The sequence below is a fragment of the Weizmannia sp. FSL K6-3076 genome (assembly GCF_038007245.1).
Lineage (GTDB): Bacteria > Bacillota > Bacilli > Bacillales > Bacillaceae_C > Weizmannia > Weizmannia faecalis.
Genome location: NZ_JBBOWU010000001.1, coordinates 2,530,181 through 2,587,851 on the forward strand (window position 1 = coordinate 2,530,181; position 57,671 = coordinate 2,587,851).

Annotated in this window: 44 protein-coding genes, 16 tRNA genes, 3 rRNA genes and 2 pseudogenes (1 of these 65 cut by a window edge); 17 read left to right on the forward strand and 48 right to left on the reverse strand. The window is 46.3% G+C overall.

Annotated elements, in window-relative coordinates; translation table 11 throughout:
- Nucleotides 1-279 precede the first annotated feature (279 nt).
- Together NSS95_RS12135 and NSS95_RS12140 are read left to right on the forward strand one after the other, a co-directional pair.
- Complete coding sequence (locus tag NSS95_RS12135; protein WP_035184018.1) at nt 280-966, forward strand: response regulator transcription factor; 687 nt, start codon at nt 280-282, stop codon at nt 964-966.
- On the forward strand, nt 966-2,324 hold the full coding sequence (locus NSS95_RS12140; protein WP_340713914.1) for a sensor histidine kinase: 1,359 nt from the start codon (nt 966-968) through the stop codon (nt 2,322-2,324). The genes NSS95_RS12135 and NSS95_RS12140 overlap by 1 nt, the downstream gene beginning before the upstream one ends.
- Nucleotides 2,325-2,503: 179 nt before the next feature.
- On the opposite strand, the gene NSS95_RS12145 is transcribed toward NSS95_RS12140, so the two are convergent.
- Nucleotides 2,504-3,136, reverse strand: a complete 633-nt coding sequence (locus NSS95_RS12145) for a DUF5666 domain-containing protein (RefSeq protein ID WP_340713915.1) — start codon at nt 3,134-3,136, stop codon at nt 2,504-2,506.
- A gap of 422 nt (nt 3,137-3,558) precedes the next feature.
- Between NSS95_RS12145 and NSS95_RS12150 the strand changes: the two genes are divergently transcribed.
- The 3 genes and pseudogenes from NSS95_RS12150 (at nt 3,559) to NSS95_RS12160 (ending at nt 8,034) form a co-directional block, all read left to right on the forward strand.
- Complete coding sequence (locus NSS95_RS12150) at nt 3,559-4,869, forward strand: transposase family protein (RefSeq protein ID WP_014095824.1); 1,311 nt, start codon at nt 3,559-3,561, stop codon at nt 4,867-4,869.
- 286 nt (nt 4,870-5,155) lie between these two features.
- The gene (locus NSS95_RS12155) at nt 5,156-6,469 is read left to right on the forward strand and encodes an IS1380-like element ISBco1 family transposase (protein WP_014097406.1); all 1,314 of its coding nucleotides are present in this window, start codon (nt 5,156-5,158) and stop codon (nt 6,467-6,469) included.
- A gap of 228 nt (nt 6,470-6,697) precedes the next feature.
- Nucleotides 6,698-8,034, forward strand: a pseudogene (locus NSS95_RS12160) (IS1380 family transposase).
- Between the two features lie 996 nt (nt 8,035-9,030).
- Here NSS95_RS12160 and NSS95_RS12165 read toward each other — a convergent pair.
- The 10 genes and pseudogenes from NSS95_RS12165 to NSS95_RS12210 all read right to left on the reverse strand — a co-directional run bounded on the left by NSS95_RS12165 (nt 9,031) and on the right by NSS95_RS12210 (nt 18,836).
- Nucleotides 9,031-9,915, reverse strand: coding sequence for a YitT family protein (locus NSS95_RS12165; protein ID WP_014097404.1), 885 nt, complete (start codon nt 9,913-9,915; stop codon nt 9,031-9,033).
- A 202-nt stretch (nt 9,916-10,117) separates the two neighbouring features.
- Nucleotides 10,118-10,492, reverse strand: coding sequence for a MarR family winged helix-turn-helix transcriptional regulator (locus NSS95_RS12170; protein ID WP_014097403.1), 375 nt, complete (start codon nt 10,490-10,492; stop codon nt 10,118-10,120).
- A gap of 180 nt (nt 10,493-10,672) precedes the next feature.
- A pseudogene (locus tag NSS95_RS12175) lies at nt 10,673-12,037 on the reverse strand (ISLre2-like element ISBco5 family transposase).
- 69 nt (nt 12,038-12,106) lie between these two features.
- Nucleotides 12,107-12,553: an MFS transporter gene (locus tag NSS95_RS12180; protein WP_014097401.1), complete on the reverse strand. Its 447-nt coding sequence runs from the start codon at nt 12,551-12,553 to the stop codon at nt 12,107-12,109.
- A 121-nt stretch (nt 12,554-12,674) separates the two neighbouring features.
- Nucleotides 12,675-14,060, reverse strand: coding sequence for an MFS transporter (locus NSS95_RS12185; RefSeq protein ID WP_014097400.1), 1,386 nt, complete (start codon nt 14,058-14,060; stop codon nt 12,675-12,677).
- A 346-nt stretch (nt 14,061-14,406) separates the two neighbouring features.
- The gene (locus NSS95_RS12190) at nt 14,407-14,679 is read right to left on the reverse strand and encodes a hypothetical protein (RefSeq protein ID WP_061577275.1); all 273 of its coding nucleotides are present in this window, start codon (nt 14,677-14,679) and stop codon (nt 14,407-14,409) included.
- A 128-nt stretch (nt 14,680-14,807) separates the two neighbouring features.
- Nucleotides 14,808-15,692, reverse strand: coding sequence for a DMT family transporter (locus NSS95_RS12195; RefSeq protein ID WP_017550135.1), 885 nt, complete (start codon nt 15,690-15,692; stop codon nt 14,808-14,810).
- A gap of 410 nt (nt 15,693-16,102) precedes the next feature.
- Entirely contained in the window at nt 16,103-17,230 is a 1,128-nt protein-coding gene (locus NSS95_RS12200; RefSeq protein WP_340713916.1) for a zinc-dependent alcohol dehydrogenase family protein, read from the reverse strand.
- A gap of 387 nt (nt 17,231-17,617) precedes the next feature.
- A tRNA-Leu gene (locus NSS95_RS12205) sits at nt 17,618-17,699 on the reverse strand.
- A gap of 117 nt (nt 17,700-17,816) precedes the next feature.
- Nucleotides 17,817-18,836 carry an LLM class flavin-dependent oxidoreductase gene (locus tag NSS95_RS12210; RefSeq protein ID WP_061565773.1) on the reverse strand — a complete coding sequence of 340 codons (1,020 nt, stop codon included), beginning with the start codon at nt 18,834-18,836 and terminating at the stop codon, nt 17,817-17,819.
- A gap of 139 nt (nt 18,837-18,975) precedes the next feature.
- On the opposite strand from NSS95_RS12210, the gene NSS95_RS12215 reads away from it, so the two are divergent.
- On the forward strand, nt 18,976-19,128 hold the full coding sequence (locus NSS95_RS12215; RefSeq protein WP_340713917.1) for a hypothetical protein: 153 nt from the start codon (nt 18,976-18,978) through the stop codon (nt 19,126-19,128).
- An 82-nt stretch (nt 19,129-19,210) separates the two neighbouring features.
- On the forward strand, nt 19,211-19,675 hold the full coding sequence (locus tag NSS95_RS12220; RefSeq protein ID WP_340713918.1) for a DUF421 domain-containing protein: 465 nt from the start codon (nt 19,211-19,213) through the stop codon (nt 19,673-19,675).
- 242 nt (nt 19,676-19,917) lie between these two features.
- On the opposite strand, the gene NSS95_RS12225 is transcribed toward NSS95_RS12220, so the two are convergent.
- The 19 genes from NSS95_RS12225 to NSS95_RS12315 form a co-directional block, all read right to left on the reverse strand.
- Nucleotides 19,918-19,999: transfer RNA gene (locus tag NSS95_RS12225), tRNA-Leu, on the reverse strand.
- Between the two features lie 9 nt (nt 20,000-20,008).
- Nucleotides 20,009-20,082: transfer RNA gene (locus tag NSS95_RS12230), tRNA-Cys, on the reverse strand.
- A gap of 5 nt (nt 20,083-20,087) precedes the next feature.
- Nucleotides 20,088-20,162 (reverse strand) — tRNA-Gly (locus NSS95_RS12235).
- A 3-nt stretch (nt 20,163-20,165) separates the two neighbouring features.
- Nucleotides 20,166-20,237 (reverse strand) — tRNA-Gln (locus tag NSS95_RS12240).
- A 7-nt stretch (nt 20,238-20,244) separates the two neighbouring features.
- A tRNA-His gene (locus NSS95_RS12245) sits at nt 20,245-20,320 on the reverse strand.
- A gap of 8 nt (nt 20,321-20,328) precedes the next feature.
- Nucleotides 20,329-20,402: transfer RNA gene (locus tag NSS95_RS12250), tRNA-Trp, on the reverse strand.
- Between the two features lie 8 nt (nt 20,403-20,410).
- Nucleotides 20,411-20,492, reverse strand: a tRNA-Tyr gene (locus NSS95_RS12255).
- A gap of 8 nt (nt 20,493-20,500) precedes the next feature.
- Nucleotides 20,501-20,576 (reverse strand) — tRNA-Thr (locus NSS95_RS12260).
- Nucleotides 20,577-20,580: 4 nt separating this feature from the next.
- Nucleotides 20,581-20,656 (reverse strand) — tRNA-Phe (locus NSS95_RS12265).
- 20 nt (nt 20,657-20,676) lie between these two features.
- Nucleotides 20,677-20,752, reverse strand: a tRNA-Asp gene (locus tag NSS95_RS12270).
- Between the two features lie 12 nt (nt 20,753-20,764).
- Nucleotides 20,765-20,838 (reverse strand) — tRNA-Met (locus NSS95_RS12275).
- A 9-nt stretch (nt 20,839-20,847) separates the two neighbouring features.
- Nucleotides 20,848-20,923 (reverse strand) — tRNA-Val (locus NSS95_RS12280).
- Nucleotides 20,924-20,934: 11 nt separating this feature from the next.
- A tRNA-Glu gene (locus NSS95_RS12285) sits at nt 20,935-21,009 on the reverse strand.
- Between the two features lie 13 nt (nt 21,010-21,022).
- Nucleotides 21,023-21,112 (reverse strand) — tRNA-Ser (locus NSS95_RS12290).
- A 4-nt stretch (nt 21,113-21,116) separates the two neighbouring features.
- Nucleotides 21,117-21,191 (reverse strand) — tRNA-Asn (locus NSS95_RS12295).
- Nucleotides 21,192-21,197: 6 nt separating this feature from the next.
- Nucleotides 21,198-21,313: ribosomal RNA gene (gene rrf / locus NSS95_RS12300) — 5S ribosomal RNA — on the reverse strand.
- A 281-nt stretch (nt 21,314-21,594) separates the two neighbouring features.
- Nucleotides 21,595-24,527: ribosomal RNA gene (locus NSS95_RS12305) — 23S ribosomal RNA — on the reverse strand.
- 164 nt (nt 24,528-24,691) lie between these two features.
- Nucleotides 24,692-26,245 (reverse strand): 16S ribosomal RNA (locus NSS95_RS12310).
- The 16S, 23S and 5S rRNA genes sit together here with 15 tRNA genes alongside, the layout of an rRNA operon.
- Nucleotides 26,246-26,462: 217 nt before the next feature.
- Nucleotides 26,463-27,335, reverse strand: a complete 873-nt coding sequence (locus tag NSS95_RS12315) for a nucleotidyltransferase-like protein (protein ID WP_017551383.1) — start codon at nt 27,333-27,335, stop codon at nt 26,463-26,465.
- Between the two features lie 139 nt (nt 27,336-27,474).
- Between NSS95_RS12315 and NSS95_RS12320 the strand changes: the two genes are divergently transcribed.
- The gene (locus tag NSS95_RS12320) at nt 27,475-27,834 is read left to right on the forward strand and encodes a YgzB family protein (RefSeq protein ID WP_035183901.1); all 360 of its coding nucleotides are present in this window, start codon (nt 27,475-27,477) and stop codon (nt 27,832-27,834) included.
- 111 nt (nt 27,835-27,945) lie between these two features.
- Here the strand turns inward: NSS95_RS12320 and budA are convergent, their stop codons facing one another.
- Nucleotides 27,946-28,695, reverse strand: coding sequence for an acetolactate decarboxylase (gene budA, locus NSS95_RS12325; RefSeq protein WP_017551385.1), 750 nt, complete (start codon nt 28,693-28,695; stop codon nt 27,946-27,948).
- Between the two features lie 84 nt (nt 28,696-28,779).
- Complete coding sequence (gene alsS / locus NSS95_RS12330; protein WP_104851545.1) at nt 28,780-30,468, reverse strand: acetolactate synthase AlsS; 1,689 nt, start codon at nt 30,466-30,468, stop codon at nt 28,780-28,782.
- 193 nt (nt 30,469-30,661) lie between these two features.
- On the opposite strand from alsS, the gene alsR reads away from it, so the two are divergent.
- Nucleotides 30,662-31,549 (forward strand): acetoin biosynthesis transcriptional regulator AlsR, encoded by an 888-nt coding sequence (gene alsR, locus NSS95_RS12335; protein ID WP_014097391.1) that lies wholly within the window; start codon nt 30,662-30,664, stop codon nt 31,547-31,549.
- 193 nt (nt 31,550-31,742) lie between these two features.
- On the opposite strand, the gene perR is transcribed toward alsR, so the two are convergent.
- The 4 genes from perR to NSS95_RS12355 all read right to left on the reverse strand — a co-directional run bounded on the left by perR (nt 31,743) and on the right by NSS95_RS12355 (nt 33,671).
- Nucleotides 31,743-32,198 (reverse strand): peroxide-responsive transcriptional repressor PerR, encoded by a 456-nt coding sequence (perR, locus tag NSS95_RS12340; protein WP_017551387.1) that lies wholly within the window; start codon nt 32,196-32,198, stop codon nt 31,743-31,745.
- Between the two features lie 205 nt (nt 32,199-32,403).
- Entirely contained in the window at nt 32,404-32,958 is a 555-nt protein-coding gene (locus NSS95_RS12345) for a cob(I)yrinic acid a,c-diamide adenosyltransferase (protein WP_014097389.1), read from the reverse strand.
- 15 nt (nt 32,959-32,973) lie between these two features.
- Nucleotides 32,974-33,246: a hypothetical protein gene (locus tag NSS95_RS12350; protein WP_014097388.1), complete on the reverse strand. Its 273-nt coding sequence runs from the start codon at nt 33,244-33,246 to the stop codon at nt 32,974-32,976.
- Nucleotides 33,247-33,266: 20 nt separating this feature from the next.
- Nucleotides 33,267-33,671 (reverse strand): potassium channel family protein, encoded by a 405-nt coding sequence (locus tag NSS95_RS12355; protein WP_014097387.1) that lies wholly within the window; start codon nt 33,669-33,671, stop codon nt 33,267-33,269.
- 143 nt (nt 33,672-33,814) lie between these two features.
- Between NSS95_RS12355 and NSS95_RS12360 the strand changes: the two genes are divergently transcribed.
- The 5 genes from NSS95_RS12360 (at nt 33,815) to NSS95_RS12380 (ending at nt 39,558) form a co-directional block, all read left to right on the forward strand.
- A complete protein-coding gene (locus tag NSS95_RS12360; protein ID WP_014097386.1) occupies nt 33,815-35,107 on the forward strand; it encodes a glutamate-1-semialdehyde 2,1-aminomutase in 1,293 nt (430 codons plus the stop codon).
- Between the two features lie 706 nt (nt 35,108-35,813).
- The gene (locus tag NSS95_RS12365) at nt 35,814-36,818 is read left to right on the forward strand and encodes a sulfonate ABC transporter substrate-binding protein (RefSeq protein ID WP_014097385.1); all 1,005 of its coding nucleotides are present in this window, start codon (nt 35,814-35,816) and stop codon (nt 36,816-36,818) included.
- The gene (locus tag NSS95_RS12370; protein WP_014097384.1) at nt 36,815-37,597 is read left to right on the forward strand and encodes an ABC transporter permease subunit; all 783 of its coding nucleotides are present in this window, start codon (nt 36,815-36,817) and stop codon (nt 37,595-37,597) included. The genes NSS95_RS12365 and NSS95_RS12370 overlap by 4 nt, the downstream gene beginning before the upstream one ends.
- Nucleotides 37,598-37,613: 16 nt before the next feature.
- Complete coding sequence (locus NSS95_RS12375; protein WP_014097383.1) at nt 37,614-38,402, forward strand: ATP-binding cassette domain-containing protein; 789 nt, start codon at nt 37,614-37,616, stop codon at nt 38,400-38,402.
- Nucleotides 38,403-38,916: 514 nt separating this feature from the next.
- Nucleotides 38,917-39,558 carry a YitT family protein gene (locus NSS95_RS12380; RefSeq protein WP_340713919.1) on the forward strand — a complete coding sequence of 214 codons (642 nt, stop codon included), beginning with the start codon at nt 38,917-38,919 and terminating at the stop codon, nt 39,556-39,558.
- Between the two features lie 104 nt (nt 39,559-39,662).
- On the opposite strand, the gene NSS95_RS12385 is transcribed toward NSS95_RS12380, so the two are convergent.
- The gene (locus NSS95_RS12385) at nt 39,663-40,934 is read right to left on the reverse strand and encodes an MFS transporter (RefSeq protein ID WP_328220710.1); all 1,272 of its coding nucleotides are present in this window, start codon (nt 40,932-40,934) and stop codon (nt 39,663-39,665) included.
- A gap of 130 nt (nt 40,935-41,064) precedes the next feature.
- Between NSS95_RS12385 and NSS95_RS12390 the strand changes: the two genes are divergently transcribed.
- Nucleotides 41,065-41,445: a hypothetical protein gene (locus NSS95_RS12390; RefSeq protein ID WP_035183893.1), complete on the forward strand. Its 381-nt coding sequence runs from the start codon at nt 41,065-41,067 to the stop codon at nt 41,443-41,445.
- Nucleotides 41,446-41,695: 250 nt separating this feature from the next.
- Here the strand turns inward: NSS95_RS12390 and NSS95_RS12395 are convergent, their stop codons facing one another.
- Nucleotides 41,696-41,974 (reverse strand): YqhV family protein, encoded by a 279-nt coding sequence (locus tag NSS95_RS12395; RefSeq protein WP_014097379.1) that lies wholly within the window; start codon nt 41,972-41,974, stop codon nt 41,696-41,698.
- Nucleotides 41,975-42,211: 237 nt separating this feature from the next.
- On the opposite strand from NSS95_RS12395, the gene NSS95_RS12400 reads away from it, so the two are divergent.
- Entirely contained in the window at nt 42,212-43,291 is a 1,080-nt protein-coding gene (locus NSS95_RS12400; RefSeq protein WP_340713920.1) for an FUSC family protein, read from the forward strand.
- A 156-nt stretch (nt 43,292-43,447) separates the two neighbouring features.
- Here the strand turns inward: NSS95_RS12400 and NSS95_RS12405 are convergent, their stop codons facing one another.
- The 10 genes from NSS95_RS12405 to NSS95_RS12450 all read right to left on the reverse strand — a co-directional run bounded on the left by NSS95_RS12405 (nt 43,448) and on the right by NSS95_RS12450 (nt 53,291).
- On the reverse strand, nt 43,448-44,317 hold the full coding sequence (locus NSS95_RS12405) for a MurR/RpiR family transcriptional regulator (RefSeq protein WP_014097377.1): 870 nt from the start codon (nt 44,315-44,317) through the stop codon (nt 43,448-43,450).
- The gene (locus tag NSS95_RS12410; protein ID WP_014097376.1) at nt 44,317-45,786 is read right to left on the reverse strand and encodes a PTS transporter subunit EIIC; all 1,470 of its coding nucleotides are present in this window, start codon (nt 45,784-45,786) and stop codon (nt 44,317-44,319) included. The genes NSS95_RS12405 and NSS95_RS12410 overlap by 1 nt, the downstream gene beginning before the upstream one ends.
- Before the next feature lie 17 nt (nt 45,787-45,803).
- The gene (gene murQ, locus NSS95_RS12415) at nt 45,804-46,691 is read right to left on the reverse strand and encodes an N-acetylmuramic acid 6-phosphate etherase (RefSeq protein ID WP_179234587.1); all 888 of its coding nucleotides are present in this window, start codon (nt 46,689-46,691) and stop codon (nt 45,804-45,806) included.
- Nucleotides 46,682-47,761: a DUF871 domain-containing protein gene (locus NSS95_RS12420; RefSeq protein WP_340713921.1), complete on the reverse strand. Its 1,080-nt coding sequence runs from the start codon at nt 47,759-47,761 to the stop codon at nt 46,682-46,684. The genes murQ and NSS95_RS12420 overlap by 10 nt, the downstream gene beginning before the upstream one ends.
- 331 nt (nt 47,762-48,092) lie before the next feature.
- On the reverse strand, nt 48,093-49,841 hold the full coding sequence (locus NSS95_RS12425; protein WP_014097373.1) for an ABC transporter ATP-binding protein: 1,749 nt from the start codon (nt 49,839-49,841) through the stop codon (nt 48,093-48,095).
- A 100-nt stretch (nt 49,842-49,941) separates the two neighbouring features.
- The gene (gene ntdP, locus NSS95_RS12430) at nt 49,942-50,472 is read right to left on the reverse strand and encodes a nucleoside tri-diphosphate phosphatase (protein ID WP_014097372.1); all 531 of its coding nucleotides are present in this window, start codon (nt 50,470-50,472) and stop codon (nt 49,942-49,944) included.
- A 154-nt stretch (nt 50,473-50,626) separates the two neighbouring features.
- Nucleotides 50,627-50,881, reverse strand: a complete 255-nt coding sequence (locus NSS95_RS12435; protein ID WP_014097371.1) for a YgaB family protein — start codon at nt 50,879-50,881, stop codon at nt 50,627-50,629.
- A 146-nt stretch (nt 50,882-51,027) separates the two neighbouring features.
- Complete coding sequence (locus tag NSS95_RS12440) at nt 51,028-51,258, reverse strand: gamma-type small acid-soluble spore protein (RefSeq protein WP_035189998.1); 231 nt, start codon at nt 51,256-51,258, stop codon at nt 51,028-51,030.
- 95 nt (nt 51,259-51,353) lie between these two features.
- Complete coding sequence (gene fabL, locus NSS95_RS12445; protein ID WP_014097369.1) at nt 51,354-52,103, reverse strand: enoyl-[acyl-carrier-protein] reductase FabL; 750 nt, start codon at nt 52,101-52,103, stop codon at nt 51,354-51,356.
- 282 nt (nt 52,104-52,385) lie between these two features.
- Entirely contained in the window at nt 52,386-53,291 is a 906-nt protein-coding gene (locus NSS95_RS12450) for a LysR family transcriptional regulator (RefSeq protein WP_211161880.1), read from the reverse strand.
- Between the two features lie 133 nt (nt 53,292-53,424).
- On the opposite strand from NSS95_RS12450, the gene gltB reads away from it, so the two are divergent.
- Nucleotides 53,425-57,671 carry the 5' portion of a glutamate synthase large subunit gene (gene gltB, locus NSS95_RS12455; protein WP_104851548.1) on the forward strand. The gene runs 316 nt beyond the window's last position, so only the first 4,247 of its 4,563 coding nucleotides appear in the window; it begins with the start codon at nt 53,425-53,427; the stop codon falls past the right edge of the window.

Here is a 57,671-nt window from a genome sequence, read left to right on the forward strand (position 1 = left end):
TGGTATGGCAATTTAGGCAGTGGAAGCTTTTTTCAAGGAACGGAGCTGAACAACTTCGAAAGGGCCAGCATTGCCAGCAGCTCCACCCACCTATCAAATCATTCAGTTCATTCATTTTTTGACTTTGAGGCAATGGGCCGGAAGAGTTTAAAAACCGTTTCAACGCACTTTGATTTTTCAAACAAAAGTACTGACTGCATTCCTTTCAAAACAGAAAATTGTTAAAATAATGATGGGAATGCACTTTCAGAAGGAGCTGGTCCAGAATTGTCAAAAATCATGATTGTGGAAGACGATGTGAAAATTGCACGGGTGCTGGAGCTCGAATTGCAGCATGAGCACTATGATACCGTTTGGGTAGAGAACGGATCACAAGCACTCAACCTGCTAGAAAGCGAAGATTGGGATTTGGTACTGCTGGATGTGATGATCCCCTGCTTGAGCGGTCTCGAGGTTTTGCGGCGCTACCGTATGAGAAACAGCCGGACACCGGTCATTTTGCTGACAGCCCGCAATTCTGTCCTCGATAAGGTGAACGGGCTAGACCATGGTGCAAATGACTATATTACAAAGCCTTTCAATATTGAGGAATTGCTCGCGCGGATCCGTGCCGCGCTGAGAACGGGTGCACTCCATACCGGCAAATCCGAAAACAGCAAGAAACACGAATATGCCCTTGCCGATTTGCTTGTCAACACGGCAACAAGGCAGGTGACAAGAGGCGGCAAACCGATTGAATTGACAAAACGGGAATTTGATCTTTTATGCTATTTGTTAAAGAATAAACGCATTGTATTAAACCGAGAACAGTTGTTAAATGAAGTATGGGGATTTGAATATGCGGGAGATACGAATGTTGTAGATGTTTATATTGGCTATTTGCGCAAAAAAATTGACCACGGGCACGAAACAGCGCTGATCCACACAGTGAGGGGCGTTGGTTATACAATGAAGGAGACGGGTTAATGTCGATTAAGAAAAAACTTTCGGCATTGCTTATTCTCTGGTCTTTTATTGTGCTCTTTGCCGGCAATACCATTGTATTTTTGGCGTTTCTTTATTTTTCAAAAGACCGGTTGGAAACAAGCCTGGAGAACAGTGCTGAACAATTAGCTGAAAGTGTGAGCAGCGGGGATGCGCTTTTTTCCGATCCGGAACCGATATTGCAAACGCATGTACCGGATGAAGGGATGATCCGTTTATTTAATGCACAGCACCAAAAGGTTTATGTAAAAGCCGATGAAGAAGACCTGTTGTCCATCAAACCGGTGTTTCCGAAAGATGACCAAACCCGTACTATTAAAGGTGAGGATTTCACTGCTATTGTGGCCTCCTATCCGATCATGGAAAACGGAAAATACCTTGGAATGTTGGAACTCTCCGTGGTCCCCGAAGACATATTTGAAGACAGCCGACTGCTGCTTACGATCTTACTGGCCTCCTCTGCTGTTTTAATTGTGCTGGCCGCATTTGTAGGTGTAAAAACTTCCGGTCTGTTCTTAAAACCGGTCTCAACGATGATGAAGACGATGGCGGATATTGAAGAAAACGGCCGCTTTGAAAAGATCCCGCTTGCCCTGAATCATCACGATGAACTGTACCAAATGGCGCTTACCTTTAATGCCATGATTGACCGGCTTGAGGCCATGTTTAAAAAGCAGGAGCAATTTATCTATGACGCCTCCCATGAACTGAAAACACCGCTTACGGTTATTGAAAGCTATGCTGCCATGTTACGGCGCTGGGGAAAAGATGATCCCGAAATCCTGGCTGAAGGGATTGCCGCCATTTCGGATGAAAGCCGGAGACTCAATTCGATCGCCGAGCAGCTGCTTGCGCTTGCCCGTAGTGAAGATGTTTCGTATGAGTTGCAACCGGTTGATGCCGCCAATCTTTGCAGGCAAACTGCAAAGCGGCTCAGCCAATCATCCAACCGCAGCATTTCTGTGAAAGCTGAAACACCCGGGCTGTATGCATGGACCAATGAAGAAAAGTTTGTCCAGGTGCTGGTCATCCTTTTGGACAATGCACTGAAATACAGCAGCTTTCCCGTACAGATTGAAGTGGGAAGCGATAATGATTTTGTGACGGTCACCGTAATAGATCACGGCACCGGCATTCCAAAAGAAGACTTGCCGCATCTCTTTGAACGGTTTTACCGGGTCGACAAAGCGCGAACACGGGGAACCGGCGGGACCGGACTGGGCCTTTCGATCGCCCATTCAATTATGACCCAGCATGGCGGGGGGATTAAAATTGAAAGCGAAGAAGGAAAAGGGACGCGGGTGTGCCTGCAGTTTAAAAAAGTGGTTGATGCCTCATGATCCATCCAGACGGCTCCGGTTTCTTGCGGAGGCGGCCGGGATTCCTGCTGTTTGCTCTTGCCTGTTCCGCTTTGATTCATCCCCTGCATTCATTTTTCAAAAAAGCAAACCGGTATAATTTGCAAAAAAACTGCCTGGGTTTTGGCAGTTTTTTACTCGTGTATTCCTAATTTTCACGGTCAGTCATCATAGCCATCAAGAAATTCGTCATCAAGTTCTGCAGATAAAATTTTATCATGTTCATCAAGATCCAATTCGACTGGTACACCCTTTAGACTGCCACGGTAGCCGTCCCGGTCAAAACGGTAGAAGTGCCCCTTTGTAAAGCTTTTTGTTGTGCCATTCGCCTCAACCTTCATTGATTCTTTTTCGTCTGATACGATAACAGCTTTCACATCCATTGTCCGTTCTGTTTCGATTTTTACCGCTTCTTCTCCTGACGCCTTCAATTCAACAAGCACGCCTTTTTTTAACGGCAAGGAAAAATCTTCGACTACTGTTTGATTCGTCAACTTGAATGTTTCGCTTCCGCCGAACGGAAATGAAACGGTAATGCTTTGTTTATCCAGCGCAGTGACTTTGCCTTCTGTTTCGCGAATGACTGGATTAGCTGTTTTGCTCTGCCCGCCTTCTTTATTAACTGTGTAAGAAGCAACAGGTTCCTCTTTTTTTGCTTCTGGCGCAGAAATGGTTTCGGCTGGGTCTGAATAAACGACTGGCCGTTCTTCTTTCATATTCATTCCGACAGCAATGCCGGCTCCCCCTGCAACGGAGAGGACTATTACCCCGATTAAAACTTTTATCCACTTCATTACGGTTCAATCCCCTTTCACTTGTTTGTTACTATATATTAGTCAGAAAATTTAATAAGACCTTAAGCAAAACCTGAATCCGTGACGAAATTTTCACTTAACGTTAACCCATTCGCATGAAATCTAGTATAATACGCATATCTATTAATCTGAATTATTCACAGAAATTCAGAAACTTATTATAACTTATGGATTACCAAGCCTTTTCGGCTTTATTGTAATTCAGCTCTGAGGAGTAAAAATTTTTCGTGATAATTTAAGTATCCCCCCCAAAAATACGGCCAAATATGTAATAATTTAAATAATTAGAGCTTGCTGGACGAATATTTTGGCATGGCTTAGTGACAAGTCGAATACAAGCTAAAATTTGATTCGTTCAGCAAGCCCTAATTAAACTTGGCTGTTTTGAGGGGGTTTTTATTTTGGTTACTAGAAAAGAAAAAAGAAATCGTGAAAAAGAAGCAAATTATTTTTTCGAGTTCCTTAAAATTCAGAAGCATTTTTTCAAAGACCTGATGAATAACCTAAAAAAGGTAGCAGACCACCGACATCAAAGCTATATCACTTATGGTCCAGAGGTCCTTTTATTTACGATGATGTTGAAAAATATGACCGGCCTAAAATCCATGAGAAACATGAGTGAGCGTTTTAATAAAGAAGAATGTATTAAAAATGTAGGGAAGGTGTTAGGCTTAGATTCTCTTGAAGAACTTCCACATTATGATACAATTAACGACTTTTTATCTGGCTTAGATGTAAATGAATTAGAAAAAATTAGAACGTATATGATTAAAGAATTATTGAAAAAAAGGTCTCTCGAGTCTTATCGAATTGAAGGAAAGTACTGGGGTGTCATCATTGATGGAACTGGATTACACACCTTTCATGAGAAACATTGTAAACACTGCCTGAGACGGGCATATACAAATAAAGAAACAGGAGAAACGAACGTACTTTATATGCACCATGTACTTGAAGCCAAGCTTGTCGTGGGGGATATGGTCTTCAGTATTGCCTCCGAATTTATCGAAAATGAATCAGAAAATGTTTCTAAGCAAGATTGTGAATTAAAAGCCTTCGACAGGCTGGCAAAGAAAATAAAAAAAATATTTAAAAGACTACCGATTTGTATCTTGGGAGATAGTCTCTATGCATGTGAAACGGTATTTAATCTGTGCAGGGCGCACAAATGGAAATATATATGCAGATTTAAGGAAGGGAGAATTAAAAGTATCTCGACGGAGTTTAAGGCAATAAAAGAGCTGGAACAAAGTAAGGATCAGAATTCATTAGTTTGGGTGAATGATATTGCCTACAAAGACAGAACGGTCAATCTGATGGAGGCCACAATGAAAACAGAGGATGGGAAATCGAAAGAGTATGTATTTATAACGGATATTAAAATCACGAAAAAGAACGTGGAACGACTCATCGCTGCAGGAAGAAGCCGCTGGAAGATTGAAAATCAAGGATTTAACGAACAAAAAAATAATCGTTACAATATAGAACATGCCAATAGCCAAAACTACACAGCCATGAAAAATCATTATTTATTAGTTCAAATAACAGATATTATTAGACAGCTGTTTGAAAAAGGTTCGTCAATCTTAAAAGCACTCAAAAAAACGGCAAAAGAAAAATCCTCAAATCTGTTGGAATCGTTTCGGACACGCATTTTAACAGACGAGGATTTCACCCATTTAAGTAAGCCAATACAAGTAAGGTTTACTTAATGGTTATATTATAGCAAAGGATGTGATGTAAAAAAAGGTTTTTTTGAAGTTATCCACAATTTTAAAAAAGAAATTTGCAAATTCGGCTCTTTTTGACTTTGAAAGCAGAAAAAATAGATGGAAAAATTTTCTAAATGTGGATAAGTCATTTTATCATAAAACATCTAAAAATTGATGAATTTACTCTTCAGAGCTGATTGTAATTCATTAAAAAAATGAAAAAAGAATCCATTTCTGTTAAAGTTAAAGTAACCAAAACAAAAACCAAACAGAAAGGACTCTTTATATGGTTACTTTAACGCAAAAAACACTTGATTTCAATCATAAAATTAAATTGTCAAATGATGGAGGTTCTCTTTCCTCCGATACAGGTGAGTTTCTTTTTAGAGAATTCGATGAAAAAATTGGTTTTTCAAAGACTTTAGTTAAGTACTTGAGACTTAACGATTCAAGGAAATATTATCTTCATTCAAATGAAAACTTGTTACGTCAAAAAGTCTATCAACTCATTGCCGGGTATGCGGAAGATGATGCGGCTGATCAGTTGACTCATGATCCTGTGTTTAAGGAAATCATTGAAACTCCAACACTTGCTTCCCAGCCCAGTTTGTCTCGCTTTTATACACGATTTGATAAAGATTCAATTGAACAATTAAATCTGGCTAACCAAGAAGTGCTTGATAAGATTCATTGTTTTCGACAATCGAAAGAGTTATTTATCGACTTGGATTCGACTCATTCGGATACATATGGGGACCAAGAATCTTCGTCATATAATACTCATTATGGCACGATGGGTTTTCATCCATTAGTCGCCTTTGATGGTGCGACTGGTGACTTTTTGAAAGCACAACTCCGTCCCGGAAATGTTTATACATCAAATGGTGTGGTGGAATTTATTCGGCCTCTCATTAAACATTATAACGAAATGTTTCCGGAAACTACCCTGTTTCTTCGTGGAGATAGCGGGTTTGCTGTTCCGGGATTATACGATCTGTGTGAAGAAGAATCTGTTTTGTATATTATTCGGTTGAAATCGAATTCACAACTACAAAGTTTAGCGAAGGAATACCATCCTTCTTCCGCACCTTTAGATGTTTCCAAGACGGAAACCTATTATGAAGAAACGATTTACCAAGCAAAATCATGGTCAAAACCAAGAAGGGTGATTATTCAATCGGTACGTCCTGCAGGTGAGCTGTTCTTTACCCATTCCTTTTTTGTTACTAACTTTGAATTAGCTTTTCCTCAAGATATCGTCCGAGCTTATCAAAAAAGAGGGACGATGGAAAACTATATCAAAGAAGCAAAAAATGGCTTTTACTTTGATCATATGAATAGCCACGCTTTTCTAGTGAACGAAGTAAAAATGATGTTAACACTTCTTGCATATAATTTGACCAATTGGTTACGAACTCTTTGTTTTCCGGAAGGTCAAAAAACTATGCAAATTGATACGATACGTACTCGGTTAATTAAAGCGGCAAGTAAAGTCGTGAAATCAGGCAGATCCCTTTACTTCAAACTATCATCGAGTTTTGTGTATCAAAATTTCTTTTGGGATGTACTGAATCGAATTCAAAAGCTACAATTGGAATGACCAATAGAATACTTCTCATAGCTGAAAAAATAAATTTTTCAGTCAAGGGGCAAGTATGCCCAAAATACCAGAATTGTTCTATTGAAAATTCAGTTATTTTATGAATTGGCTACGGTTCTTAATTAAATACCGTTATTTTCAACTAATTTAACAAAATTTATCAAATGGGATTTGTAGCTATGAATATTTCAGGATTAAATTTAACTCATTCCACATTCAGGTGATCTAATGAAAAAGTTAGTGATAGAAGCCACGAAAGAACGAATTGTTGCCAAAGCGGTTTAGAGATAGTAGGAAATTTACTAAATCTAACGAATTTAGCTTCCAGGTTAAATGCCTATCGACTCCCTGATATTTCCAGAAATCCCGTCTGTTCCAATGCTGATGTGGCCAAATCCTATATTGGCCTGCTTTGCCAATGAAAAAGCGATTATGACAATATTGAAACCTTCCGCGAAGATGCCTTTTTTGCACTGGCTTTGGATATCCAAAGGGTTCCTTCCAGCCCGACTTTAAGGCAGCGACTGGACCAAGCTGCCTTGACGGAAAAATGGAAAGCGATCTTGCATGAAGAATCGCTGAATCTGATCCGCAATACAAATGCGGAAATTAGCCCAGTTTACGCCAAAGACAAGCCGTATATCCCGGTTGATCTGGATGTCTCCCCTTTTGATAACTCCAAAACAAAAAAAGAAGGAGTGGAAAGAACCTATAAAGGCTGCGACGGTTATGCACCTATGTTCGCTTACATTGGGCAGGAAGGCTACTGCCTGCATGTTGAGATGCGAAAGGGAAATAACCACTGCCAAAAAGGTACGCCGAATTTTATCAAGGAAACCATCCAATCTGCCAGGAGATTAACGGATCAGCCATTGCTTTTCAGGCTTGATTCCGGAAATGACAGCCGGGATAATCTCATCATTTTCTTGGAAGAACATGCAAGCTTTGTTATCAAACGCAATCCTCGTAAGGAAAAAGCAGAAGACTGGCTTCATATTGCCCAAAAATATGGGATCTGCTGTGAAGAACGGGAAGGAAAGAAGGTTTACCTTGGATCCATCCCCGAAACCATTCAATTAAAAGACCAGATACGAACCATCCGAAAAGTCTTTAAAGTGATCGAAAGAACCATCTCAAGAGACGGCCAGATTTTTTTGATTCCCGAATATGAATTTGAAACCTACTGGACAGATCTTGAAGTGCCGCCTCATGTGGTGATCTCTCTCTATCATGACCATGGCACATGCGAACAGTTTCACAGTGAAATTAAATCAGAACTGGATCTGGAACGGTTGCCATCGGGCAAATATGAAACGAATGGCCTTGTGCTCCATTTTGGTGTATTTGCGTATAATTTACTTCGTTTGATCGGACAAGAAAGTTTGAAAAAACAAGATGCACCATTGAAAAAGAAAGCAACACGAAGAAGAATCCGAACTGTCATCCAGAATATGATTACACTGGCTTCAAAGCTTGTTTACCAAGGTCGGCAATGGAAATTAAAAGTGACGGCGACCAACAAATGGTTGCCGACTTTTGCTCGCTTATACGATGCCTTTTACTAGACAACCAGGGTAATAAGCGATAAGAAGAAAAGCCGAAACAAACCAGAAAACTTGCAAAAAAATGGAAATTTGCAGGTTTATTTTTCGTACCTAAAATAAATGAAATAGGAAAAAATTTACCTACCAAAGTTACAAGGATATATTTTATGAATAATCAGTTACATCTAGAAATCCACACTTGGGAAAACTACCTATTACCGATGTTTGTTAGATTTTCGTCACGGATTCAGGTAAAAGATATAATGGTTAGCAACACGAGCATCATAACTTCTTCAATGAGTGACTTTATTTTTCTCATCGTTCCTAGTTTATTTTACCTGTCTGTTGGAATACTCATTTTCAAAAAAGCATTAGCCAAAGCGGTTGAAAAAGCAATCTTGGGTTTTCACTAAGTGAATGAAAAGAAAAGACTTAGCACGCAGAAAAGCAGCCAAAATAAAATGTTTACCCTTCAAACCCGAAGGCTTAAGAGGTACCGCCGTAAACAAAACATCACTTTTTAATCAATCGTATTTCGTGCCTTCGAGAAGGATTTCCATCGCTTTAAATCTGTATATATTGCCTAGTTTCAAGTTCATGACTTTCCAAATTGACCGTGGGAATCGCTGATGTTGCCAACATTGCGGGTAATGTTCTAGGTAAAAACATCTTTTAGACATCCCCCATTTTTAACGGCTTAATTTTGGGGTTTATTTTTGGATCCATTAGACTACAGGATTGAAAAATGTAAGTATGCTTAAATCTTTGAGAACCGGATAAAAAAACCGGGGTGACGACCATGTCGATTAATATTCACGGCTTGGCTCACGGTCGAAGCATGTTCATGATTAGATGCTTCAACTGATTTTCCAATATCATTTGCAAAAGCAACACCCCTTCCCAATTTTTCTCTTATATCATCAGCATATTCTTTTTAAGTTTTTTAAATCTAAAAAAGCACAGGATATTACCAATTGAAACAAGAAGATACGATGACAATCGGTGATAATATTTAAATTAATGTATGTTTCGTTTTTTGAAGTTACCACCCCTCACTTCTGAAACATCGTACACAGTTACAAAAGCATGCTTATCAATTTCATAAATAATTTCTTTTATTTTGCTATCCTCTAATCGGTTAATGACACATGTAATTTCTTTGAATTGTTCGTTTGAATAACCGCCTTCAACCAGGTTATACGTTGCACTACGTCCCAAGCGGTCACGTATGGTTTCAACCATTAATTCTGGTTGATCGGTGATAATTTTAAAGGTTTTAGAACCGCTTAACCCTTCTTCAACAATATGAATGACTTTGGAAGCAATAAAGTAGACAATTGCAGAAAGAATTGCTCCTTGGAGGCCAAATACTATGGCGACAATAATAAAAACAAACATGTTTAAAAATAAGATGAGGTCACTTGACCCAAAAGGCAATTTTCGAGAAAGTAGTACCGCTAACATATCAATCCCGTCTAATGCACCGCCATTCCGTAACGCCAACCCCATTCCAAATCCGATAATAATACCCCCAACAACGGTTATTATCATTGTATCACCTTGAATAATAGCAGGCAGGGGACGCATAAGTCTTGTACCAATAGCTAGTGAGGCAATACCTATCATTGAATAAATAGCAAAGCTTTTACCAATTTGTTTATACCCTAAAAATACAAACGGAATATTTATTACTACAATCAGAAGTCCCAGGGGCAATCCAGATAATTGAGAACCCACGATACTTAGGCCTGTTACCCCACCGTCCGATACATTATTTGGGATCAATACCGTTTCGAGTCCATATGCTGCTATAAAAGCGCCTATCATAACAGCTAATGCTCGTGACACCTTTTTAAGTCTAATGGTTCTTCTTTTCTTAGTGGTTGTACTGGTTGTACTCATTTGATTTCCCCTTTTCAACGATTTTCTCTTTAAGCTATACACTTATTCATTTATTGTTTTAATTGCCACGGTAGTGCTTATTTCCAATTTCACAAGTAATGCCTGACAATAACTTAGTAACCATATTCATTAAGGTGATTTAAAAGTTCCTGCTGTATACGAGTAAAGACTGAATATCTTCTTCAGGCATTTTTTCTATTGCTTAAAGCATCGCTTGATAAGGAATTGCGTTCTTACTTGATTTCTTTGCCAATTCCTCCCCTTTCAATGTTAACTGTAGCTTTACTTCTCTTCGATCTTCTGTTGAGAGTTTCCTTTCTATTAGACCCATATTAACCAATTTATCAATACCAACACTTATTGTACTCTTTGATAATACAAGCCTTTCTGCCAGCTCTTGCTGTGTGGATTCAGGAAAAGCGAGTAAAGTATTAAGGATGGATAGTTGTTGGAGAGACAAGCCAAAATTTTCCGCATTCTTTTTCGCTAATTTAGCTGTAAATTTGCCAATAGCCGTTAATAATTGATAAATCTCCATGGCTTGCTTCACTTTTGGGTCATCATAGTTTAAGTCCATTTTACTCACACCTTTAAGAAGTAGTTCATTTATAAACTGTTTTTATATAAACTATTTTACACTAAAAAGGGTAAAAAGAAAAATGGACTGGATCACTGGTATGTGTCAAGTTTTTCTCGACAAGGTTTAAATATCGGGTATTCCAAGACACTCTTTTTGTACACTTTCGGCTACCGTGCTTTACTTGCTCGGTGTAATTTTCGGAAAAGATGTAATATTTCCGTATAAAGATGGATAACGGGGATGTTGAGACATCCTGATGGATTGTTTCAAGTTCCGTTGCTTTCTCTCGCTTCTTGAACGGTGTTTCAGATAGGCTTCTCTCAATGTCCCATTGAGTATGCCTTGTTTGATTTTCACCATGGCTTCTGCGCCAAGTTCACTCCAATGCATGCCCCTTTTTTTCATCCTGAAGGAGATATGCCTTTGATTCGATTCCATCGCTCCTAGGCCTCTCGCACCTTCCGGCACGTTTTTCACCCTGTCTCTCCAGTCAAAAATGCGGTCCCAGTTTTTCAAGATATACGAACGGAATTCCTTGATTTTCTTGAGAGCCTTTTTATCCGTCAAGGTGCTTTCGTGCGTATCCAAATATAACGTGAATTGGTCCAGGTCATGCGTTCTAATCGCTTTTCTAATTTGCTCCTTGATCTCGCTCTTTCCGCCCCCAAATGTCCTTATGATGGCTTGTGCAACGTGGTAGGTATCCAGCTGGTTGAGCACCGGAAATTCCGACTGTGAGAATGCTGTTTGAAACCGTTCAGCTGTGTACCCAGCACCTCCATCACTGTTTGTAATGACATGCGCTTTTTCGAGGGAATAGGTGTTGGCAGCTGTGGCTTGGACTTCATCCCAAAATGTCTGAATGTCTTCCGTCGTCATGATGACTGTGGGCTGACGCAGGGAGACCCTTTTTCCATTGGTTTCCCAACCTTCATAGAGAATGGCATGGCGGACTTCCATACCCTGTTTCTTTTCCAGTCCCCGGATGAATACGCCATCTGCTTCGGAAAACAGGTAGTCTACCTTCTTCCCATCAGGCAGTGAAGCAGCTATTTCCATCTCTTCTACAAGGGCCTTGTCGGCTTCTGCCTGCGTTTTTCCTACGCGTTTCACCATTTCCCCTACAGTTGTATGACTAAGACTCACGGCTGTCCATTCTTTTAAAATATTCGCCACCTCCCGATAGGTGTTCTCACTTGCCAACTCTGCCACCTTTCATTCCACTAACGGGCTATATCTCCGGTGGGGTACCAGCCCCAAGCATTCATCCAAGGGATAATGTGAGTTCCCTCTCTTATCACGCATTAATGAACGTTTAAAAGTCACACTTCCAAATAGAAACTGAACGCTTCTGTTATCACTACGGCAGTACTCCCAGCCTTCCTCCAACTTCTTTTGTTTAATTGTTTTATCTAACTCCTCAAATACATCCCCAACCCATTGTGTAAAAACCTTCTGCATCAGAATTTTAATTTGTTCTTCAAATTCCATAAGACTTTTTGTATCCTTTAATAATACAGCAATTATTGATATAATATCCATGGGAAGACCTCTCTCTAGATGTTAATTCAAGGTGTACATTTAGATGATAGAGTGTCTTCCCATTTTTTTTCACTCATTTGCCCCCTCGAGTAAAATTTTACACATACTTTCCACCAATTCAGGGATAATACCTCGCATTGCAGGGGAAGTAAAGGCTCCTAATATACCATTTATAATTGCCAATGGGAAAATCGTATATGGATTTCCGCCTGCAAGGACGATAATGGCAATCCCCATTTGAGAACATCCGGAACCGAGGTTACTTAGGCGTATTAATTTATCTCGTCTGTAACGATCAGCAATACTGCCACCGATAACCAGCATCAAAATATTAGGGAGAACCGCAGCCGCCAGTATATACCCCAATAGATGTTGGCCCTGCTTAACTTTAAGAATTGCAAAAGCAAGAGAAACAGGAGTCATCGCACTTCCGAATAAAGAGACTGTTTGCCCTAAGAAAAACCACTTGAATTTTTCACTAAGTGATAAAGTATTAAATATTGACTGATTTCTCAAAGCGAGCCCTTCTTTCAATTGTTATCGGATAGGGCCCCTTTGTATGAGGCTTTCTTTTGGTAAATGTCTGATCACTTTTCCAGCCATCAATATTCTGCTTGCCTGTATATTCTTTTTCATTTTAAAGGTGAACCCTGTTTTTTCCAAAAAGTTGCGGTTCAGATAGACTCTCTATATTTTCGAGTGAACGTCCTGTCGTTTTTGGCGCCAGTAGTGCGATATCCAATACGACAATCAGCATTGCTATTGCAACAATAATAAACATCGCTGTTGCACCTTCATTTTCCAGTACCGGGAGCAGCATAAACGGCATGAGGCCGCTCATAATGCGGCTGATGCTGTATGCCATTCCGGTAGCACTCGCACGGATTTCAGTTGGAAAGATTTCCGCCTGCAGTACGTGGAAAGCATTTGAAAAGATATTGCTGCAAAGTGTATAGGCAAATCCAAATACAATGACCAGAAAAGGCGAGCCGCCGATCCCAAATAAAACGCCAAATACACCCATACAAACAGCGGAAAAGCACACCAGCCATTTACGGTCCATTTTTTCGATAAGCGGAACAGAAAGTAATGATCCGAGCGGGTAGCCGATAAATGACAAGGCAATATACTCCAGTGAATGCGTGACGGTGTAGCCCTTTGATGCGAGTACAAGCGGTGCGAGCGTCCCAAAGCCGTAGTAGCCAATCGTTTGGAAAATTTGAAAAATGTAAAGCATGACCGTACTTTTCCATAATCTTTTTTGAAAGACAGCACTCAAAGTACTTCCCTTTGGCGTTTGATCTGCAGGCTCAGATTGCAATTTTGAAACCATCCCGGCCTCTTTCTTTCCTTCCTGAAATCTCTCCAATAATGCAACTGCTTCCTGCATTCTTCCTTTAGTGGCAAGCCAGCGCGGAGACTCCGGAAGCGACCGCGCCGCTATCAAGACGAAAACACCCCCTGCCGCCCCAAGCAGGAACACCCATCTCCATCCATCCAATCCCATTGGGCTTAAAGGTACAAGGACACGGGAAAGAAATCCTTCAACAGGAACGGCGAGAAAACCAAGCGTATACGCCCAGGCAATATATTTCCCGCGTTTTACCGACGGAATCAATTCGCTTAAATATGTATCACATAACGCCGGCTGCGCGCCCAGGCCCATTCCTGCCAGGAACCGGAAAAAAATGACCGTGCCGACATTCGGGCTAAAGGCAATGAAAATAGTAAAAAGACTATAAATGCCGATATTGAGCATAAACGCCCGCTTTCTGCCGTAACGGTCCGCAATATGGCAAAGGAAAATAGCCCCGATAAACATCCCCAAAAAGCTGGAGCCCAGCAGCAAAGGCATAAGTGAAGCAGAGACATGAAATTCTTCACCTAATACACTGGAGAGCACCCCTGCAAGAAATAACTCAAAAAAATCAAAAAATAATCCCATTCCAATTACCATGGTTGCCCGTCGTTGCACTTTTCCTACTGACAGTCTGTCCAACTGATGCCCGATCGTCTGATTCAACGGTCATACCTCCCTGAATTGTCATTTTTTAGCTGAATGAAACTTCAACTTAATTGAATCGGTCGCTAATATTGTATGGATTTCTAATATTTCAAAAATTAAATATCTCTATATTAGTATTTTTTATTCAGCTCGTCAACCCTTTTTGCAGATTTTTTAGAGATTAAAAAAAGTGGAAGCCTTCTATTTTTGGCAATCAACAGGTATCCCAAACGGACGGCGTGAAAGCGAAATGCAACAGCAATATGCGGGGTCCCATAAACGCACTCTTTTAAAAGAATGGGAAAGAAGCGGAGCTGCAGAGGATAAAGAACATGTATTGTGACCGGTAAAATGATGGTGCAGCTCAGCCATATGAAAAAGTGCCGCGATTGCGGGCGTCGGTTGAGATGGCAAAAACTGATGTGTAGCTCGACCATATGAAAAAGTGCTGCTGAATTTTTGCTGCCATAAACAATCCAACCACCCCCAAAAAAAAATAACCGTTCCCATCCCCTAGATCAAACTGCGGATAAGAAAGCCAATTTAGGGCTTGCTGAATAAGCAAAATTCCTAGATTTGGCAAGGATGCTGACAGCTTTGGCAAAAATTTAAATACAAGGGGATTATAAAAATCCAAAGAAAAGCTTGCACTTGAAAACTGATTCAATGTATAGAAAAGACAGAATCGCATTTTCGAAGTTCTTCTAGAGCTTACTGACAAAGTGGGGACAAACGCAGAAGCGGATTCGTTCAGCAAGCCCCAATTTATACTTGTCTTTGTGTTGCCGGGTCTTCCTGTCTGTTTTTTCTTACTGTATAGGAGACAGCTAAAAAGATGATGGCGATGCCGGCTGCCTGCATATAGGACGGTGCGAAACCAGTGATGAAAATATCAAGCAAAATGGCAACGCACGGATCAAGATAAGAAAGGGCTGAGATGACGGACGTGCGCAAAAATCGGATGCTGCCATAAAACAGCAAATACACGATACCGGTATGGATGACACCTGTCAGCAAGCTGAATGTCCAGTTTTCGGGAGTGAGCCCAGTGTATTTTGAAAAGTCGACAAAAGGCGCCAGCATGATGACCCCGATGAATGTTTGCAGAAACGTGACGAGGTATGGACTTGCCTGTTTGATCCTTGTGCCGATCATCACTGTACCTGCATAAAAAATCGCCGCACAAAATGCGTAAACCGACCCAACCAGGAGAACGTGGCTGAACGCAGAGGAAGCTGTTACGGTAATCATGATGGTGCCGATAAAGGCCGCCAAAGTGGCAAGCAGTCCGCCCCATTGGAATTTTTCCCGGAACAGCGTCCAACCTGCAACAAGCACAATGAGCGGAGCTGTATTGTAAATGGAAATCGCGGCGGTGACAGAAGTTTTTTCAAACGCCAAAAACAAGAAAAGCCAGTTGATGACAAGCGTAACACCTCCGCCTAAAATAAAGAGCATCTCTTTTATACTCCAGCGCTCTTTTTTGTACTGGCCGGTCGCAAGCCAGTAAACGGCTAAGATCGCTGAAGCACTCACACAGCGGACGAAAACGAGTTCCAGTGCGGGCAGGCCCGTATACTTAGAGAAAAATCCGATTGAACCAAAAATCACCATGGAGATGCTTAGTTTTAAAAATGCCGGTTTATTCATGAAAGTAATCCTTCTTTTATGTATAAAGTCGTATTTTCAGTATAATTTGTATTGAAAAAATTGTAAATAAAAGGCCTGGCACTTTGCGTGGCGCCAAGCCTTTTGTAGACCACGTATACGACCCTGCCGCCATCCTCCTCAAAGCGGATGCTGACGGAATCCTATATTTCTCCTCAAACCATTTGCGAATCGCTGGATTCAGTCAGGAAATCAAAATTTTTGCCGTTTTATAAAATGAACAAAATATTCCAGCCCTGTTATCTGCTGTACCAAGTCGTCATCATGCAAATGGGTGCTCGGACTTGATGTAAATACTTAAGTTCATTTCTAGTTGCTTGATCTCTTCTTTATTGTGTTTTAACATGGCTGCCACTTTATCGGCACGGGGCACCTTTTTTGGCAATCATCTTTTAGTCGAACCGAATCATGATTCTAGATGAATCCCCTTTAGCCAATTTGTCGAAACTCTCATTTATCTCATCCAAAGAAATGACATCACTTACCAATTCATCCACTGGCAAGCGGCCGTTTTTAAAAAGCCGGATATAATTTGGAATATCCCTTTCTGGAACACAGCTACCGATATAGGAACCTTTTAGCGTCCGTTCCTCAGCCGTCAGCGTTACATAAGGGAAAGAAAAATGATGTTTTGGATCCGGTAGTCCTGTCGTAACGGTTGTGCCACCGCGCTTGGTGATGGCGTATGCCGTTTCCATCGCCGGGACTGCACCTACCGTCTCAAAAACAGTATCCAGTCCCCCGCCAGTTGCTTCACGTATTTTCTCAACAACATCTGGATCTTTGGAATCAAATACATCTGTTGCTCCAAACCTTTTTGCCAACGCAAATTTATTTTCATTGACATCTACTGCTACTACACGGCTCGCCCCTGCTGATACAGCCCCGATTAATGCGCTTAATCCGACGCCGCCCAAACCGACAACCGCAACTGTGCTGCCCAACTTAATCCGGGCTGTATTCACGACTGCCCCGACCCCCGTAATGACAGCGCATCCAAAAAGGGCAAGCTTTTCAAACGGAACGTCTTTTTCAATTTTAATCAAAGAACGACGGGACACAACAGCATATTCTGAAAAAGCGGATACGCCGAGATGGTGCATGATGTCTTCACCATTTGCATGCAGCCGGATGCCGCCTCCTGGTAAAGTACCTGCCGCGTTTGAAGCCGCACCCGTTTCGCATAATGCAGGGCGTCCCTCCTTGCACGGCAGGCATTCGCCACAGCTTGGTACAAACACACAAACAACATGGTCACCCGGCGCAAGATCCGTCACACCTTCACCGGTTTTCACCACTTCACCGGCAGCCTCATGCCCAAGAGCCATCGGTAAAGGCCGGGGTCTGCTGCCATTTATAACAGACAAATCCGAGTGGCACAAACTGGCCGCCTTCATCTTGACAAGCACTTCTCCTTGTTGCGGTTCATCGAGTTCCAATGTTTCAATTTTAATCGGTTTGCTTGCTGCATATGGCATAGCAGCACCTGATTCCCGTAGTACAGCAGCTCTGATCTTCACTCTCACCCATCTCCTCTGAAATTCGTTATGTATCAGCGCACTTGAACGGTTTTCAAAGCCTACGAATATCACTTATATGCTTTGTTTTCGGCGAATTGGGATTGCTGAACAAATCTGGAACGCCCGGAACTAGCTGATATGCTTCATAGCCTTGATAAGTATAGTGATTTGTGTTTAGATTCGCTATTATTAAATTCTTTATTTTATTTTACGACTGAATAATGAAAAAAACAAATAAGCAGCCTTTAGTAAATGCAAACCGAAATTCATCCCTTTCCTTCTGCCCTTCACCGATTGAAGAGAGTGACTTCTGCCGGAAAATGAAAAAACGCTCCTTACTAGATTATAAGGAACGTTTTACCGAAAAACTGAAATGTGATCTTTTGATACCGGTGGTCGGGGTCGAACCGACACTCCCGAAGGAACACGATTTTGAGTCGTGCGCGTCTGCCAATTCCGCCACACCGGCATGATCCTATGAATCGCAAACAAAGCTGTTTGTTATGTCACTTTTATAATTATATCCAGATCGTAAAAAATGTCAATAACCATTTTGCGAAAAAGGGAAGCAAAACAGCTCCCCTATTCACGCATGATCTTCCTTCAGTTCACTTAGGATCTCATAAGACCGCAGCCGCTCTTCATGGTTGTAAATATGCGATACAAACATCAACTCATCGACCTGTGTATCATCCAAAAATTCTTCCATTTTCTCTTTGATTGTCTGTTTTGAACCGATAAAAGCATATTCAAGCTGACGCAATGCCGCTTCTTTTTCAAACGGAGTCCAAATCCCGTTCATGCTATCGACAGGCGGCTGCAGCGTCTGCGATTTTCCACGGATAACGCCGAGGAAAAACTGGTACAGGCTTGTTGCGATCCTTTCTGCTTCTGCATCTGTGTCAGCTGCTACGCCATTCACACACGCAATCACATATGGCTTTTGCAAATACTTGGACGGTTTGAAGTTCTCCCGATAAAGGTATAAAGCATCAAACAATTGCGCTGGTGCAAAATGGCTTGCAAACGAAAACGGCAGGCCGAGCCTGGCAGCAAGTGTGGCACTGTATGTACTTGACCCAAGAAGCCAAACCGGAACATCCACCCCTTCTGCCACGACGGCCCGTGCATACGTCCTGCGTTCTTTATCCGAGAGAAAATAGTTCATCAGTTCTTGGACATTATCCGGAAAATCCATTTCCCCGCCCCTTAAATTCCTTCTGAGCGCCGCAGCTGTCAATTGGTCTGTACCCGGCGCACGGCCAAGGCCGAGATCAATTCTGCCTGGATAGATGGAACCCAGTGTTCCAAACTGCTCAGCCACGACAAGCGGTGCATGATTTGGAAGCATCACACCGCCAGACCCGACACGGATGGTTTTCGTCCCTGCCGCTATATACCCGACTAAAACAGCCGTTGCAGAGCTGGCTACTCCCACCATATTATGGTGCTCCGCGAGCCAGTATCGTTTGTAGCCCCAATTTTCAACATGCTGTGCGAGGCTTAGGCTATTTTTAAACGAATCTGCCGGTGTCTTTCCAGATAAAACGGGGATCAAATCTAAAACCGAAAATGCAACGTCATTCAACTTTTTTTGACTACCCATTGTCCGCTTCCTTTCCTTCTACTCGTGAAGATAGATCTATTGTAAAATAACAGATTCCCAAAACAAAATGATTTGCCTAACCTGTCCGGTGTATCCCAATGATGAGAACGTTCGTTTACGACACTGATTTTAAGGGAAAATGCAATTAAAAAATCCTTATGAACGATCGGGGCGTGGATTTTCTTCCGATACAGGTTTTCTTTTTCCTATAGAAGCAGCAGAAAGAGCATTGGTATCCAAACTGCATGAAGTTGGCGAAGTGAAAAATAGAATGCTTGCTGAAGCAGTATAAACAGTTGGATTAAGCGTTGGAAAGCCCCGTAAAAGTGAGCATTCGAGAGAAAACTGAACGTCATTGAAGGAGGGGTTTAGCGATGCAAATTGGCATGGACTTATTAAAATTGATCATGGGCTTTCTTGCGCTCATTTTTTGTCTAAAATGTACTGGCGCCAAAAGCATTTCAAACCTTACGCCAATCGACTTCATCTGGAGCATTATGCTGTCTGAAATCGTCGGCAACGGCCTTTATGACCCAAGTGTAAAATGGTACTACATTCTTGCGATGCTTTCTGTTTGGGTCATCATTAAAATCATTTTTGACATCCTCATTTACCGCTATGATAAACTGGAAAAATTCCTTATCGGGGATAAAACGCTGATGATCGATAAGGGAAAAATTAACAAAGTCGTACTGAAAAAAAATAAAATTGATATGAACCAACTGACGGAGTTATTGAGAAAGCAAGGTGTATTTTCACTTGATGAAATTGACCAGGCTTATCTTGAAAAAGATGGGACGGTTACGGTGAAAAAAAGAAAAGACAACCCTAGTAAATAGTAGGCTGCCCAGCTCTTGTTCTCATTATAAATAGAAAATTTAAGATAGTATTTTCAAACATTTCTTATAAGATCAATTCCCTTTTTGTACAAGTTAAATTGCTGTAGATACCCACAAGTGTACGTTTTCAAGCAGCCACTTAAATTGGGCTCGGCTTCAATAATATAATTGCAATAAAAAAACGCTTCTCTTTATCTTGAGAAGCGTTCCGTTTGGCATCAGCTTTCAATGTGATGCTGTTATACCGGTGGTCGGGGTCGAACCGACACTCCCGAAGGAACACGATTTTGAGTCGTGCGCGTCTGCCAATTCCGCCACACCGGCACAATATGATGGAGGCGGCAACCGGAATCGAACCGGTGATAAAGGTTTTGCAGACCTCTGCCTTACCTCTTGGCTATGCCGCCATCAATGGAGCGGAAGACGGGATTCGAACCCGCGACCCCCACCTTGGCAAGGTGATGTTCTACCACTGAACTACTTCCGCATACTGGGCCAGCTGGATTCGAACCAGCGCATGACGGAGTCAAAGTCCGTTGCCTTACCGCTTGGCTATGGCCCAATAAATATGGGGCGGATGGTGGGAATCGAACCCACGAATGCCGGAGCCACAATCCGGTGCGTTAACCACTTCGCCACAACCGCCATCATAATGGCAGGGGCAGTAGGAATCGAACCCACACTGGAGGTTTTGGAGACCTCTGTTCTACCTTTAAACTATGCCCCTTTAAAAAATGGAGGGGGACGGATTCGAACCGCCGAACCCTGAGGGAGCGGATTTACAGTCCGCCGCGTTTAGCCACTTCGCTACCCCTCCATATTGCGTGGTGCCGGCCAGAGGACTTGAACCCCCAACCTACTGATTACAAGTCAGTTGCTCTACCAATTGAGCTAGACCGGCCAAATGGTGGCTCGGGACGGAATCGAACCGCCGACACAAGGATTTTCAGTCCTTTGCTCTACCGACTGAGCTACCGAGCCACAATTATGTAAAATGTAGATGGCGGTCCCGACGGGAATCGAACCCGCGATCTCCTGCGTGACAGGCAGGCGTGATAACCGCTACACTACGGGACCTTTATATGTAAATTGCGGGGGCAGGATTTGAACCTGCGACCTTCGGGTTATGAGCCCGACGAGCTACCAGACTGCTCCACCCCGCGATGATAAAATGGTGGAGGATGACGGGATCGAACCGCCGACCCTCTGCTTGTAAGGCAGACGCTCTCCCAGCTGAGCTAATCCTCCAAATATGTAAATGGTGACCCGTACGGGATTCGAACCCGTGTTACCGCCGTGAAAGGGCGGTGTCTTAACCGCTTGACCAACGGGCCATATGGATCATGACGGAGAGCAAGGGATTCGAACCCTTGAGACAGCTTTTAGCCGCCTACACGATTTCCAATCGTGCTCCTTCGGCCTCTCGGACAGCTCTCCATAATGGCTCCGCAGGTAGGATTCGAACCTACGACCGATCGGTTAACAGCCGATTGCTCTACCACTGAGCTACTGCGGAATACAAGCCCGGCAACGTCCTACTCTCGCAGGGGGAAACCCCCAACTACCATCGGCGCTGGAAAGCTTAACTTCCGTGTTCGGGATGGGAACGGGTGTGACCTTTCCGCCATCGCCACCGGACCTCAATGACAAAAATCATTATAACAAAGTTTTCGTTTCTTATCAACAGGAATTATGTGATTCCCTGAAAACCGGATGGGAGAAAAAACTGTAAACGGAGAATGCATTTCTGCTACTAACTTTGAGAATTGTCTAGCTCCAGCGCCTATCGGCTAGCGTATTTCTACGCTTTCTCCCTACGATAAGTCAACATCGGCTCGATACCTCGCCGTGTTTCCTTTATCTCAGTCGAAAGCTCCGAAATCCGTACGCCGATGAGCGAGCGCCCTTCACTTTTCTATTTGGTTAAGTCCTCGATCGATTAGTATCCGTCAGCTCCACGCGTCGCCGCGCTTCCACCCCGGACCTATCAACCTGATCATCTTTCAGGGATCTTACCAGTATAAACTGTGGGAAATCTCATCTTGAGGGGGGCTTCATGCTTAGATGCTTTCAGCACTTATCCCTTCCGCACATAGCTACCCAGCGATGCCTTTGGCAAGACAACTGGTACACCAGCGGTGCGTCCATCCCGGTCCTCTCGTACTAAGGACAGCTCCTCTCAAATTTCCTGCGCCCGCGACGGATAGGGACCGAACTGTCTCACGACGTTCTGAACCCAGCTCGCGTACCGCTTTAATGGGCGAACAGCCCAACCCTTGGGACCGACTACAGCCCCAGGATGCGATGAGCCGACATCGAGGTGCCAAACCTCCCCGTCGATGTGGACTCTTGGGGGAGATCAGCCTGTTATCCCCAGGGTAGCTTTTATCCGTTGAGCGATGGCCCTTCCATGCGGAACCACCGGATCACTAAGCCCGACTTTCGTCCCTGCCCGACTTGTAAGTCTCGCAGTCAAGCTCCCTTATGCCTTTACACTCTGCGAATGATTTCCAACCATTCTGAGGGAACCTTTGGGCGCCTCCGTTACCTTTTAGGAGGCGACCGCCCCAGTCAAACTGCCTGCCTGACACTGTCTCCCACCCCGGTAAGGGGTGCGGGTTAGAATTTCAATACAGCCAGGGTAGTATCCCACCGATGCCTCCGCCGAAGCTGGCGCTCCGGTTTCCAAGGCTCCTACCTATCCTGTACAAGCTGTACCAAAATTCAATATCAGGCTGCAGTAAAGCTCCATGGGGTCTTTCCGTCCTGTCGCGGGTAACCTGCATCTTCACAGGTACTATAATTTCACCGAGTCTCTCGTTGAGACAGTGCCCAGATCGTTACACCTTTCGTGCGGGTCAGAACTTACCTGACAAGGAATTTCGCTACCTTAGGACCGTTATAGTTACGGCCGCCGTTTACTGGGGCTTCAGTTCAGAGCTTCGCCTTACGGCTAACCCCTCTCCTTAACCTTCCAGCACCGGGCAGGTGTCAGCCCCTATACTTCGCCTTGCGGCTTCGCAGAGACCTGTGTTTTTGCTAAACAGTCGCCTGGGCCTATTCACTGCGGCTTCCCGGGGCATACACCCCAAAAAGCACCCCTTCTCCCGAAGTTACGGGGTCATTTTGCCGAGTTCCTTAACGAGAGTTCTCTCGCTCACCTTAGGATTCTCTCCTCGCCTACCTGTGTCGGTTTGCGGTACGGGCGCCTTTCACCTCACTAGAGGCTTTTCTTGGCAGTGTGGAATCAGGAACTTCGGTACTAAAATTTCCCTCGCCATCACAGCTCCGCCTTGGCGCGAAGGATTTGCCTCCGCACCGGCCTAACTGCTTGGACGCGATCAACCAGTGTCGCGCTTGCCCTATCCTCCTGCGTCCCCCCATCGTTCAAACGGTGAAGAGGCGGTACAGGAATATCAACCTGTTGTCCATCGCCTACGCCTTTCGGCCTCGGCTTAGGCCCCGACTAACCCTGAGCGGACGAGCCTTCCTCAGGAAACCTTAGGCATTCGGTGGAAGGGATTCTCACCCTTCTTTCGCTACTCATACCGGCATTCTCACTTCTAAGCGCTCCACCGGTCCTTCCGGTCCGGCTTCAACGCCCTTAGAACGCTCTCCTACCACGGACACCATACGGTGTCCATCCGCAGCTTCGGTGATACGTTTAGCCCCGGTACATTTTCGGCGCAGCGTCACTCGACCAGTGAGCTATTACGCACTCTTTGAATGATGGCTGCTTCTAAGCCAACATCCTGGTTGTCTAAGCAACGCCACATCCTTTTCCACTTAACGTATACTTTGGGACCTTAGCTGGCGGTCTGGGCTGTTTCCCTTTCGACCATGGATCTTATCACTCACAGTCTGACTCCCAAGCATAAGTTTTTGGCATTCGGAGTTTGTCTGAATTCGGTAACCCGATGAGGGCCCCTCGTCCAAACAGTGCTCTACCTCCAAAACTCTTCGCTTGAGGCTAGCCCTAAAGCTATTTCGGAGAGAACCAGCTATCTCCAAGTTCGATTGGAATTTCTCCGCTACCCACACCTCATCCCCGCACTTTTCAACGTGCGTGGGTTCGGGCCTCCAGCAAGTGTTACCTTGCCTTCACCCTGGACATGGGTAGATCACCTGGTTTCGGGTCTGCGGCCTCATACTCTTTCGCCCTGTTCAGACTCGCTTTCGCTGCGGCTCCGCTTCTTCAGCTTAACCTTGCATGAGACCGTAACTCGCCGGTTCATTCTACAAAAGGCACGCCATCACCCGTTAACGGGCTCTGACTACTTGTAGGCACACGGTTTCAGGATCTCTTTCACTCCCCTCCCGGGGTGCTTTTCACCTTTCCCTCACGGTACTGGTTCACTATCGGTCACTAGGGAGTATTTAGCCTTGGGAGATGGTCCTCCCGGATTCCGGCGGGATTCCTCGTGTCCCGCCGTACTCAGGATCCACTCGGGAGAGAACGAAGTGTCAGTTACAGGGCTTTTACCTTCTCCGGCAGGCCTTTCCAGGCCGCTTCACTTAACCTGTTCTTTTGTAACTCCCATATGAGTGTCCTACAACCCCGGAAGGCAAGCCTTCCGGTTTGGGCTGTTTCCTGTTCGCTCGCCGCTACTTGGGAAATCGCAATTGCTTTCTCTTCCTCCGGGTACTGAGATGTTTCAGTTCCCCGGGTGTGCCCTTCCTGCCCTATGGATTCAGGCAGGAATCCTGTCCAATTAAAGACAGGGGGTTTCCCCATTCGGAAATCTCCGGATCAACGCTTACGTACAGCTCCCCGGAGCATATCGGTGTTTGTACCGTCCTTCATCGGCTCCTAGTGCCAAGGCATCCACCGTGCGCCCTTTCTAACTTAACCATAAAAGGTTTAAATCCAAAAATAAGCGATTCTCGGTTTACTTGGTTTGTTTCTCCTATCCGGTTTTCAAAGAACACATACTGAAGGATTGAACCTTCAAAACTGAACAAAACGGAAACGTCAAACTTGATTTTGGAAAACGAAGTTTTCCTTTTATTCCTTAGAAAGGAGGTGATCCAGCCGCACCTTCCGATACGGCTACCTTGTTACGACTTCACCCCAATCATCTGTCCCACCTTCGGCGGCTGGCTCCGTAAAGGTTACCTCACCGACTTCGGGTGTTACAAACTCTCGTGGTGTGACGGGCGGTGTGTACAAGGCCCGGGAACGTATTCACCGCGGCATGCTGATCCGCGATTACTAGCGATTCCGGCTTCATGCAGGCGGGTTGCAGCCTGCAATCCGAACTGGGAATGGTTTTCTGGGATTGGCTTAACCTCGCGGTCTCGCAGCCCTTTGTACCATCCATTGTAGCACGTGTGTAGCCCAGGTCATAAGGGGCATGATGATTTGACGTCATCCCCACCTTCCTCCGGTTTGTCACCGGCAGTCACCTTAGAGTGCCCAACTGAATGCTGGCAACTAAGGTCAAGGGTTGCGCTCGTTGCGGGACTTAACCCAACATCTCACGACACGAGCTGACGACAACCATGCACCACCTGTCACTCTGTCCCCCGAAGGGGAAGGCCCTGTCTCCAGGGAGGTCAGAGGATGTCAAGACCTGGTAAGGTTCTTCGCGTTGCTTCGAATTAAACCACATGCTCCACCGCTTGTGCGGGCCCCCGTCAATTCCTTTGAGTTTCAGCCTTGCGGCCGTACTCCCCAGGCGGAGTGCTTAATGCGTTAGCTGCAGCACTAAAGGGCGGAAACCCTCTAACACTTAGCACTCATCGTTTACGGCGTGGACTACCAGGGTATCTAATCCTGTTTGCTCCCCACGCTTTCGCGCCTCAGCGTCAGTTACAGACCAGAGAGCCGCCTTCGCCACTGGTGTTCCTCCACATCTCTACGCATTTCACCGCTACACGTGGAATTCCACTCTCCTCTTCTGCACTCAAGCCTCCCAGTTTCCAATGACCGCTTGCGGTTGAGCCGCAAGATTTCACATCAGACTTAAGAAGCCGCCTGCGCGCGCTTTACGCCCAATAATTCCGGACAACGCTTGCCACCTACGTATTACCGCGGCTGCTGGCACGTAGTTAGCCGTGGCTTTCTGGCCGGGTACCGTCAAGGCGCCGCCCTGTTCGAACGGCACTTGTTCTTCCCCGGCAACAGAGTTTTACGACCCGAAGGCCTTCTTCACTCACGCGGCGTTGCTCCGTCAGACTTTCGTCCATTGCGGAAGATTCCCTACTGCTGCCTCCCGTAGGAGTTTGGGCCGTGTCTCAGTCCCAATGTGGCCGATCACCCTCTCAGGTCGGCTACGCATCGTTGCCTTGGTGAGCCGTTACCCCACCAACTAGCTAATGCGCCGCGGGCCCATCTGTAAGTGACAGCCGAAGCCGTCTTTCCTTTTTCCTCCATGCGGAGGAAAAAACTATCCGGTATTAGCCCCGGTTTCCCGGCGTTATCCCGATCTTACAGGCAGGTTGCCCACGTGTTACTCACCCGTCCGCCGCTAACCTTTTAAAAGCAAGCTTTTAAAAGGTCCGCACGACTTGCATGTATTAGGCACGCCGCCAGCGTTCGTCCTGAGCCAGGATCAAACTCTCAGTAAAGATGTTTGATAAAAGCTCAAAAAGAATTTGACGTTTCGTTTTGTCCAGTTTTCAAGGAACAATCCGTTTTGACAGTGACTAAATTATTATACCATCATAACGAAGTCTTTGTCAATAACTTTTTTCGTCTTTCGTCGTTGCTCTTTCATGTTCATCAGCGACGTATATAACTATACCAAGTTATTTATTATGCGTCAATACTAAATTTGATATTTTTTTATTGTTTTTTTGGAATCCGGTACCGTCTATGGAAGATTTCAGGCCCCTTTGTCGGCACTGTAATTTCCTCGATCATATTTTTTTCAATTAAAAATTCAAGCAGAACAGGCAAGTCAATACTGTACGATTGAAGGCCTGGATGGAAAAGCAGTTCGTCAATTGTCCATTCTTCCCGTTCTTCCATCAGTTCCAGTAAATGCTGCGCGCCAAACGATGTCTTCGAATAAATGTGGAATTCACTCGCAAGAAAGAGCAGTTCAAGGCGCTTTTCCAGCGACTCTTCACTTGTTACCAGTTCTTCGTACAACTTGAAGATTTGCAGATCAATTTGCTTTACCTGGTTCCAGACGGTTATTTCCGGGTGAAAGCCGTTTTCGATCACCGCGAGTCTGGCGAGATGGTGCAAGGCGTGAATGATGTGATTATAGGCATCGAGGTACTGGCGCTGTTTGAAGAAGTCTTTCCCGTTTAAATACCGACGGATCAATTTGGCAAATTCCGTGCCGATTTTGACCTTTCGTTCATGAAACGGAAAATCCCTTACTTCATCTTTTAAACGTGCCATGTACTCATTCCGGTCAAATAAGATCAGCCCTTCTGTAATCCATTCAAATATATTGCTGTTTGTCCCGTACAGCATCCACTCTTTCAACTGGTTCTCTGCCACGACATATAAGGCGGCTTTTTTGTCTTCATAGCGGTAATGCTTGACGTAGAGCGGCTGGTCCTGCTCTTTGACAATGATGAAGAGAATGGCGTCGAACAAATTGGTTGCGGCATCTTCATCCGGCTTTTTTTCAATATACAGGACAGAAAGGGTATTTGGAAGGCTTGCCCTTTCCTGGTAAATCGGCCTTAAAATGTCTCTCATGCGTCATTCCTCCATCATGCTTTCTATGAACGTATTTCTGCAAATCCCGGGAAATCCCCTGCAAATTTTCGAAACAAATTTCAGTATATTGCATTCCTTCCTTTTTCGCCAGTTATGTTATATTTAAAAGAAAGGGGGAATGGTATTGGCAAAGTATTCAAGCAAAATCAATAAAATTCGGACATTTGCCTTAAGCTTGATTTTTTCCGGATTTATCGTCATGTATATCGGGCTGTTTTTCCGGGCGCATCCGGTTGTTGTAACCCTTTTTATGCTGTTCGGCCTGTTCTTTATTTTATTGAGCACAGTGGTTTATTTCTGGATCGGCATGCTCTCGACGAAAGCGGTGCAGGTTGTATGCCCGGGCTGCGGCAAGCCGACAAAAATGCTGGGCCGGGTAGATATTTGCATGCATTGCAACGAGCCGCTGACACTGGATCCTGAGCTTGAGGGAAAAGCGTTTGACGAATCATATAATCGTAAGCGATTGCAGAAGTGACAGGCGGGGTGGAGATGAAAAAGCCTAGGTTGCCGGAGTCAGGCAAGCCCCGCCCAATTTGAAGAAACCCGCATCCGGTTTTCGCCGGATGCGGGCCGTCTTCGCCTTCGTTCAGCCTTCTGTCTTTTCCAGTTCCTCTGCCAAATTGGCGCGGGAAAGGTTCGCATTTAAAAAAGCGTCTGTTTCCGGAAGTTCCAGATGCATATGCGTTTTTTTGCTGATCCGGATCGTCCCGTAGTCAAGCACATAGTCAAAGACATGGCCGCCGCCGGTGCGTTTGTCGTCAATAAAATGGAGGTGGAAGCCGGCGACCGCGATTCCTTGTGCAAACATCGGCGTCCAAAAACCAGCAAGCGTTCCTTTTGTATTTTCAAACGAGTAAACCGGCTGGGATTTCACCGCTTCCGTCATGGGAACCGGTTTTTCCTGGTAGGAGACGGTTCTTGTGTTCATTTTTTTAAAAACACCGTCCACACGAATGGCATAAAATAAATTTTCGCTGCGGACGAGATCTTTGATCAAGTCTTCCAGTTCGGGTTTTGCTAGAGGACCTTCAGCTGTATAGGTGATATCCTCCGAAAAATGTGCAAGCGAGCAAAACGGTGACTTGTCTTCAGGCTGTACACGTTTTGCCGTCCCGTCCTTCAGCTGATAGAACGCATTGTCAAAGGCAATCAATTCCCCGTCCAAATGGTTGAAAGTGCCGATGCCGAAATCGCCGAACTTTTTTAATTCAGCAAACGTCTTGTCGCTTTCGTATACGCCGTCAAGAAGCGATGTCATCGTGGACAATTGGTATACTTCATCGGTCCGGCTTGTTAAAATTTGCTCTGTATTTTGATTTTCTGCAGCAGTACGCATGGTAAACCCCTTCTTTCTATCGTATCCTGAAAAATTTGTGCCGGCTGAGTCCAAGTTATAGCAGCTGCCCGCCGCAGTAAGTGATTATACCAATTGGTTAGGCAGCAGTTTTTTCGCCAGTTCCAGGTTGTCGCTATAATCAACCGGGACATCGACCACGACCGGGCCTTCTGAGTCCAGCGCTTCCTTCAGTACAGAAACCAGCTCATCAGGTGCATTCACCCGCAAGCCTTTTGCGCCGTAACTTTCCGCGTGTTTTACAATATCAACGGGGCCGAAGTCTGCTCCCGATGTGCGCCCGTATTTCATTTGCTGCTGGAACGCCACCATGTCATACGTGCCGTCGCGCCAGACGATATGCACAAGCGGTGATTTTAAACGGACGGCCGTTTCAAGTTCCATGGCGGAGAACAGGAAGCCGCCGTCTCCGGAGATCGATATTACTTTTTCATCCGGATTGACAAGCGTTGCGGCAATCGCCCACGGAAGCGCAACCCCGAGCGTCTGCATGCCATTTGAAAACAGCAGGCGGTTCGGTTCATATACCCTGAAATGGCGCGCCATCCAAATATAATGGGAACCGACATCGCATGTCACGGTCACATGGTCATCAATCAACGAACGCAAATCATGAATGAACTGGAGCGGATGCACAAGATTTTTATCCGCCTTTTCCGATGGTTCGTCGCGCAAATTCAGCTGGTTGCGGAGATGTTCCAAAAGTTCCATGGACTTACTGCTCATATTTAAACGGGCCAGCTGTTCTTTGATGCTGTCAACGCTCGCTGAAATGTCACCGACAAGTTCGATTTCCGGCTGGTAATCATGATCGATATCGGCGCGGATTTCATCGAGATGGATGATTTTTCTTTCCCCTTCGCTGTTCCAAAACTTCGGATCGTACTCAACAGAATCGTAACCGATCGCAAGCACCACATCCGCATGCTCAAGCAAAATATCGCCCGGCTGGTTGCGGAACAAGCCGATGCGGCCGAAGAAACGGTCTTCCAAATCTCTTGAAATCAAGCCTGCCGCCTGGAATGTTTCAACAACCGGCAATGCGATTTTTTTCAGGAGGGACCGGACCGCATTCACGACTTTCGGGCGGCTCGCACGCATCCCGACCAGAATGACCGGCAATTTGGCATGCTGGATCGCTTTTACAGCTTCTTTAATCGCTTCTTCATTTGCTTTCCCGAGTTCCGGGCTTTCAAGCGGACCCAAAGCTTTGACAGACGCCGGCTCCATCAGCACATCCTGCGGGAAGCTGATAAAAGCTGCCCCTGCCTGTGCTGAAGCGGCAGAACGAAATGCATTTGTCATCACTTCCGGCACTGTATCCGGATGAACCACTTCCGCTGCGTATTTTGTAATCGGCTGAAACAGGGATACATTGTCCATCGACTGGTGCGTTTTTTTCAGTCTGTCTGCGCGCGGCACGTTTCCTGCGATTGCAACGACAGGATCGCACTCCGTATTCGCAGTGGCAAGCCCGGTGGCAAGGTTGGAAGCCCCCGGCCCGCTCGTTACCAGGCAGACACCCGGTTTTCCTGTTAAACGCCCGATAGCAGCGGCCATAAAAGCGGCATTTTGTTCGTGGCGGCATACAATCAATTCCGGGCCGCGTTCTTTTAGGACATCAAATACGGCATCGATTTTTGCGCCCGGAATGCCGAAAACGTACGGCACTTCCTGTTTTTCAAGGCAATCGACAACCAGGTCTGCAGCTGTTTTTTTCGTCGTATTGGTTGGATTTGAATTCTTATTTTCCACAGTTCCCACTCCCAAGGACAGCCCTATTTTGAACTTTCCCCCGTTTATTACAGGGGAAAACGTTCATCTATAGGCTGAGCGAACTTGTTTCTATCTATACTTTACACCACACGAGGAAATGTTTAAAATATATTATTGTGCTATAAATAATATATAATAAATATTAATCCCAATGAGGGAGGAGGAAATACAGATGGAACTGCGCCATCTTCATTATTTTTTAACGGTCGCGGAAGAACTACATTTCGGAAAAGCAGCAGAGCGGCTGCAAATGACCCAGCCACCGCTTTCCCAGCAAATCCGGCAGCTGGAAGAAGAAATCGGGGTGGACCTTTTTATCCGCAATAAACGTCATGTTGAACTGACGATCCCGGGAAAAGTTTTTTTAAAAGAGGCCAAGCAGGTCCTTGAGCAGCTGGACAGGGCAGTGGAAAATGCACAGCGGGCTGAGCGGGGGGAATTCGGGAATGTGGTAGTCGGCTTTGTCGGTTCGGCGACTTATGACATTTTGCCGGCTATCGTCCGGGAATTCCGGCTGAAATATCCGAAAACGGCCGTTTCCCTTCATGAGTTGTCAACCCCGGACCAGATTCGGGCGCTGCATCGGAAAGAAATCGATGTCGGCCTGCTGCATCCGCCGATTCATGATCCTTTAATTGAAACGGCTGAGATCCAGACAGGTGCGGCTGCCCTTTCAATGCCGAAAAACCATCCGCTTGCCCAAAAGGAAAAAATCCGCATCGAGGATCTGGCGGACGTCCCGTTTGTCGTTGTGTCGCGTGATATTTGGCCGGGCCTTTATGATGAATTTCTGTCTCTTTTCAAGGACGCCGATTTCAGCCCGAAAATCGTCCAGGAAGCCACCGAGTACCAAATGGTCGTCGGTCTTGTGACAGCCGGAATTGGAATCGGGGTGCTACCACGGACAGCCGAAAAATTATTTAATCTCGATATTGTGTACAGGGAGATTGAAGGGCACCCGTTAAATGCCGTTTTGTCCATTGCGTACCGGAAGGAAGACCAAAACCCGGCCCTTGCCAATTTCTTAAACATCTCCGGCCGGGTGGCAGCAGAATTTTAATGGATTTTTGACCGATTGCATAAATACAATGAAAAATCCGGCCTCCCAACGAAAGAAGAGCCGGATTTATTGCATAAAAGTGTATAAAGTTGCACCGCTAAAACTTTTTAAAAACCTTGCTTGCGGTTTATCAGGTCCCGGTTTAAAGCCGCAAAAAAAGAACCGGACGAACCATTTCGCCGGCATTTGCGCTTTATTTTGCTTCCAGGTAACTGTGCTTTTTCATACATTCCGGACAGGTACCGTAAATTTCCATACGGTGATGGCTTACTTTAAAACCGGTCACATGCGCGGCAAGCTGTTCCACTTCATCCAGGCCAGGATAGTGAAAGTCGACAATCTTTCCGCAGTCTTCACAAATAATATGGTAATGGTTGGATGTGACAAAATCAAAACGGCTTGAAGCATCGCCGTAGGTCAGTTCCTGCACCAATCCGATTTCCTTAAAAACGCGCAAGTTATTGTAAACGGTAGCCACACTCATATTCGGGAATTTTCCCTCAAGAGCCTTATATATTTCATCGGCGGTTGGATGTGACATGGATTCAATTAAGTATTCCAATATCGCATGACGTTGAGGGGTAATACGAACGCCCGACTGTTTCAAGGTTTCCAGTGCTTTATTCAACTGTTGCTCGGACACCGCCATGCACCTCTTTTCTAACAATTATCATTCTTAATTTATAATCTTTATAAAGAGTTTACAAAATAAACCCCTGTTTTGTCAAACAAATTAGCGAATCAATCCGCCGGTAATTTGCTTTTTCTGCGCTCTTTGGGGCTCAAAAAAGAAGGAAACCCGTTCATTAGGATGCCTTTTTTCAGTCGGGAGTATGTATAACCACACACCCTTGCTATTCCTCAAGCGGTTGGAGCGGGCGGTCTTTCACCCCAAGACAGTAATTGATATATCTTGCCGCAACGAACAGGAAATCGGACAGCCGGTTTAAAAACGACAGCACAAGCGGATTTACACCATTGACCGCAACACTTGCCCGCTCCGCCCTTCTTGCAACTGTGCGCGCCGCATGCATCGCCGCTGCTGCCGGATGCCCGCCCGGTAAAATAAAGGTTTTTAACGGTTCCAATTTTCCATCCCATTTGTCAATCAAAGCCTCAAGTTCATCGATATATGCCTGTTTCAATTTCCAGTGCACTTCTTTTCCCTCGGGCGTGGAAAGCTCCGCACCGGCATGGAACAGCATTGTCTGGACCCTGCTAAAACATTGTTCTATTTCTTCTTTTTCCGGAAATTGTTCGCCGTGCAAAAAACTGAGTGCAACGCCGATCGCCGAATTCGCCTCATCCACTGTTCCGTAAGCTTCCACGCGCGGATCGTTTTTCGCTGCTCTTACCCCGTAAACGAGCGATGTCGTCCCTTTATCACCAGACCTTGTGTAAATTCTCATCTTGTCCCCTCCACATCAATTTAATGGATCAGCCGTATATAAACGCAACCACGCTATTTTTCTCAATCTGCCCTTTCCCGTAAAACCATATATTAGTTTTGTATCACGAATTCGTAAAAATTGCCATAAAAAAAGAAACCGAACAAGTCGGCTCAAAGATATCGATATTTTTTTGAGGAGGTAATATACACTATGAACCCACGGCAAATCCGCGTGGACAAAAGCCGCCCCGGCCGCAAAAATAGGCACCGGCCGGCCGTAGCTTCCCTGGCGGACAACTGCCGGCATGCGGGAATCCTCCTGCCAGGCTATTTTCTTTCCGAGTCAAAAGCAGATCTTACGACAAACGCCGCCGGGATGGTATAGCCGATTAACGCTTCAATGATAATAAGAATCCGCGCAGCCCCGATCGGCACAATATCCCCGTACCCGACGGAGAACAGCGTGACAGCACTCAAATACATATAATCGAGCAGCGTGTGAAAATCATGCCCTTCCAACAGCTTTCCGTGATGGAGCGCAATTTGAAATCCCATCATATCGAGCAGTAAAAACAACAACCCGAACCCGATCATGATATTGGTGTAGGTAAAAGCAAGAAAAAGGAAACGTTCAAATGAAAGCTGCTTCGCGCGCCAGGACGTCGGATAAAACAAGGTGCGCAGGCTCATTACAATACAAAGGACAACCAATATGCCGAGAAAATAAAACATGCCCGATACCCCCGGCGCCTTTCAAGTTTGTCCTTTCATTGTATGCCTCCGCCGACCGGGTTATGACAGTCTTTACGGGAAGAAAATGGAAGGCTACAATAGAATGGTGAAATTGGCCAATGCCAATGAGGAGGGAACGATAAATGGATTTTTCAAAATCTGAAATCTTGTATAAAGAAGCACTTGAGCATATTGTCGGCGGCGTAAACAGTCCGTCCCGCTCGTACAAGGCGGTGGGCGGCGGCGCCCCGGTTGCCATGGAAAGGGGAAAAGGCGCGTACTTTTATGACGTGGACGGCAACCGCTACATTGATTATCTGGCGGCATACGGTCCGATCATTACCGGCTTTGCCCATCCGCATATTGCTGCTGCGATTAAAAAAGCAGCCGACAACGGCGTTTTGTTCGGCACGCCGACCCCATATGAAGTGCAATTCGCGAAAATGCTGAAAGAAGCAATCCCGTCCCTGGACAAAGTCCGCTTTGTCAACTCGGGAACAGAGGCGGTCATGACAACGATCCGCGTTGCCCGCGCCTACACGGGCCGCGACAAAATCATTAAATTCGAAGGCTGTTACCACGGCCATTCCGACCTCGTGCTTGTCGCCGCCGGTTCCGGCCCGTCGCAACTCGGCATGCCGGACTCGGCAGGGGTCACAAAGGCGATCGCAAACGAAGTCATCACCGTCCCTTATAATGATGTGGAACCTTTTAAACAGGCACTTGAAAAATGGGGCGATGAAGTGGCAGCCGTACTGGTTGAACCGATTGTCGGCAACTTTGGCATTGTGCCGCCGAAACCGGGATTTTTGGAAGCCATTAATGAACTGTCGCACAAAGCCGGCGCCCTTGTCATTTACGATGAAGTGATCACCGCTTTCCGCTTTATGTACGGCGGCGCGCAAAACATGCTCGGTGTTACCCCGGATTTAACCGCCATGGGCAAAATCATCGGCGGCGGACTGCCGATCGGGGCATACGGCGGCCGTAAAGACATTATGGAAGAAGTCGCCCCGCTCGGCCCTGCTTACCAGGCCGGAACCATGGCCGGAAACCCGGCTTCGATGCTTGCCGGAATCGCCTGCCTAGAAGTGCTCCAGGAAAAGGGCGTGTACGAAAACCTCGATCGTCTCGGTGCCATGCTTGAAAAAGGCATTTTGGAAGCAGCCGAAAAACACGGCGTCACCATTACCATTAACCGCGTAGTCGGCGCCTTTACCGTTTACTTTACAGGCGAAAAAGTCGAAAACTACAAGCAGGCTGAAGCATCCGACGGCGAGTTGTTCGGGAAATTTTTCAAACTGATGTTGAAGCAAGGCATTAACCTTGCCCCGTCAAAATATGAAGCCTGGTTCCTCACAACCGCGCATACGGAAGAAGATATCGCAGAAACAATTAAAGCCGTCGACTATGCTTTTTCACATTTAAAAGGATAATCCTTTAAAAAATACACTGTCCCATCTCTGGGACAGTGTATTTTTAACTAATGCCGTGATAGATATGGGGAAATTTTTATAACGCTTATTATCTTTAAACAGAAGTTTTACTTTGTTATAATTTAAAAGATATAAACTAATCATTTTTTTGAAAGGCGAGAACAATGGACTTAGTAATTTTTATATTAGCAATATGTATCATTGTATTTGGGATATCAGGATTTTGTTTTTGGATGGCTTATAGAAACTTAGTAAAACTATTAGAACAATGCAAAAAATTAAAATAACATTCTCTCAGATGATGAGAGGCTGTTTTAAATCACCCGTGACCCGTAACTTTGTATGCGTTTTTAACCACGGCTGTTTAGGTCCCCATTTGTGACAGGCCTTATCCATTCCTAACGTGTAAGCATCTTTTAAACCTTATTCGCTAAGGTAATTTGCACTGCTCCCCAAAGCACTACATTAAAAATCGCCATCATTGTCTGTGCCGGTGTAGCAGCATTCCCGGCCTTCCCTTCTTAAATGATACCATTGGAACTTTATTCCTCATTTGATGATAATTGGGCTTTTTTGCTTTCAACCGTTTTTATGATTTTTTAACCGGGACAGGTACCTATTTAAAATTTGTGTATATGTTATAAAGAATATTGCGCAAGTTGTGAACAGCCAAAGAGAATATGGAATGAAGGGAAGTGTTTTTTCAATGATGAAAAATTTAAACAAACGCGTATGTTTCATGTTATTTAGTTTCATACTTGTTTTCGCCTTACTAGCAGCCTGTTCCAATCATGGAAAAAAAGAAAACAAAACTGCACAGACAGTGAAATCTGAAAATACAATTAAAATCGGCTATCAAAAAAACTGCCCGCTTTTGATTTTAAAAGCAAGCGGCACCTTGGAAAAAAGGCTGAAACCGCTCGGCGTAAAGGTGGAATGGTACGAATTCCAGTCCGGAACAGCGCTTCTCGAGTCCTTGAATTCCGGAAATATTGATTTTGGCAGGACGGGGGACTCGCCGCCGATTTTTGCACAAGCTTCCGGTTCCAATCTGAAATATGTCGGGGTCGGAAAATCAAAATACGAAGGTGCAGCCATCTTGGTGAAAAAGAATTCCACAATCCGTTCCGTGGCAGATCTGAAAGGAAAAAAAGTCGGGTTTGCAAAAGGAAGCAGTTCCCATTATTTTCTTGTCAAAGCACTCGAAAAAAACGGCCTTTCGTACAAGGATATCACGCCGGCTTACCTGCAACCGGGGGATGCCAGAGTCGCCTTTGAACAAGGCACAATCGATGCATGGGTCATATGGGATCCGTTTACCGCCGATGCCGAAGTAACAGGCCATGCACGGACACTTGTAACAGGAGAAGGATATACGACGGACCGCGATTATTTTCTCGCCACTCCGGCATATTTGAAAAAACATGAAAAAATCGTCCAAATCGTCCTCGATGAAGTAAAAAAATCGAGTGCCTGGGCAAATGAACACCCTGCCGAATTAACGGAATTACTTTCAAAAGCCCTCGGTATAGACCAAAAAGCGATCAAAATCGCAGTAGACAGAAGGGAATACGGCCTCGATCCGTTTACCCCGGCAATCATCCAAGAACAGCAACAGATCGCCGACAAATTTTACGAACTGAAATTGATCCCGAAAAAAGTGAATGTAAAAGACAATATTTACCATTTCAAAAAGGATGAAGGAAAGTGAAACATTTTACCGGCTTTTTCATCCAAAAACTGATTCCATGGGGCATCCCGGCCGTGATCATCATCATTTGGCAAATTTTTGCAAAAGAAGGCATCGTATCACCAAAAATTCTGCCGGCGCCTTCAGATGTCCTGATTGCGGCAGTGGAACTGGCAAAAAGCGGCGAGCTCGGGCATCATGTCTGGATCAGTCTGCTGCGGGCTGTGACCGGTTTTCTGATTGGCGGAAGCATCGGCTTTATCCTTGGTTTGGTGAACGGGCTGTTCCGCACAAGCGAATTATTGCTCGATACTTCTGTCCAAATGCTCCGTACCATTCCGCATCTGGCGTTAATTCCGCTTGTCATTTTGTGGTTTGGGATCGGGGAAGAAGCGAAAATATTCCTCGTTGCCCTGGGGGTGTTATTTCCGGTATACCTCAACACTTTCCACGGCATCAAGTCCGTTGATAATGGATTAATTGAGATGGGGAAAATTTACGGATTAAAGGGCTGGCGGATGTTTGCCCATGTCATTTTCCCGGGCTCCCTTTCCTCCATTTTGGTTGGCATTCGGTTTTCATTGGGCGTGATGTGGATTACATTAATCGTGGCCGAAACCATCTCTTCCACATCCGGTATCGGATACATGGCGATGACGGCAAGGGAATTTATGCAAATGGATGTCATTCTTTTAAGCATTCTACTGTATGCCCTTTTCGGGAAATTGTCCGATGCTATCGCCCGCTTTTTTGAAAAAAGATGCCTGAAATGGCATACCAGTTACCAGGAACAATCTTGAAATCGGAGGGACAAATATGGAGAGCTTCCTGCAATTCGACCATTTAGAAAAACGCTATGGAAACAGGGACGTTTTGAAAAATATTACATTATCGGTCAAGAGGGGGGAGTTTATCGCCATTGTCGGCAAAAGCGGCTGCGGAAAAAGCACGCTTTTGCGGCTCTTGTCCGGTTTGGAAAAGCCGAGCGGCGGGCGGATTCTGATCGACGGGAAACCGCTCGGAAATCTGAACAGTAAATCGTGCATGGTCTTTCAGGACGGGCGACTGTTGCCGTGGAAGCGGGTGATCGACAATGTTGTCCTCGGTCTGGATGGCGATCACAAAAAGGAAGCAATCGAAGTATTAAAACATGTCGGGCTTGAAAACTATACCGATGAGTGGCCGGGCAAATTATCCGGCGGACAGAAACAGCGGGTGGCGCTGGCACGCGCGCTTATGCATCAGCCGGAACTGCTGTTGCTGGACGAACCGCTCGGCGCCCTCGATGCATTGACCCGGCTGGAAATGCAAAATCTGATCGAAGAAATCCGCAGATTAAACAGTTTTACCGCCCTGCTTGTAACCCATGATGTGGAAGAAGCCGTGGCTTTAGCCGACAGGGTCGTCCTGCTGTCGGACGGCATCATTGCTGAAGATGTCCCGGTGAAACTGCCAAGGCCGCGGCAAAGAGACCGCGAATCTTTTGCCGCTCTCGTCAACAAAATCCGGAACCGGATTATGGGCGGCCCCGTGCAGGCACCGCCCAAACAAGCGAACAGTTTTTCAGACAGCCGTTCTGTTTATCCCCTGCCCGGCACCCACTAACCCGGGGAATGGCGCTTTATGACCCGCGCCACTCCCCGTCTGCTGCTGCGTTTTTAACAGCCTCATAAAAAGCCGTAATAGCTGTAACTGAACGGCCTGGAGAGTTCAGCATGCTAAACGGCTAAATCCCGGTTCGGCACGGCAACACAACATCAGGAGTGGCCGTGTTTTTCTGCAGAGACAAGCGCCGGCCTTCTCTCACGTTTCAGAAAACTGGCATAGGATATCTGAGCGTGCGAGAGAGGCATTTACTCCTTCTCTCCCGTTTCAAAAGAGGTCCCTCCCGGCCGCATGACGCAAACCGCGCCCGCCAGTAAAAAAGAACCGGCTTTAGCTGCACAGTCAGAATCCCCCTCCACATACGGGGGGTTTTCTCTAAAGTGTGCTTTTCATCGGTAGCGGGTGAGCTTTCTCATGCACTCCCCCGCACTTTCTTGAAAGACCGGCATGTGGCCGATTGTACAAGCATATAGTAAATTGTAAGGCATTCTCATTCAGTTGAGGGATGATTTTCTTGAAAAAGCAACATAGCCGGAATGTAAAAAAATTGTTGATGATTATGGCCGGGGCTGCCCTTCAAGGCTACTCAATGGGTGTATTCTTATTCCCAAATGCCATCCCATCAGGCGGGGCCGGGGGGCTTACAGTGCTCTTCCACCACTGGTTCCACGTCCCTCTTAGCATTGCACTTTGGATGCTGAACTCCTCCATGCTTGTATTCGCCGTGTACTTTTTAAGTGCTGCCAGTGCAATGGGTACGCTTCTCGGGATTACGGTTACATCTGTTTCGGTCAATCTTTCTGCATTTTTATGGGAAACACCATTCCATAACGAATGGCTTGACCTAGCCTTAGGCTCCGTATTGCTTGGCATCGGCATCGGCATTCTGCTCCGGCAGGGTGTTTCCAACGGCGGGATCGGCATTGTTGCCCTCATCATTTCCAAATACAGGAGCGTCAATCCGGCCACCCCACTTTTTATCATCAACGGGTTCATTTTTATTCTGACGGCGTATGTGATCGACTGGGAAATTGTCGTACAAGCCGTCATTTGCCAATATGTGTCAACCAGAATTGTCGGCTGGATTTATCAATTTTCCTTTCAAGCCATTTACTTAAAGCTTCCCTTTCTTCCGTTAGGTTGGCGAAAAAAATAAACGGGCCAGGATCGATGCCGGCAATGCATGCACGAACCGCTCTTATCATCCCAATCGAAAAAATTGCCAGCATCCGGATTCCATCCTGTTCTTGAAAAATCCGTTTACCTGCCGCCCACCGGTTCCAAAATGGTGCGCCGGCTTCTTTTCTTTTTTTCTTCCCCGCCGGATGAGCCTTTTTCAGTCTGCGGGCGGATCAATAATAACGACAGTAACCCGACTGCAAATGTAAAGCAGGCAATCGAGATAAACATCCCCGGCCGCGACCACGCCATCAGCCTCCCGAACACCGGCGGCCCGACAGCCACCCCGAGAAACCGGACAGATCCGTACAGTGACGTGACAAATCCCCGTTTTTCTTTTCCAACGGCATTCGTAATAAAGCTGTTGACACACGGCAAAATGAGACCGGTGCCGAGGCTCCCAATAGCAAGGACCGGAATAAACAGAAAAAGCCCTCTGAAAAACGTAAGAAGCGCGTAAGAAAGGGTCATCAGGCAGAAGCCCGTAACAATCAGTTTTTTCATCAAGCGCTGGTTTTTGCCGATTTTGCTGCCGGTAATATAAGATGTGGTACACATGACAAGCAGGGGAATCGCCAGAATCAGCCCTTTCATCACACCGTCAATTTTATAACTTTTTTCCAACACATTGGATAGGAAAAAAAGAATACCAAAAAGGGTAAACAAGCATGTCGCGCCTGCAAGATAAGCAGTGCATAGCCACCGCCCGTCGTCTTTAAACACACTGACAAGCCCTTTTACATATTTCCCGAGCCCGGGTGGTTCTTTCTTTTTTGGTTTTTCTTTAATAAAGACCCATGTTAAAAAAATGGAGACAGCGACCACTACCGGAAAAGCAAAAAACGTGCCATACCATACGAGCAATGCGATCAGCGCCCCCAATATCGGAGACAGCACTTTTCCAAACCCGTTTGAGGCTTCCACAAGGCCGAGCACCCGGCTTTCTTTATCGCCTTTAAACAGATCCCCAGTGAGGGCCATGGCGATTGGTGCTGTACCGGCTGCCCCGATTCCCTGAAGCGTGCGGCCTGCCAGGATCCAGGCGAAAGCATGGGAAAACAAAGCGGCTGCGATTCCCGCCAGAATGCCGCCTGCCCCGTATAAAAACAATGCCGGCAAAATTACGGCTTTCCGGGAAAAGCGGTCGGAAAGATAGCCGAGCACCGGGATGAACACGGCCGCCACAATGGAGAAAACGGAGATCGTCAAGCTTGCCTGAAAGGAAGTCAAGTGAAGTTCAGACTGCATTTTCGGCAGGACAGGAATCAGCATCGAATTGCCAAGCGTCATAATTAATGGAATGGAGCCGATTGCTGCCACTGTCATTACAGAAGGTTGTTTGCTTGCCATAATATCCTCCCCGGATTTCAATTTTTGCTCTGTTAGATTATCCGGAAGCAAACATTTTATTCTTTTGCCCAAACGAATACTGCAGCCCATTACGGGAAGGATATGGTTACCTGTTACGCAAGGAGGAAAAAACGTGAAATTATTTATGGAATACATTTTGGAGGAAATCGAAAAGATCGGGGTGCAGCAAGGTTACAGGGTCTCTTTGTCGCAAAAGATAGACGAGCAGAATTATATTCGCGGTGTGATGCAATTTTTTGACAGCGGATTTGACATTTATTATGCTTTGATTTTCAGTTTCCCCGAAAGCCATCCGAAGCTGCAGTATACGTTCTGGGTGCTGAACCAAACCGGAAACCGGGCTGTGATCGAAAAAGACGGATCCGGGGAAAAGATGATGGAGACGGTCAAGGAAACGGCATTGAAAGAAATCCATGTCAACCTGATGGAAGGCGGCGAAATCCGGCATCTGCTTAAAGAAATAAAGCAAACGATCGGCACTTGCCCGCAATAAAAAGGGGTGCTGCTTAAAGGGTTTGAAAAACAGGGAGCTGCCGGGTTCCTCCCTCATTACGCTGCCAGTGGATGCAACAGGTTCCGGCCTAAAGGCATAGGGGTTTACGGCCTTCATGACAAAACGGGGCTTTCGATTGCGGAGATCCCCCACGGCAAACCGAGATCCCTACTGTAACCCGGCATTACCATCCCCCAACAAGCCGGCCGGTTGCTCACTCCAGCCCTAATCCGCTTTCTTTTCACAAAGCTTACCCGTTGCTTTTAATCCCGTACAAAATGCAGCCAACCCCGGCCAGAATCCACAGCATTTTGGCAAACGAGATTTTATCGGAAATTCCGATCACCCCGATCGCCGTTGTCGTAATTAAAACAACAGGCCCGACAATAGCAAGAGAACTGTTGATGAGAAGCGCTTTTTCCACTTGATTGTATTTGAGCATCAAAATGGCCGCGGAAATTTCGATCATTCCTGAGATCAGCCTGAGCGCAGCCATACTAAGCACATACTTTTCAATCAGCCACAACATCGTTTCCCCTCTTCATACGCGCATTTTGGATTCATTTACCTCATGTATATTCCGTGCCGAGCAAAATTAGGACAAATTCTCCGGTCTTATCCCACGCACGTCTTCCGGCAAACATGTTATAATGACAAAATCAAAGGGTCTGCCGGTTTAAAAAAATTTTTGGACGGAAATAGTTTAGTGCAGCCTTTTGGAACATATCATGTAAATATCTTTGCAAGGAAGAAAGGAATTGCCAATATGAGGGTTGGAGCCCGCATTGTCAAAACAGGAATTGCCATTACGATTGCGTTGTTTATCGCGCAATTATTAAAAATGCCGTCCCCGGTGTTTGCCGGGATCGCTGCCACTTTTGCGATTAAACCTACGATATACCGGTCTTACCGGTCCATTATCGATCAGGTCCAGGGCAATCTGATCGGCGCTTTGCTCGCGGTCATTTTTGTCATGGCCTTTGGCAACCATTTTTTAGTCGTCGGTCTCGGGTCTGTGTTGATCATCATTTTAATGTTGAAACTGAAGCTCGATGATACGGTCGGCCTCGCGCTTGTAACCATGATTGTCATTATGGAAACGCCAAGTGACAATTTTCTGCAGACGGCCGGCATCCGCTTTGCGACATTGTTTATCGGGATTTTCAGCTCGTTTCTTGTGAATTTGATTTTCCTGCCGCCGAAATACGAGGCCCGGCTGTATGTCCGTCTCACCCATGTGACAGAAGAACTGCTCAAATTCATCCGGATTGCAGCGCGCCAGGAAGCCGATTACCAGCTTTTAAAAGAAGAACTTCCCGACATTAAAGAGCGGGTGTACAAAGTAGAGCAGCTGTACACTTTATTTAAAGAGGAAAAAATCTACGGGAAAAGCAACAGGATCGAGCGGCAGCGGAAAGTGGTGCTGTATAAAGAAATGGTGGCCATTTTGAATTTAAGCTATATTATTTTAAAACGGCTGCACCAGTACAAAGCGGATATTGCCGGGCTGCCAGAAACATTCCGGAGCATGCTGCAGGAACAAATGGAATACCTTGTGAACGAACATGAAAAATTGCTGCTCATGTTTCTCGGAAAAGTCAAAGCCCATGCGCAAAAATGCGATACGGCTGACAAACAGCGGAATGAGCTGATGGACATTTTTCTGCAGAACTTAAAAGATGAGACTTTCCGCGCTGATCTCCAGTCCTATCACGTGATGAACTTGCTGACGCTGCTTGTGGATTACCAGGAAGAGCTTGAACATCTGGAAAAATTGATCACCGTGTCCCAAACCTATCACCACGAACAATCAGAACTCAATCTTGACGAATTGGAAGACCAATAGGGGACGGCAGGCCAGCCGTCCCCTATTGGATGCACGGCCCTGTTTTCATCCCGAGCCGGTGCGCCTTAGATTTTGCACTTTTAGTAAAGATTTTCCGCTTTTCGAAACGGCCGCTTTATTTGCTGCGCTTTTCACGCCGGGCTTATGGGCCGGTTTTTAGTTGTTTTCTTTGCGGAAAAAAGTCTGGATATTGATTTTTGAGTTTTTTAAGCGGCCCATGATTTCATGGTAATGCTTTGCAACATAGGCGAAGTACAAAACATCAATCGTGAACAGTTGTGCAGCCAGGGATGTGGTTGCCGCGCTTCTCAGCAGGACCGCTTCCCCGCCATGGTGGATCAAAGGCGCATCCACGATACTGGCAAGCGTACTGTCCCGTTTTTGTGTGATGCCCACTGTAAAAAGCCCGTTCTGTTTGGCAATCTGCGTCAGCTTGATAGCTTCATTGGTTTCGCCTGAATTTGAAATCGCCACAAACATACAGTCTTTGGAGGCGTTGATCAAAGAAGAACCGAGCAGATGGTGATCCAGCGTGTGGACCACCGGCTTTCCAATTCTTGAAAACTTATGCGTGAAGTCTTCAGCTGCCACATGGGAGGCGCCAATTCCGTATACGTATATGGCCGGGCTTTTATCCACCATGGCCGTTATCTTTTCAATGCAGCTGGTCTCAAGAAGATTTGCGGTTTGTGTGATCGACTGATTAAACCGCAAAGCCAACTTATCAGCAATCATAGTAATATCTTCATTCGGTGTGATATCCGTATAAATTTCCCGATCCAGCCCCCCGGAGGCATCCGCATACAATCTGATTTTTAATTGTGAAAAGCCGGACAGCCCGATCGACCGGCAAAAACGCACAACGGTGGCCGGGCTGACACCTGCTTTTTTCGCAAGTTCGCTTGTATTGTCATTGACCGTTTCCACAGCATGGCTGAGAATATACTCGCCGAGCTTTTTTTCTGATTTTGACAGACTGGTTAATTTGGATTTAATTTGCAGAATAATATTCTCATCCAATTCCATCACTCACGATCTGCGTCGGTCTCCTTCATCGCATCTTTCGGAATACCGAAGAAATAAGTGGCAACGAAGCCCCCAATATAACCGGCTACCAACCCGGCGATATAACCGAGCCAGCGTCCGTGCGCAATCAACGGAATTAAATCAATCCCGCTTGTGCCGATTGCGATCGCGCCGATATTACCGATGCCCGCGATCACTGCCCCGCCGATGCCGCCGCCGATACACGCGGTAATAAATGGGCGCCCAAGCGGCAAAGTCACACCGTAAATTAACGGTTCGCCAATGCCCATAATGCCAACCGGCAATGCCCCTTTAATCAACTGCACGAGTTTTTTATTTTTCCGGCACCTGATCCACAAAGCAATCGCCGCGCCGACCTGCCCTGCGCCTGCCATTGCAAGGATCGGCAACAGCGGTGTCATCCCTGTCTTATTGATCATTTCAATATGGATCGGGGTGAGGATCTGGTGCAGGCCGAACATGACCATCGGCAGGAAGAAAAGCCCCAGTATAAATCCTGAAAAAGCGCCGCCGACTTTCAACACCCACGTGATCGAGCCAACAAGAGCGCCTGATACCGCGCCTGCAACCGGCATGACGATGAAAATAGTAAAAAGTCCGATAACTAATAATGCAATTGTTGGCGTCACAATGATATCCACAGCATTTGGAACAATTTTATGCAGCCTTTTTTCAACAAGCGCTAAAATCCATACTGCAAAAATAACACCGATGATCCCGCCTTGTAAAGGGGAAAGGGCATCTCCGTTAAAAATATTCGGAAGCGGATTTTTCGGATCCATGCCGGTTAACATCGTCACAGCCCCGATGACCCCGCCAAGGCCCGGTGTCGCCCCGAACTCATTTGCACTATTAATTCCGACATAAATGACCAAATAGAGATACAATCCGTTTTTAATAATGTTTAATGTCGTAATAACGGACACCCAGTTCTGGCTGAGGGCTGAGGAGTCAGCAGCCATGATATTTTGGAAAATGGCAGCAACCCCGCCGATAATCCCGGCGCCGACAAAGGCCGGAATAAGCGGTACAAATATATTGGAAATCGATTTTAAAGCCCTTTTGAAACCGTTGCTTTTATGTTTCGCCTTTTCCCTTGCCTTTACTTCGGCCGCTTTGGCTTCCGCCATTTCGCGGTTTGACCGCCCGGCATCTTTATGGCCTGCTGACTTCGGAAAATTTTCCCCAAGTTTTACACCGGCCTCGTGCACCATGAGGTTGGCGACTTTGTTGACAATGCCGGGGCCAAGCACGACCTGGAGCGTTTCATCCTCCACGACGCCGAGCACGCCGTCAACCGCTTTCAGGCCTTCGATATTGACTTTACTGTAATCCGCTATGGTAAGCCGGACTCTTGTCATGCAATGGATGATCTTTTCGACATTTCCCATGCCGCCGACATTTTCGTAAATTTCCCTTGCCAGTCGTTGTTCTTTCGTTTCGGTCATTTTTTTCATCCCCCGGTTTAAACGATTTTTCTAATAAAACCATTTGCCTGTGCCATTTTCTCCTCTGCCTCTTCCTTGGAAAGATGGGTTAACAACATGACAATAGCCAGCTTCACATTTTTGCCGGCTGCGTAAAAAGCCTGTTCAGCTGCTTCATAGCTGCATCCGGAAGCCTGCATAATAATCGATTTCGATCTCTCCACCAGTTTTGCGTTTGTCGGTTTGACATCCACCATTAAATTTCCGTATACTTTTCCAATTCCAACCATTGCAGCAGTTGAAATCATATTCAATACAAGTTTCTGGGCGGTGCCCGCTTTTAGCCGGGTTGATCCCGTCAACACTTCAGGGCCGGTTTCCACTTCGATCGGAATATCGGCATGCCGGCTAATTTCAGCATTTTTGTTACAGGAAAGCGATGCCGCCACAGCACCGGCTTTTTTCGCGTAGTCCAGCGCGCCAATCACATACGGTGTTCTGCCGCTTGCCGCAATGCCGATGACTGTATCCTTTTCTGATAAATGGATGTGCTTTAAATCTTCTTCCCCCATCTCTTTCGAATCCTCCGCCCCTTCAACGGCAACGGTCATGGCCGCAGGGCCGCCTGCGATCAGCCCCTGCACCATGGACGGGTCCGCACTGAATGTCGGCACGCATTCGACAGCATCGAGAACGCCGAGCCGCCCGCTTGTGCCTGCTCCGCAATAGATCAAGCGTCCACCCTTGTTAAAAGAACGGATAACGGCTTTTACCACTTTTTCGATTTGTGCTAGTTCTTTCCCTACACGGATTGGAACCGTTTGGTCTTCCTCGTTCATCAATTGCAAAATTTCCTTTGTGGACAACGTATCGAGATTCATTGTCTTTTCGTTGCGCTGTTCTGTGGCGAGTTTTTCTAAGTCCATTCGTTTTCACCTTCATTGTCCGTCATTTTAAACCGTGTACCCGAACCAATAAAATCAAGGAGCGGCAAGTCGCGGCCGGCAATCTGCCCGATGACGTTTACTTTCGCATCGGCAGGCAGGTTCCGCTTTGTGATTTGCAATTCCCCTTTGTATCTTGCGTACAGGTTATTGTCGAGCGTAATGCTGCCTTTGTTGCGGGGAATGTTGTTTTCGGGCTCGATATCGTCCTTTTGGTTGCATGTTCTCGACTGCTCGCTGCGGATCGCGTCCCTTGCGACATCCATCCGGTTCCGGTGGTTTTTAAAAATATACGGGCGCCATTTCAGATCTGCAGTCGTTGCATGAAGCAGTATGGTATCATGGCAAAAAAATTCCCCGATCTGGCTGCGGGATTGCGGCGTTAACCCCGGATCCCCGATATAAGCATGGTCAACCGCATAATCCCTTAACAGCGAGCAGATGGCTGCCAGCGGATTTTGATGGCGGTGGATTTCCAATGTCGGCAGGGATTCGTATAAAGGAAATCGTAGCTTGCCATCGCCGGGCGCAAATGCCGTAATGCTGAATCCTTTGCTTTTCAGCCATTTGTTTTTCTCGTAAAACCAATTTTCATCCAGTCCGGTTCCGGGCCTCGGATAATAATTATGCCAGGCCTCCAGCCGGCTGAAATTAGCGCCGTGCTGTTTCAGCTGCTCATAATCCTGTTCCGTTAATGTGCTGGCGTTTAATCCGACCGTCATCGTGTTCGACAGGCGGGCAACCTGTTCCCAGCTGACACCGGCATCGATGCGCAGGCCATTGATACCGCTTTCAATAATGCGTGCAGGATCATCAATGGACAGCCCGATATGGCGGAGCACGTTTCCAGAGACGTCGATCATCACTTTCATCCCATTCTGTTTTGCAGACTCCAAGAGCGGAGCAAGCCTTTTCCGATATTGGGACGGGTCATCTTCCGGTAGCTGTAAGGATGTAAATATCCCTTCCATTCCAATTGCTGCCATTCGGTGAATGCAGGCTTCCTTCTCTTCTGACCAGTCTTCATTCAAGTATATTGAAAATCCAAGCAATCATGCATCCCTCCTTTGATACTATTATATGCACTTTGAAACAATATTTCAACATATTTTTATTATTATATTTATAAAAGAAATTTTGTTTCATTTCCTGACAAAAAAACGGAGGCCCCGCGTTTTTAAACGGGATCTCCTCCATTTTTTGCCGACGAGCGAGCGCCCTCCGCTTTTCTTTGTCCAGCTCCGGCTCCTAGCGGCTAGCGGATTTTTACGTCTTCTCCTTTCGATAAGCGGGCATCGATTCGCCTATCGGCTCATCGTGTTTCCTTTATCTCGGTCGAAGACTACAAAATCCGTACGCCGCTGTACAGTCGCCTCCGCTTTTCTAATCATCCAGTTGTTGGATTTGGAATAGGTTGTAATAGAGCCCTTGTTTTGCCATTAATTGTTCGTGGGTGCCGGTTTCTTTGATCTCTCCGTTTTCAATTAAAACAATGCGGTCTGCGTGGGTAATGGTGGACAGCCTGTGGGCAACGATCAAGGTCGTCCTGTTGCGCGCCAGTTTTTCAATGGCTTCCTGAATCAAATGCTCGCTTTCTAAATCAAGCGCGGATGTCGCTTCGTCAAGGATTAAAATCGGCGGGTTTTTCAAAAATACACGCGCAATCGCAATCCGCTGCTTCTGCCCCCCGGACAATTTAACACCCCGCTCGCCCACCGTTGTTTCATATCCGTCGGCAAGATTCATAATAAACTCATGGGCGTTCGCTGCTTTTGCCGCCTGTACGACTTCCTCGTCCGTCGCCTGCGGATTGCCGAGCAAAATATTGGATTTCACCGACTCGCTAAACAAAATATTGTCCTGCAGCACCATCCCGATTTTATCGCGCAGGCTTCGCACTTTAAACGTGCGGATATCCTGGCCGTCCAGATAAACGGCCCCTTTTGTCACATCATAAAACCGGGGGATGAGGCTCACAAGGGAAGACTTGCCGCCCCCGCTCATCCCGACAAAGGCAACCGTCTCCCCTGCCCTGATCTCAAGATTGATATTTTTCAGCACCGGCTCTTTTTCATCATCATACCGAAATTCGACGCCATCAAACCGGATATTGCCGCGTACATTCCTGCACTCCACCGCGTCCGGCCGGTCATCAATGTCATATTTTTCATCCAGCAGTTCAAACACCCGGTCCATTGAAGCGAACGCCTGCGTCAGCGTCGTGCCGGAATTGACGAGCCTTCTGAGTGGACTGTATAAATTATCAATATAAGCGATAAACGCTGCGAGCGTGCCGACAGTAAGGCTGCCTTTAATCACGAGATAGCCGGATACAAAAATAATGAAAAGCGGCGCGATATCGGTAATGGTATTCACAACTGCAAACGATTTAGCTGTCCAGCTTGTGTGTGCCAATGCTTTTTCCAGAAAATTGTGGTTATGCTTGTCAAACTGCTTTTGCTCATGGTCTTCAATGGCAAAACTTTTAATAACAGCCATGCCTTGCACCCGCTCATGAAGATAGCCCTGCACCTCTGCGAGCGCTTGCGACCGTTTCCTCGTCAAAAAACGCAAATTGCCAAAAAAATATTTGACCGAAAAAATATAAAATGGAAAAACGGCGAGTGAAATTAAAGTCAGCCGGGCATCCATCATAAACATCATGACAATCGCAATCAGAACCGTTGTCATATCGAGCCAGACGTTCATCAGCCCCGTAATAACAAAATCTTTCGTCTGCTCGACATCATTCATCACCCGGGAAATGACTTCCCCTCCGCGCGTGTTGGCATAAAACCGGAAACTCAATTTTTGAAGATGGGTAAAAAAGCGGTCGCGGATATCATACAATATTTTACTTGCCGTCCACTGCGCAAAATATTGCCGGTAATATTCAACGGGTGGCCGGACGATAACAAAAATGGCAAGCATAAAAGACATCACCCAAACAAGCTTATGCAGCTTCTCGTCCGGTGAAAGCCCGTGGTTGCCGATAATATCATCGATCACATATTTAATCAAAAGGGGGATTAAAAGTGGGATCGTAAACTTGATGATCCCGATGATGATCGTCGCAACGATTTGAAACCAATACGGCTTTACAAATTTCATGTATCTTTTCACACTACCCATGCGCTGCACCTCCTAAAGCAAACAAAACGCACCATTTATTTCCCTTATTTTTCAAATTTACGCATACAAAAAACCTGTTGGCGTTCAACAGGCGGTTTGCTTAACGCAAATAGGTCAGGTAGCGTTCGTACCAAATATCAATAAAATCGGGGCTGAACGGTCCCTTCCGCTGCCGGATCCAGTGAATGAGAATGTCCACGTTTCGCTTTAAAATATGGTCGATGACATCGGGATAGCCCATTTTTTTGCGATGGTATTCATATTCATCCTCATCCAGCAAAGTAAACGTCATATCCGGATAGACTTTGATGTCGAGATCATAATCAATATATTTTAACGCTTCACTGTCGTAAACAAACGGCGACCCCAAGTTACAATAGTAGTAGACGCCGTCTTCACGGATCATGCCGATAATATTGAACCAGTGGTCGGCATGGAAGTAGCAAATTGCAGGTTCTCTCGTAATCCATGTCCTGCCGTCCGATTCGGTTACCAAAGTCCGGTCGTTTCCCCCGATCACCAGGCTTTTCGTGCCCTTCAAAACGGTTGTTTCTTCCCATATCCGGTGAATATGGCCGTTATGCTTATAGCTTTGAATTTGGATTTTATCACCTTCTGCCGGGATTCCCATCATCTCATGCCCACTTTCATGATTGTTTATATGTAAACCTGTGCCCACTATGTGCCGGAATAAAACTTATGTAATCAATCGATCTGTTTTCTATCTATTATAACGGTTTCTGAACGCGATTAAAACTAAACAATCCTATTTGAAATAGGATTGTTTATGTGCAAATTTTTGAACTGTGGTAAACTCGGATCAGTTCAACCGTCTGCGATTCAAAAACTTTTTCAATTTCCTGCAATTCTTTATTCATTCGGCCGATTTCATCAAGGATATCTTCCGCCATTGTTTCTTCCTGCAACTTCAATAGTTCGCTTTTCACTTCGTTGCATCTCTCCATTTCCGATTGCAAAAACAGCAGCCTATCCATCGTGTCCATTTGCTGTGCGACAAGCCGATTAAATTCTTCCATCAAAGTTTTTTACCCCCTAAAGGATGAATTGAACTTTTCATTTACACATATTCTCGATGGGAGGGCAAAATCCTTTGACTTCTTTTGTCGAACACCGCAGCCATAGAAAGAAAAAAGAGGCCCCCGTTCGGGAAACCTCTTTCTATCGGTTATTGCTGGCCAAATTGTCCGGCGTTTTGCGATTTTTTCGCTTCAGCTTTCTGGTTTTGTTTTCTTACTTCCTGTGCGTTCGTTTCGCTTGCGAATTCAGAACCGAAAGAACCTTGGCCGGAAGCAGACTTCGCGTTTTGCTTTCTTACTTCCTGCGCATTCGTTTCGCTGGCAAATTCAGAACCAAAATTTCCTTTGGCAGCCTTATTGAAGTTGTTGTTGTTTGCCATCGTTATCACCTCCACGGGTATTAATGTAACCAGAGGTGCAACGATTTATCCTTCTCATAAAAACTGGAAAATAAAGGAACTCGAGATTGGCGTACTCAACTTAAAAGAAGCGAGCGGCCGCCGTCCACGATTATCGTTTGGCCGCGGATCATAAATGCCTCATCCGAAATTAAAAAGCGTACGGCGTTCACCATATCCTCGACCTCGACCATTCTTCCTGCCGGCGTATGTTTCCGCGCGTCTTCCAGCAGTACTTCGCGGTTCGGGAAAGACTTGAGCGCATCCGTATTGAGGACCCCGCCCGAAACTGCATTCACGCAAATACTCGGCGCCAGCTCAACTGCCAAATAGCGGGTTAAAGCTTCAAGCGCTGCTTTCGACACACCGACCGCCGTATAATTTTCGATATAGCGGATCGAACCAAGCGAACTGAGGCTCACAATTTTCCCCCCGCCGTTTTCTTCCATGAGTTTAGCGGCTTCCTGCGCACAAAACAGGAGTGCCCTGCTGTTAATATTCATCGTCCAGTCCCAATGGCGGTCTTCCAGCTCCATTGCCGGGCGTTCGACACCTGAAGCGGCATTATTGACAAGCACATCCAGCCTGCCGTATGTATCCCGGATTTGTGCGAACATTTCTTTTATTTTTTTCACGTCCCCGACATTTGCTTTAATCAGAAGCGCTTTTTGCCCCATTTTTTCAATTTCCGCGGCCACTTCTTCGGCTTTGGAACGGCTGCGCGCATAATTGATGACCAGATCATAGCCGTCCTTTGCTAGATCAAGCGCAATCGCCCGGCCCAGCCCCTTGCTTGACCCGGTTACAAGTGCTACCTTATTTGCCAATGTTTCCACCTTCTCCGTTTTCTTATGATTTTTTGCAACGCTCTCCCTTTTTCAAAAAGCCGTCGTAACATTCCTGCTCTTTAACACCCGAGCCTAAAACGGCCGGAATGCGATATTTTTTACGCCTTCGTTTACAGAAACGGCGACTGTTCCTTGTTCCTGTATCCGCATCTCAGAACTAATTCAAATACCGCGGTCATGCGCACGCCTGCCTAAAAGCCCGGTTTACGGCGACTGTCCCTTGTTCCGGAACCGGTTCAGATTGCGCGACGCTCCGCAAGCTTATCTTTGGAACCGGTTCAGTCTGTCATAAAATGATGTCAAAAATGTATAAAGGGCTTTTTCTGAAGCCGCCATTTCCCTTTTTTTCGGGATCATCACACCGACCGGGCGCATCAGTTCCATATCGCTGATTTCCGCTTTTACGATTTCTTCAGACAGATTAAATAATAGCGCAGGCTCAGGCAGAATTGCAACACCCGTTCCGCTTGCAACAAGGCCTTTAATCGTTTCCATGTCCTCGCCTTCAAATGCAATCGCAGGCTCAAAACCGGACTTCCGGCAGGCGGAGAAAAGAATTTCTCGAATCGAAAAACCTTCCCGGAATGTAATGAAGCGTTCGTTTTTCAGCTGGGCGAGCCGAATCATTTCCTGCCCGGAAAGCGGGTGGTCGCGGCGGAAAAGTAACATGAGCTTTTCCATGTATAAAATTTCCCCGCTTACGGCAGGATGGTCATCCGGCACAGGGGAAGCAAGCGCCAACTCAAGTTCCCCGTTTTCAATCAACCGGATTAAATAACCGGGCGTCCCTTGCACAAACTGGTACTCGAGGCCGGGATGTTTTTCGCGAAACTGTGCCAACAGGGAAGAAAAAGTCTGGACCGATAACCCGGTTGAAAAACCGAGGCGGACCGTCCCGTTATCCGGATCGAGAAATTCATGCATTCTTTGCTTCGCTTTATCAATTTCGAGCACAACTTTTTCAGCGTGTTCCAAAAAAACTTTTCCGATCGGCGTCAGCCTGACATTTCTTCCTTCACGCCAAAAAAGGGAAACGCCAAGCTCGGCTTCCAAAAGGGAAATTTGCCGGCTGATGGCAGATTGGGCGACATGCAGCTCATCTGCAGCGTTTGTCACATGCTCCCTTTTTGCGACTTCAATAAAATAAATCAGCTGTCTTAACTCCATGCGAATCACACCATTCTCAATTTGAGATTAATTTCATCTTAACTATATATTGTAAGAAAGAGTCACAAGAGGGTAAAATTTAAAATAATCTTACTTTTCGGACTCGACCTGATGATGGAAGGAATGTGAAGCAATGAATAATCAACATTATGGACTTTACCGACCTGAATTTGAACATGATGCATGCGGCATCGGCTTTTACGCGGACATCAAGGGCCGCGCGTCTCATAAGATCATCACCACTGCTTTGGAAATGCTGAGAAGGCTGGACCACCGCGCCGGTAAAAATGCCGACGGGACAACGAGCGACGGCGCCGGTATTTCGATGCAAATCCCGCACGCGTTTTTTGAGGCCGTATGCTCCTTCACCCTTCCAAAAAAAGGGGAGTATGCAGTGGGGATGCTTTTTCTGCCGCATGATCCGGATGCTGCGGAGGAAATTCTGAATGAATTCCGCATCCAGGCTGCATCACTCGGCCTTTCAGTACCCGGTGTCCGTGAAGTTCCGGTAAACCCGGAAGTTCTTGGGCGCCAGGCGGAAGAATCGCGGCCGCACATCGTTCAGATTTTCGTTTCTTCTTCAAACGATAACACGGAAGAAGCAGTTTTTCAAAGAAATATCTATATATTGCGGAAACTGGTTGAGAACAAATTCGGTTCCTCTTTTTATGCCGCCAGTTTTTCGAACCGGACAATTGTATATAAAGGCATGCTTTCGGCAGAACAGCTCCCTCTGTTCTACACCGATCTGCAGGACGAACGGTTTCAATCGGCCCTTGCGCTGATCCACTCGCGGTTCAGCACCAATACGTTCCCGAGCTGGGAGCGGGCCCACCCGAACCGGATGATCGCCCATAACGGGGAGATCAACACCATCAAAGGGAACGTCAACTGGTTCAATGCAAAAATCGAATTGTTTGCAAACGAACTGGACCTTGACACATTGAAAAAAATCCAGCCTGTGATCAACGCAGACGGTTCGGATTCGGCGATTTTTGACAATGTCCTTGAATTTTTAACAACAAACGGCATCTCCCTTCCGCACGCGATCATGATGATGGTGCCGGAGCCGTGGGAAGACAACGAAGACCTGCCGCCTTACTTAAAATCATTTTATGAATACCACAGCCAGATTATGGAACCGTGGGACGGACCGATGGCGCTCGAGTTTACGAACGGAAAGCAGATCGGGGCGGTACTTGACAGAAACGGCTTGCGCCCGGCCCGTTACTACATTACCCATGATGATAAAATCATTTTTGCCTCCGAAGTCGGCGTCGTCGATGTGGAACCGGAAAACGTCAAAGAACGGCGTCATTTAAAACCGGGGCAGCTTTTGTTCGTGGATCTTGAAAAAGGTGTCCTTATCCCAAGCGATGAACTAAAAGCACAGGTCAGCCTTGAAAAACCGTATGCCGAGCATCTCGAAGATTCAGTGATAGACCTTGAAGAAAGCCATTTTATCCCGGCTGCATCCAGTCTTGAAGAAAATGAATTGGCTTATCGGCAGACATTATTCGGCTACACTTATGAAGAATGCACAAAGTCCATCGTGCCAATGGCGCAGGAAAAGAATGAACCGATCGGGGCAATGGGCGTCGATACACCGATTGCAGTTTTATCGGAGCGCCCGCAGCTTTTGTTCCATTATTTCAAACAAAGCTTCTCGCAGGTCACGAACCCCCCGATTGATTCCATTCGCGAATCATACGTTATATCTACGGTTACCTGGCTCGGCCCGCAAGTATCGCTTGACGGTCATGACGATACCGCCCATAAAAAAATCCGGCTAGAACACCCGTTTTTAAGCACGGACAAATTTAACGCCATTTTAAACCAGGGAATGAAAACCGCTTTTCTTCCCGCGTACTATTCGCCGGATATCACCCTTGAAGAGGCGCTGGAACAATTGCTCAAGGAAGCGGACGAAAAAATCAGGGAAGGCGCGGAAATTTTAATCCTTTCCGACCGTGCGCAAGGGCATCGTGCCGTGCCGATTCCTTCCCTGCTTGCCGTATCAGCCCTGCACCAGCATATGATCCGCTTGGGCACAAGGCCGAAAGCAAGTATCGTGCTGGATTCCGGAGAACCGCGGGATTCACATCATATGGCCGCTCTTTTAGGTTACGGTGCCGATGCGGTACACCCGTATCTCGCGCTTGAAACGATTCAAAATTTAATCGACGAAGGGCATATTGATCTGCCGTATAAAAAAGCAAGTGAAAACTATTTAAGCACACTAAAGAAAAGCGTCGTCAAAATCATGTCGAAAGTCGGAATTACGACGATGCAAAGCTATCGCGGGGCGCAAACATTTGAAGCGCTCGGCATTGCAGAAAGCGTCTGCGACCGCTATTTTACCGGCACTGTCTCGCAGCTTGGCGGGATCGGGCTCGCAGAAATCGGCCAAGAATCATTGAAACGTTATAAAAAAGCACAGGAATTGCTTTTCCAGCACAACAAAGCGCTTGATCCGGGAAGCGAGCTGCAATGGCGGAAAGACGGCGAGTATCATTTGTTCAACCCGCAAATGATGTACACTTTGCAGCAGGCAGCCAGAACGAACAACAAGGAACTGTACCGCAAATTTTCTGAAACGTACCACCACGGGCCATACGCCACGATCCGGAGCCTGCTGGCAATCGAGAGCAACCGGAAACCTGTCCCGCTTGATGAAGTGGAACCGGTCGAATCGATTTGGAAAAGGTTTAAAACCGGCGCGATGTCGTACGGGGCATTAAGCAAAGAAGCGCACGAAGCACTCGCGATTGCGATGAACCGCATCGGCGGAAAAAGCAACAGCGGCGAGGGTGGCGAAGAAAAAGAACGTTACACGCCTGATGCGAACGGGGATTCAAGACGGAGCGCCATTAAACAGGTGGCATCCGGCCGTTTCGGCGTCACCAGCCTGTATTTAACAGATGCGGATGAAATCCAAATTAAAATGGCCCAGGGTGCGAAACCGGGCGAAGGCGGCCAGCTTCCAGGCTCGAAAGTTTATCCGTGGATTGCTGAAGTTCGTGGCTCCACTCCGGGCGTGGGTTTGATCTCGCCTCCTCCGCACCATGATATTTACTCGATTGAAGACTTGGCGCAGCTGATTTACGATTTAAAAAGCGCCAATCCGCGCGCCCGTATTTCGGTGAAACTGGTGGCAAAGTCAGGCGTTGGGACAATCGCGGCCGGTGTCGCAAAAGGCCTGGCCGACACGATATTAATCAGCGGCCATGACGGCGGTACCGGGGCGAGCCCGCAAACGAGCATCAAACATGCCGGCATGCCGTGGGAACTCGGCCTTGCGGAAACCCATCAGACGCTGACGTTGAACGGCTTGCGTAACCGTGTTGTCCTTGAAACAGACGGGAAACTGATGACCGGCCGGGATGTCGTCATCGCCGCCTGTCTCGGCGCCGAAGAATTCGGATTTTCCACTGCGCCACTTGTTGTGCTTGGCTGTATCATGATGCGTGCCTGTCATCTTGATACTTGCCCGGTCGGCGTGGCCACCCAAAATCCGAAGCTGCGCGCCAAATTCATGGGCAAACCGGAATATGTTGTTAACTATATGCGGTTCATCGCAGAAGAAGTCCGCGAAATCTTGGCTGAATGCGGCTACCGCAGCCTCGATGAACTTGTCGGCGAAACAGGTTTGCTGAAAGTGAAAGATGAGGTTAAAAACCATTGGAAAGCAAAACAGCTTCATTTCGATAAATTATTGTTTAAAGCGGATGAAACACCGTTTGCTGTGCAAGGCAAAACAGTTCAAAACCATAAACTGGAAGAACGCTTTGACAGCCGTGAATTGAACCATTTATCCGTATCCGTCCGAAACAGGCAGAAAACAGCGGTCACCTTGCCTGTGCGCAATACGGACCGGGCAATCGGCACCACTTTGGGCCATATCATTACAAAAACATACGGTGACGAAGGGCTTCCGGAAGATTTTATCCACATTCATCTGCACGGTTCAGCAGGGCAAAGCCTCGGTGCCTTTATCCCGAAAGGCCTGACACTGAACCTTGAAGGAGATGCCAATGACTACGTTGGAAAAGGATTATCGGGTGGAAAAATCGTTGTGAAGCCGGGGGCCGGATGGATTCGGGACGAAGAACAGGCCATCATCGGAAACATCGCCTTTTTCGGGGCCACATCGGGCGAAGCATATATCCGCGGAACGGCCGGCCAGCGTTTCTGTGTCCGTAACAGCGGCGTACATGCCGTTGTCGAAGGCATCGGAGACCACGGCTGCGAATATATGACCGGCGGACGCGTTGCCGTGCTCGGTTCGATCGGCAAAAACTTTGCGGCCGGGATGTCCGGCGGGATTGCCTACATTTATACCGGGGCAATGGGCGAAGATGAAGTTTTGGCGCGGATTAA

Excerpts from the sequence above, each read along its gene's own strand:
- NSS95_RS12135 (WP_035184018.1), top strand. The coding sequence starts at position 280 with ATGATTGTGGAAGACGATGTGAAAATTGCACGGGTGCTGGAGCTCGAA.
- NSS95_RS12140 (WP_340713914.1), top strand. The coding sequence starts at position 966 with ATGTCGATTAAGAAAAAACTTTCGGCATTGCTTATTCTCTGGTCTTTT.
- NSS95_RS12145 (WP_340713915.1), bottom strand. The coding sequence starts at position 3,136 with ATGAAGTGGATAAAAGTTTTAATCGGGGTAATAGTCCTCTCCGTTGCA.
- NSS95_RS12155 (WP_014097406.1), top strand. The coding sequence starts at position 5,156 with ATGGTTACTTTAACGCAAAAAACACTTGATTTCAATCATAAAATTAAA.
- NSS95_RS12165 (WP_014097404.1), bottom strand. The coding sequence starts at position 9,915 with ATGAGTACAACCAGTACAACCACTAAGAAAAGAAGAACCATTAGACTT.
- NSS95_RS12170 (WP_014097403.1), bottom strand. The coding sequence starts at position 10,492 with ATGGACTTAAACTATGATGACCCAAAAGTGAAGCAAGCCATGGAGATT.
- NSS95_RS12195 (WP_017550135.1), bottom strand. The coding sequence starts at position 15,692 with ATGAATAAACCGGCATTTTTAAAACTAAGCATCTCCATGGTGATTTTT.
- NSS95_RS12210 (WP_061565773.1), bottom strand. The coding sequence starts at position 18,836 with ATGGGTAGTCAAAAAAAGTTGAATGACGTTGCATTTTCGGTTTTAGAT.
- NSS95_RS12215 (WP_340713917.1), top strand. The coding sequence starts at position 18,976 with ATGCAATTAAAAAATCCTTATGAACGATCGGGGCGTGGATTTTCTTCC.
- NSS95_RS12220 (WP_340713918.1), top strand. The coding sequence starts at position 19,211 with ATGCAAATTGGCATGGACTTATTAAAATTGATCATGGGCTTTCTTGCG.
- NSS95_RS12315 (WP_017551383.1), bottom strand. The coding sequence starts at position 27,335 with ATGAGAGACATTTTAAGGCCGATTTACCAGGAAAGGGCAAGCCTTCCA.
- NSS95_RS12320 (WP_035183901.1), top strand. The coding sequence starts at position 27,475 with ATGGTATTGGCAAAGTATTCAAGCAAAATCAATAAAATTCGGACATTT.
- budA (WP_017551385.1), bottom strand. The coding sequence starts at position 28,695 with ATGCGTACTGCTGCAGAAAATCAAAATACAGAGCAAATTTTAACAAGC.
- alsR (WP_014097391.1), top strand. The coding sequence starts at position 30,662 with ATGGAACTGCGCCATCTTCATTATTTTTTAACGGTCGCGGAAGAACTA.
- perR (WP_017551387.1), bottom strand. The coding sequence starts at position 32,198 with ATGGCGGTGTCCGAGCAACAGTTGAATAAAGCACTGGAAACCTTGAAA.
- NSS95_RS12345 (WP_014097389.1), bottom strand. The coding sequence starts at position 32,958 with ATGAGAATTTACACAAGGTCTGGTGATAAAGGGACGACATCGCTCGTT.
- NSS95_RS12350 (WP_014097388.1), bottom strand. The coding sequence starts at position 33,246 with ATGCCGGCAGTTGTCCGCCAGGGAAGCTACGGCCGGCCGGTGCCTATT.
- NSS95_RS12355 (WP_014097387.1), bottom strand. The coding sequence starts at position 33,671 with ATGTTTTATTTTCTCGGCATATTGGTTGTCCTTTGTATTGTAATGAGC.
- NSS95_RS12360 (WP_014097386.1), top strand. The coding sequence starts at position 33,815 with ATGGATTTTTCAAAATCTGAAATCTTGTATAAAGAAGCACTTGAGCAT.
- NSS95_RS12365 (WP_014097385.1), top strand. The coding sequence starts at position 35,814 with ATGATGAAAAATTTAAACAAACGCGTATGTTTCATGTTATTTAGTTTC.
- NSS95_RS12375 (WP_014097383.1), top strand. The coding sequence starts at position 37,614 with ATGGAGAGCTTCCTGCAATTCGACCATTTAGAAAAACGCTATGGAAAC.
- NSS95_RS12395 (WP_014097379.1), bottom strand. The coding sequence starts at position 41,974 with ATGTTGTGGCTGATTGAAAAGTATGTGCTTAGTATGGCTGCGCTCAGG.
- NSS95_RS12400 (WP_340713920.1), top strand. The coding sequence starts at position 42,212 with ATGAGGGTTGGAGCCCGCATTGTCAAAACAGGAATTGCCATTACGATT.
- NSS95_RS12405 (WP_014097377.1), bottom strand. The coding sequence starts at position 44,317 with ATGGAATTGGATGAGAATATTATTCTGCAAATTAAATCCAAATTAACC.
- NSS95_RS12410 (WP_014097376.1), bottom strand. The coding sequence starts at position 45,786 with ATGACCGAAACGAAAGAACAACGACTGGCAAGGGAAATTTACGAAAAT.
- murQ (WP_179234587.1), bottom strand. The coding sequence starts at position 46,691 with ATGGACTTAGAAAAACTCGCCACAGAACAGCGCAACGAAAAGACAATG.
- NSS95_RS12425 (WP_014097373.1), bottom strand. The coding sequence starts at position 49,841 with ATGGGTAGTGTGAAAAGATACATGAAATTTGTAAAGCCGTATTGGTTT.
- ntdP (WP_014097372.1), bottom strand. The coding sequence starts at position 50,472 with ATGGGAATCCCGGCAGAAGGTGATAAAATCCAAATTCAAAGCTATAAG.
- NSS95_RS12440 (WP_035189998.1), bottom strand. The coding sequence starts at position 51,258 with ATGGCAAACAACAACAACTTCAATAAGGCTGCCAAAGGAAATTTTGGT.
- NSS95_RS12450 (WP_211161880.1), bottom strand. The coding sequence starts at position 53,291 with ATGGAGTTAAGACAGCTGATTTATTTTATTGAAGTCGCAAAAAGGGAG.